Raw genomic sequence first — 57,671 nt, forward strand, 5'->3', positions numbered from 1 at the left:
CTGGAGCCATATGGGGCGAGCATGAACACGACCGTGATACATGATAGGTGCGTCTTCGAACGCGTACCGGTCGATATGCCAGTGCCCCGGCATCCCTGTCGCTTGGATTAGAGCTCCGTCCCGCTCCTTACATACATGGATCGATTTCCTGCGGTTTCAGTGTGTTCTGCCCCTCGCCTGAGCCCGGCAACAACTGCGATGCTCCGTCAGGTTCAATCCCGACGCTTTGAGTGGGACGGCTGAGGGTACGGAAGAGTTTCCAGGTCGCGAAGGAGATGCCTTCGCAGCCGCTGCGATGAAGCACTCGCAGCGGTGTGAACCTCGATAAGTGTTTGGTGCAGGACCTTTCCTCCTGGCAAAGGTTCCTGACTCTGATTATTTAGAAATGAAGTCAGAACAGGGAAACTGCTGATCCGATTCATGTAAAAAAGCGATTCAAAATCGTCAGGGCCTATTTTTGCCCTTGACAGACCGGGGCCTTATAAGGGTTGCCGTACTCCAGCGACCCTTTTGTGTCGAGGAGGAAACTCCAGTGCGCGTCGTCTTTTCCGAGAAGCGCTGTGCTTATAGTGCCGGCCTGATCCTTGAATTTAACGTATGCCCCCCAACGATGCAGCATCTCGTGGCTAAGGGTTTCAAGGGTGAATTCAAAGTCGGGGGAGAGGGGATCAGAAGCAATTTTCGCGATATTCCCCATATCGATGGTGCCCTGCAGCTTTCCCGCGCTTCCGTACAGATCGGAGTTATCGAAAATATCCAGGCCAATGCCACGGATGTCATTCTTTACCTGGAGGTAGAAAGCCACCGTATCGGAAGTAATAGTGAAATCGAAATTGGTAAAGATGACGAGAAAATCGTAGTCGTCATTGTGGGTCCTGAAGAACTCCTTCGCAATTACCTGGCGCGGTACGGCGTTTATGGTGCCATCGACGTTGTATTCGTTGTAATTGCCGTTTACCTCCATGACGGTGACGTTGCCGTAATCGCCAAGATGGCGGGCCATAAAATCTTCGGCTTGGGCCTCACCATGGATGACGCTGAAGAAGCAAGCAATAAGGAAGCTCAGTGTTACGGCGAGCCATTTGAAAGTTACCAGACGCAGGTCGAAAATTCCGGGTCGAAAATTCCGGGGACATCATACTTAATTACCTTCCCCTTCGGCCCCGGGAGAAATTCCGGACACCTCCCACATTACGTTTTACTTCAAAGTAGTTAATGAACACCCGCACCGAAACTATCTCAGCGCGCACTCACCCTGTCAAGCCAGGAAAATCCTGATAAAACGCGGCGATCAACGGTTATAGAAACGAAAAAAAGGGGAGCCGATGCTTCGGCTCCCCTTGGCGGGAATCAGGAATGGATTGGTGCTCGAGTACTGCGCGGGGGGAGGGGGGGCCTGCCGGCCTATTCCCCCGCGGCGGCCTTGCCGTCCGCCACCATCAGCTCGGCCACGAGCCGGGTGAACCGGAGCGGGTCGGCGATGGGCGATCCTTCGGTGAGCAGGGCCTGGTCGTAGAGGAGGTCGCAGTAGTCGGCCAGGCGCGGGTTGCTCTTGTCCTTGCCGAAGAGGGTGGCCATGACCTGCATGATGGGGTGGTCCGGATTAAGTTCCAGGATCCGCTTGGACTCGGGCACGGTCTGGTTCATGGCCCGGAGAATCCGCTCCATGTTGGCGTTGAGGCCGTGCTCGTCGGCAACCAGGCAGCAGGCGCTGTCGGTGAGGCGGTTGGAGAGCCGCACCTCTTTCACCCGCTCGGCCAGCTTCTCCTTCACGAAGGAGAGGAGGTCGCCGTACTGCTTTGCCGCCTCTTCCCGCTTGGCTTCCTGCTCCTTCTTCTCTTCCTCGGTGGCGGGGATCACGTCGCCCCGGTCAACGGCCTTGAGCTTCTTGCCGCCGTATTCCGGCAGCCCCTGCACCACCCATTCGTCCACCGGATCGGTCAGGAACAGGACTTCGTACCCCTTCTTGCGGAAGATTTCCAGGTGGGGCGACTGCTCCAGGGCCGTCCGGCTGGTGCCGGTGATGAAGTAGATCTCTTCTTGCCCCTCGGGCATCCGCTCCTGGTATTCCTTGAGGGAGACGAACGAACCCGCGTCGGTGGCGGTGCTCTCGAACAGGAGCAGTTCCTGGAGTTTGTCCCGGTTGGCGTAGTCGAAGTGGACCCCTTCCTTAAGGACCGGGCCGAACTCCTTGTAGAAGGCCAGGTAGTCGTCGGCTTCCTTCTCGCGCATCTCGGAGAGGGTGGAGAGGATCTTCCCGACGAGGCTCTTCTGGATCCGCTTGATCTGCACGTCTTCCTGCAGGATCTCACGGGAGACGTTGAGGGGCAGGTCGCTGGAGTCCACCACCCCCTTGACGAAGCGGAGGTAGTCGGGGATGAGCTGTTCGCAGGAGTCGGTGATGAAGACCCGGCGCACGTAGAGCTGCACCCCTTTCTTGCGCTCGGGCATGAAGAGATCGAAGGGCTTGTGGGCCGGCAGGTAGAGGAGGGCCTTGAACTCGCTGGTCCCCTCGGCCGAGTAGTGGATGGTTTTCAGCGGCTTTTCAAAGTCGTGGGAGACGTGCTTGTAGAACTCCTCGTACTCATCCTCGGTCACCTCGCTCTTGGAGCGGGTCCAGATGGCCTTCATGGAGTTGAGGGTTTCCTCCTCGGTCTTCTCGATGGTGCCGGCCCCTTCGATCTCTTCGCCGTTTACCCCCTTGGGCACTTCGGTGCGGGTCACGTCCATGACGATGGGGTACTGGACGTAGTCGGAGTACTTGCGGACGATGGAGCGGATCTTCCACTCGTCCAGGTATTCCTTCATCTCTTCCTTCAGGTGGAGGGTGATCTCGGTGCCGCGGGTCTCTTTGGCGCATTCCTCCACGGTGTAGGTGCCGTCGCCGGTGGACTCCCAGCGGACCCCGGCAGCCTTGTCGTGGCCGGCCCGGCGGGTGAGGAGGGTGACCCGGTCGGCCACCATGAACGAGGCGTAGAAGCCGACCCCGAACTGGCCGATCAGCTCCGGGTGGTCGGCCACGTTCTGCTCCTTCAGGTTGGCCAGGAATGCCTTGGTGCCCGAATGGGCGATGGTGCCGATGTTCTTCTCCACTTCCTCCAGGGTCATGCCGACCCCGTTGTCGCGGATGGTGATGGTGCCGGCCTCTTTGTCGGGGATCAGCTTGATCTTTCCTTCGGGCTCGCCCTCGATGACCGCCGCGTTCTGGTGGGACTCGAAGAGGACCTTGTCGATGGCGTCGGAGGCGTTGGAGATGAGCTCCCGCAGGAAGATGTCCTTGTTGGAGTAGAGGGAGTGGATCACGAGGTCCAGGAGCTGCTGGACTTCGGTTTCGAATTTCTTGACGGTCTTGCTCATGGGGATGGTGATCTCCTTTGGGGTGTGGTGTGCGCGTGGTCATTAACCTAATCATCGCCGCAACGAATTTCAAGGGGGATGATGCAACGGGATGGCGTTTACGGTTCCGGGGCGTAACCTGTGGGGTGTGGAACACTGTTTGCAGACCATCGGGAGTTGCTCGACAGGGACATGCGTAGCCGTGTTGAGGACATTCGTCCACGGAGGAACGATTCCCATGGTAATCAGGCCCGTTACGCGGCTTTTCGCCCTGCGCCCGGCTGCCTTGCTCGTGTGTGCGGCTGTCATGGTTTCGACCATGTCGGGATGCCGACGCGACGACTCTTTGAAAATCGGCTATCTGGGCACCCTCAGCGGCCGCCATTCCGATCTGGGCGTTGCCGGCCGCGACGGCACCATTTTTGCCGTGGAGGAGATCAACCGGGCAGGCGGTATCAACGGAAAGCGCCTGAAACTGGTGGTCCGCGACGACGAGGGCAAGGCCGAGAGCGCGCAGACCGCCGTGCGCGAACTGATCGCGGCCGGCGTCACCGCCATCGTCGGTCCCATGACCAGTTCCATGGCCGTGGTAACGGTGCCCATCGTCAACAATTCGCGGGTGATCATGGTAAGCCCCACCGTGAGCACGGGCGAGCTCAGCGGCAGGGACGACAACTTCCTCCGCATCTATCCCACCAATGCCCAGAAGATCCGGCAGTTGGCCGAATATGCCCGCAAGAGCCTGGGGCTGTCCCGGCTGGCCGTGGTGTACGACCTTTCCAACCGCTCCTACACCGACGACTGGCGGCAGGCGTTCACCCGGCAGTTCGAGTCGCTGGGCGGCACTGTCGCGCCGGCGGTCTCCTTCGATGCGTCCGGCCAGACCGATTACCTGTCCGTGGCCAGAACGCTCCTGGCAAAGAAGCCGCAGGGGGTTCTCATCCTGGCCGGTGCCGTGGATTCCGCCATGTTCTGCCAGCAGATCCGCAAGCTCGACACCGCCATGGCCCTGTTCGCCACCGAATGGTCCAGCACGCCCGAGCTCCTCGTGCACGGCGGTTCCGCCGTGGAGGGGATCGTCTACTGCCAGAACTTCATCCGCGATGACGACTCCACCCCCTATGTGACCTTCTGCCGATCCTTTGACGCACGCTTCGGCCAGATTCCCGACTTCGGCGCTGTCTATGCATACCAGGCGGTGCGGGTGATCGGCAAGGCGTTCGCGTCTGCCCGCACCGCCGGGGACCTCAAGGGGGCCATCCTCGGCATCGGCACCTTCCCCGGCCTTCAGGGCGAGTTCACCATTGACCGTTTCGGCGATGCCGACCGGAAGCCGTTCCTGATGACCGTGCGTCAGGGAGCGTTCCGGCGGGTGGAGGTGCCGTGAACCGGAGGATAAGCTTCAAGACGGCTCTGCTGGTTGCCCTGCTCGTGGTTGCGGTGGTGCCGGTGCTCACCGTGGGCCTGGTCGCGCGGTCGGTCCAGCGCGGCGACCTTCTGCATCACGTGGGGGCAAGCAACCTCACCCTGGCGCGGTCGGTCGCGCGGGAGGTGGAGAGCAGCCTGCGGGAACCGTCCAACTTCATCGAGCACATCGGCAAGGTTCTGGAGGATGATAAGGACCTGGCCAGCCAGTCTGTCGAACTTGCGGAAGAGATCAGTTCCACCGGTCTCTTCGAATCGCTTTTCCTGCTCGACCGCACCGGCAGGGTCGTGAACGTTGCACTTGCGCGCAATGCAAAGGGCTCGGCCGGCGATTACCTCGGCATGGATTTCTCCAGGCTGCCGATCTTCCTGGAAACGCGCACCACAGGGGAGTTGAGCCGGTCCAAGGTGTTCCTGTCGTCCGTTTCCGGAGATCCGGCGGTCATGTTCGCTGCGCCGGCCGGGGAGGGGGTCGTGGTCGGCACCCTCGGGCTCAGGGTGCTGAGCGACATCTCCGCCCATGCAAACCCCGACGACAAGGGGACGGTCATCATCGTCAGCAGGTACGGCAAGGTCATCGGCCATCCGGATTACTCCCTGGTCCGACGGCAGACCGACCTGGGCGGGCTCGACATCGTCCGCGAGGGGCTGGCGGGCAAGGCCGGCACCCATACCTACATGGTGAACGGCGAGAGCCACCTCGGCAGCGTGGTGCAGATTCCGGGGACGGGCTGGCTCGTCATCGTCGAGGTCCCCCTGGCCACGGCACTGGCCCCGGTGAACGAGATCGAGATGATTTTCCGGATCGCCACCCTGTCGACCATCGTGCTGGCTTCGCTGCTGGCCCTGGCGGGGAGGTCGGTGATCTTCCGTCCGGTCACGGCGCTTATGGCCAGCGCCCGGCAGATCGCCCACGGCAACTATGACGTTGTGCCTCTGCCTCGCAGCTTCCGCGAAATAGACGAACTGGGGGGCGGATTCCGCTCCATGGCCGACGCAGTCAAAACGCGGGAAAGCGAACTGAAGGAGCGCAACGAAGAGCTGGCCATGACCGAAGAGGAGCTGCGCCAGCAGCTTGACGAATACCAGTCGAGCCAGGACCGGCTGGTGGAAAGCGAGGAACGCTACCGCCAGCTCGTGGAATCCGCGCCCGATGCCATCGTCATCCATTGCGAGGGGCGTTACGTGTTCGCCAACCCGGCGGCCCTGCGCCTGTACGGTGCGGACACCGCCGCTCAGCTCCTGGGGCGGGAGATCACGGATTTCGTCCATCCCGACAGCCGCCAGGTGGTTGCCGAGCGGATCAAGCTGCTCTACCAGGAACACAGTCCGGTGCCGCTGTGCGAGCAGCAGGTCATTCGCCTGGACGGAACCGTGGTTGACGTGGAAGTGGTGGGCATCCCCTACACCCATCAGGGCAAGCCGGCCGTCCAGGCGGTGCTGCGGGAGATTACCGAGCGCAAGCAGGCGGAACTGAGGATTCGTCAGCTCAATGCGGAGCTGGAGGAGCGGGTGCGCGAGCGGACTGCCCTGCTGGAGGCAGCCAACCGCGAACTGGAATCGTTCAGCTATTCGGTATCCCACGACCTCCGGGCGCCCTTGCGCCACATAAACGGGTTCGGCCTGGCGCTGATGGATGAGTGCGGCGACGTTCTTCCCGACGACGGAAAGATGTACCTGGAACGGATCAGGAGCGCGGCCCGGCGCATGGGCCAGCTCATCGACGACCTCCTGGATCTGTCCCGCGTTTCCCGCGAGATCATGAGGCGGGAGCGGGTGAACCTGAGCCGGATAGGACGGGAGCTGGCCCGGGAGCACCAAGAGAGCTGGCCGGAGCGGCGGGTTTCCTTCGAGATCGAAGACGGAATCACGGCGGAGGGGGACCCGACGCTTCTGCGCGTCGCCCTTGCCAACCTCGTGGACAATGCCTGGAAGTACACGGCGAAAAACGAGGAGGCCCACATCCGGGTCGGCGCGACCGACATCGGCGGCACCCGGGCCATCTTTGTCAGCGACAATGGCGCCGGTTTTGACATGCGCTACGTGGACAAGCTGTTCCGCCCGTTCCAGCGGCTCCATCGGGCCGAGGATTTCGAGGGGACCGGCATCGGGCTCGCCACGGTCCTGCGGATCGTCCAGCGCCACGGTGGCCGCGTCTGGGCCGAGGGCGAGGTGGGCAAGGGGGCAACCGTGTATTTCACCCTGGGGCAGTCCGAGGGGGGCAGCATGGAGCAGATCCCTAAAGGGTGAGCACTGAGAAGCGAGGCGCCCCATTGCCGATGCGGACCGTGGCGGCGCCACTGCGCCGGTCGACCGGCGGGCGGGCACGGCTATGCCAATGCCCCCGGCGGCTTGTTGGAGTCCAACTCTTTCCTGGAGTCGATGCCCCACCTGACGCCCGGTCCGTACCTTTTCCTCCTGCGCCCTTTCTTGACACTCCGCCGTATACCGTGCTAGTTTAACCCATTCTAAAAAGGGTCTTTTTTCCGTTCCACCTCCCGTGCCGACCCGTTCCGGAGCCTCCCTGTGTATTTCCCCGATGTGGATACCTTCCGCGCCCTGGGCGCCCGGGGCAACCTGATTCCTGTCTGCCGCGAGATCATGGCCGACATGGACACCCCGGTCAGCGCCTTCCGCAAGCTCGACGACGGCCGCTACGCGTTTCTCCTGGAGAGTATCGAGGGGGGCGAAAAGTGGGCCCGCTATACCTTTCTCGGCGCCAGTCCTTCCACGGTCATCCGCAGCCGGGGCAACACCGTCGAGATCATCACCAACGGCGAGACCCGTGCAGTGACGACGGACGACCCCCTCGGCTTTGTCCGCGATTTCCTGGCCCGGTTCCGGCCCGTGGAGATCCCCGGGCTTCCCCGCTTCTTCGGCGGCGCCGTGGGGTACCTCGGCTACGACATGGTCCGCCACTTCGAGCGGCTTCCCACGGACAAACCCGCCGTGATCGGCGCCTGGGACTCCTGCTTCCTCATCACCGACACCATCGTGATTTTCGACAACATGCGCCAGAAGATCACAGTGGTTTCCAATGCCCACCTGGACGAGGGCGTTTCCGTCGAAGCGGCCTATGCCGACGCCGTTGCCCGGATCGAGGGGATCATCGCCCGGCTCAAGGCGCCGCTTCCGGCCCAGCCCGCCGCGGCCGCGGCCCGGAAGGTCTCCTTTTCTTCCAACGTCACCCGGGAGGCGTTCGAGGATGCCGTGGAACGGGCCAAGGAGTACGTCCGGGCCGGCGACATCATCCAGGTGGTCCTGTCCCAGCGCTTTTCCGGCGAGCTCACCGTGGATCCCCTCGACATCTACCGGGTATTGCGGACCCTGAACCCGTCGCCCTACATGTTTTTCCTCCGCCTGGACGATACCCTGGTGGTCGGCGCTTCGCCCGAAGTCATGGTGCGCCGGGAGGGGAGCCGCGTGGAGCTTCGCCCCATCGCCGGCACCCGTCCCCGGGGCGCCACGCCCGAGCGGGACGAGCAACTGGCCGAGGAACTCCTGGCCGACCCCAAGGAGCGGGCCGAGCACGTGATGCTCGTGGACCTGGGGCGCAACGACCTGGGGCGGGTCTGCCGCACCGGCACCGTGAAGGTGTCGGAGCTCATGGTGATCGAGCGCTATTCCCACGTGATGCACATCGTTTCCAACGTCCAGGGCGAACTGGCCGAGGGGAGGGACGCCTTCGACGTGGTGCGGGCCACCTTCCCGGCCGGCACCCTCTCCGGCGCCCCCAAGGTGCGGGCCATGGAGATCATCGACGAGCTGGAGCCGGTGCGCCGGGAAGTCTACGGCGGAGCCGTGGGCTACTTCTCCTTCTCCGGCACCATGGACCTGGCCATTGCCATCCGCACCCTCGTCATCCGCGACGGCATGGTGCACCTCCAGGCCGGGGCCGGCATCGTGGCCGACTCTGACCCGGCCTCCGAGTACCAGGAGACGGTCAACAAGGCCATGGCCGTGGTGAAGGCCATCGAGACGGCGGAAAAGGGGTTGGATTAGCCGGTTATGGACGCGAGAAAGCTGCAACAGGCCGTTGTCTTGGGAAAGATATCGTGGCAACGACACGCTTTGACCAGGATGCTTGAGCGCGGCATTTCCCGACAAATGGTATTGACCTGTCTCAGTGACGGTGATGTCATTGAGGTGTACGAGAAAGATAAACCCCTGCCGAGCATTCTGGTACTCGGATTCCCTGCCGGCGACCCGCTCCACGTGGTCGCGGCCTATGATGAAACGTCGGGGAGTTGCTACGTGATAACCGTGTATCGGCCTGATTCACGGCATTTCGAGGCGGATTTCAAGACCCGGAGGTTGCCATGATGAGCGAAAATACTGGCGTCTGCCCGTTATGCGGCGGGGACATGGAAGCAGGAAAGACGACGTTTACGGCTGACCTGGGTTTTGGCGTGGTCGTGGTCAGGAATGTCCCGGCCACCGTGTGCTCACAATGCGGTGCCGACTGGATTGACGACGCCACCGCCGCCAGAATCGAAAAGATAGTGGAAGATGCCCGGTCGCGACACGCCATCGTCGATATTACCGATCTTGCCGCCTGAGGTTATCTGATTCATGCTCCTGATGATCGACAACTACGACTCCTTCACCTTCAATATCGTCCAGTACTTCGGCGAGTTGGGCGAGGATGTGCGGGTCTTCCGCAACGACGGCATTACCCTGGATGAGATCGAGGCCCTGGCGCCCCGGCGCCTGGTCATCTCCCCCGGACCCTGCTCCCCCGAGGAGGCCGGGATATCGGTCGCCGCCATCCGGCATTTTGCCGGGAAGATTCCGATCCTGGGCGTCTGTCTGGGGCACCAGTCCATCGGCGCGGCCTTCGGCGGCACGGTGGTCCGCAGTTCCACCCTGATGCACGGCAAGACCTCCCCGATTCATCACAACGGACAGGGGCTGTTCCGGGGGCTGCCCAACCCCTTCAATGCCACCCGGTACCACTCCCTGGTGGTAGAGCGGGCCAGCTTCCCGGACTGCCTGGAGATCACCGCCTGGGTGGATGAGGGGGAGATCATGGGCCTCGCCCACCGGGACCTGCCGGTCTGGGGGGTCCAGTTCCACCCCGAGTCGATCCTCACCGAGGGGGGGATGGACCTGCTCCGTAATTTCCTGGAGATGACGAAGTGAAACGCGGCTTTTCCGCAATCTCCGCGTTGTCCTGCGGAAAGACATGCTCGACGTACTGATCGATACGCCTGCGCTGGCTTTTCCCGGACGCCTTGACCTTGCACGAAATCCACGTTTCACGAGGAAGGTACAATGATCAAAAAAGCAATCGCCAAGGTTGTCGAGCGCATCGACCTCACGGAAGCGGAAATGATCGAGGTGATGGACCAGATCATGTCCGGCGGGGCGACCCCGGCCCAGATCGCGGCCTTTATCACCGCCCTGCGGATGAAGGGTGAGACGGTGGAGGAGATCACCGGCGCGGCCCGCGTCATGCGGGATCGGGCCACCCCCATCCGGGTCGGCAAGGGGGTCCTCGATATCGACCGGGACGACATCAACATCGACCAGGAAACGATCCTGGACGTGGTGGGCACCGGCGGGGACGGCACCAACACCTTCAACATCTCCACCACCGTCGCCTTCGTGGTGGCGTCCTGCGGGGTCAAGGTGGCCAAGCACGGCAACCGGGCCGTGTCGTCGGCCTGCGGCAGCGCCGACGTGCTGGAGTCCCTGGGCGTCAACCTGGACGTGACCCCGGAGACCGTGGAGCACGCCATTGCGAAGATCGGCATCGGCTTCCTCTTCGCCCCGGCCCTGCACGGCGCCATGAAGCACGCCATCGGCCCCCGCAAGGAGATCGGCATCCGGACCATCTTCAACATCCTCGGCCCCCTCACCAACCCGGCCGGCGCCGACTGCCAGGTGCTGGGCGTCTACCGGGAGGAACTGGTGGAGCCCCTGGCCCGCGTCCTTCACAAGCTGGGCTGCCGCCGGGGCTTCGTGGTCCACGGCATGGACGGCATGGACGAGATCACCCTCACCCGCGAAACCCGCCTCGCCGAGGTGACCCGGGAGGGGGTGTCGGTGCGGACCATCACGCCCGAGGAGTTCGGGTTCGCCTTCTGTCCCCCCGGAGAGCTTCGCGGCGGCGACGCGGCCGGCAATGCCCGCATCGTCCGCGGCATCCTTGAAGGAGCGAAGGGGCCGCGCCGCGACGTGGTGCTCCTGAACGCCGCCTACGGCCTGGTGGCCGCCGGCAAGGCCGTTGACCCGGCCGAAGGGGTCCGCATCGCCGCCGAGGCCATCGACTCGGGCCGTGCCCTGGCAAAGCTGGAAGAACTCATCACCCTGACCAACGAGTAAACCCATGACCGATACCCCCGATATCCTGAAGAAGATCGTCGAGCACAAGCGGGGCGAAGTGGCCGCGGCCCGCTCCGCCTCTCCCCTGGCCGAGGTGAAGGCCCGCATCGCGGACCTGGAGGACCAGCCCCGCGGCTTCGAACGTGCCCTGCGGGACTGCCACGCCTCCGGCTGGACCGCCGTCATCGCCGAGGTGAAGAAAGGGTCCCCCTCCAAGGGGGTCATCCGCCCCGACTTCGATCCCCTGGAGATCGCCGAGACCTACGAGCAGAACGGCGCCGCCTGCCTCTCGGTCCTGACCGACGAGCAGTTCTTCCTGGGCAACCTCCGCTATCTGGCCCTGATCCGGGAACAGGTGCGGCTGCCGCTGCTGCGCAAGGATTTCCTGTTCGACCCCTATCAGGTGTACGAGGCCCGCGCCGCCGGTGCCGACGCCATCCTCCTCATCGCCGCCATGCTGGAACCGGCGCAGATCGAGGATCTGGCCGGGTTTGCCCGGGAGCAGTATCTCGACGTGCTGCTGGAGGTCCACGACGAGCAGGAGCTGGAGACGGCCCTTGCGTCGAGCTGCACCCTGATCGGGATCAACAACCGCAACCTCCGCACCTTTGTCACCGACCTGGGCACCACCGAGCGGCTCATCCCCATGATCCCCGCCGACCGGTTCGTGGTGGCCGAGAGCGGCATCACCAGCCGCGACGACATCCTCCGCCTCCAGGCTGCCGGCGCCCACGGCTTCCTCATCGGCGAGTCCCTCATGCGGGAGGAGGATATCGGGGCCACGTTGCGGGAACTTCTGGGGTAGTTCAGTGACCCCCACGATCAGACAGACGCCATCGCAAAGGAGATCCGATGCAAACTAAAATAGTGCTGGACGAAAGCCGCATCCCGACCCACTGGTACAACATCATCCCCGACATGCCCGGCCCCCTGGCGCCGGTCATCAACCCCCGGAACCTTCAGCCGGTGACCCCCGACGACCTCCTCCCCATCTTCCCCATGGCCATCATCGAGCAGGAGGTTTCGGGCGAACGGTGGATCCCGATCCCGGAAGAGGTGCGGGAGATCTACCGGCTCTGGCGGCCGTCCCCCCTCTACCGTGCCCACCGGCTGGAGCAGGCCCTCGGCACCCCGGCCAAGATCTACTACAAGTACGAAGGGGTGTCCCCGGCCGGCTCGCACAAGCCCAACACCGCCATTCCCCAGGCCTGGTACAACAGGCAGGCCGGCATCCGGCGCCTGGCCACCGAGACCGGCGCCGGGCAGTGGGGGAGTTCCCTGGCCCTGGCCTGCTCCATGTTCGGGCTCGAGTGCACGGTCTACATGGTCAAGGTGTCGTGCACCCAGAAGCCGTACCGCAAGAGCATGATGCAGCTCTGGGGGGCCAACGTGATCCCGTCGCCGTCCGAGTTCACCAACGCCGGGCGCTCCATCCTGGCCCACGACCCGGACAGCAACGGCAGCCTCGGCATCGCCATCTCCGAGGCGGTTGAGGATGCCGCCTCCCGGGCCGACACCAACTATGCCCTGGGCAGCGTCCTGAACCACGTCTGCCTCCACCAGACCATCATCGGCCAGGAGGCCAGGGAACAACTGGCCCTGGCCGGCGACTACCCCGACGTGGTCATCGCCTGCTGCGGCGGCGGCTCCAACTTTGCCGGCACGGCCTTCCCGTTCCTGGCCGACCGGGCAGCCGGCAAGAACGTCCGCTGCCTGGCCGTGGAGCCCGCCTCGTGCCCGACCCTGACCAAGGGGATCTACGCCTTCGACTACGGCGACACCGCCAAGATGGCCCCCATCGCCATGATGTACACCCTGGGGCACGACTTCATGCCGCCCGGTATCCACGCCGGCGGGCTGCGCTACCACGGCGAGTCGCCCCTGGTGTCGCAGCTCCACCATGCCGGCCTCATCGAGGCCAAGTCGTACCGCCAGACCGCCTGTTTCGAGGCAGCCCACCTCTTTGCCCGGCACGAGGGGATCGTGCCGGCCCCCGAATCGTCCCACGCGGTGCGGGCCGCCATTGACGAGGCAGTCATCGCCAAGGAGGAGGGGAAGGAAAAGACCATTCTCTTCTGCCTCTCGGGCCACGGCCAACTGGACATGGTGGCCTACGACGCCTACCTCTCCGGCGGCCTGGAAGACGTCGAATACCCCGAGGAGATGATCCGGGAGTCCCTGGCCAAACTGCCCAAGGTGGAACTGTGAACGGATGGTCCGCGTCAAGATCTGCGGCATAACATCCCTTGAGGATGCCCTCGTGGCGGTGGAGGCCGGGGCCGACGCCCTGGGCTTCGTTTTTCACGACGAATCGCCCCGCCACGTGACGCCCGAACAGGCCGCCGGCATCATCGCCGGGCTCCCGCCGTTTATCCAGACCGTGGGGCTCTTCGTGAACCGTCCCCTGGCATTCGTCAACGACACGGCCGCCCGCTGCCGTCTCGATCTGGTCCAGCTCCACGGCGACGAGCCGCCCGAGTTCTGCGCCGCCGTGGAGCGTCGGGTGATCAAGGCCTTCAGGGTGAAGGACATCACCAGCCTCGACCCGATCCGGCACTACCGCGTGGCGGCCCACCTGCTGGATGCCTATTCCCCCAAGGCCTACGGCGGCACCGGCCTCACCTTCAACTGGGACATCGCAGCTGCGGCAAAGGCGTTCGGCCCGCTCATCCTCGCCGGGGGACTCACCCCCGACAACGTGCGGGAAGCGGTGGAAACGGTGAAGCCCTATGCCGTGGACGTCTCGGGCGGCGTGGAAAGCGCGCCCGGCCGGAAGGATGGGGCGAAGGTGCGGGAGTTCATTCGACGGGCGAAGGGGTGGTAGTCAGAGACAGTCAGTCAATCGGAAAAGGGGGCGGAAGGATTTCCATCCCCTTTTCTTGTATGGCTATAGAAGATAAGGGGCGCGTCGGAATGTTTGTCAAAGTGTAGACCTGACTCTGAAGTTTTGACCCAATTTATCCATGTCATGTAATTTGTGCACTACTTAGTAAGAATGGAGGACAGTAATGCTACGGTATCAAGATATTTTTGTCCCAGGTGGATTTCCGCGACATACGTATAATCCAAGGGTTGATTTGAACTTGGAAGAAAAATTGGCCGAGGTCAAAGATAACCTCTGCAAACTGGTTACGGTCACTGGTCAAACAAAGTCAGGGAAGACGGTCCTAGCAAGAAAAGTTCTACCTCCTGAAGAGAGTATATGGATAGATGGAGGTATTGTGTCACAGGAAGATGATTTTTGGCAGGTGATAATTGAACAATTACAACTATTTCAATCTGTAGAGAAGGAAGACAGTAGCGAAACAGCTAGTAAAATAGGTGGCAAGGGAACAGCTGAAGCCAATTTATTTCTAGCAAAAGGATCAGGAGAGATAAGCGCTGAACTCGAAAAGACTCGTGGTACAACTGTTGCGAGCAGTCGCACGATTTCCTCCCGTGTAGTTGCCCTCAATGGCCTGCGTTCTTCCCATATTCCACTCGTTGTGGATGACTTTCACTACATCCCTCGGGATATGCAGGGAAGCATCGTACGCGCATTGAAGCCCCTTATATTTGATGGCCTGCCCGTAGTGATCATAGCAATACCCCACCGACGTTATGATGCCCTGAAAGTTGAAAAGGAAATGACTGGTCGTATTTCACCTATCGATATCCCTACATGGACGTCAGACGAACTCGAATACATCCCAAATGTTGGATTCAATCTCTTAAATTGTCAGGTGCCTTCTGCCTTCAACAGCCGACTTTCTTCTGAAGCTATAGGTAGTCCTCACTTGATGCAGGATTTTTGCCGAGGGATAAGCAAGTTGCTGCGGGTGGAGTCCAAAAAAGAGGTTCAACATCTTGAAATTACCAAAGTTCAAGCTGAAAACATTTTTCAAGACGTAGCCGAGACCATAGGAAGGCCAATATTTGAAAAACTTGCTCGGGGGCCACGTCAGCGGACTGACCGTTTACAGCGAGAGCTGAAAAACGGCAAAACTGTAGACATTTATCAACTAGTTTTGCACGGCCTGGCGCATTTACGGCCAGGACTTGTGACACTTGAGTACGAGGAACTGAGGACTGCGATTCGAGACGTCTCTGGCGCCCAGATTCCGCAATTGCACGAAGTCGCTCGGGTCCTCAAGCATATGGCCACAATAGCTGCAACTGATCAAAGCTCAACTCCTGTCATAGACTTTGAGGAAGACGAGAAAAAATTGCATATTACTGATCCATTCTTCGCCTTCTTTCTTCGCTGGGGAAATCTTGAGCAGTGATGCCCAACTCTTATAAGGCCCCCCAATGAAGGAAACAACCGGCAACATCTGGGACCACCTCGGCACCGCAATTATCTGCATCACCACCAACGGCCACCTGACAAAGAAGGGGGAGGCCGTTCTGGGGCGCGGCTGTGCCCGGCAGGCTCGGGAGCGCTTCCCTGATCTGCCGGCCCGGCTCGGTGCTGTGCTGTCCGAAGGGGGAAACCATGTCCACGCCATCGGCGACGGACTCGTCAGCTTTCCCGTGGAGGAGAGCCCGTGGGCGAATCCAGACCTGCGGCTGATCCGGCGCTCCGCCGCGGAACTGCGGGCGTTTGCCGACCGGGAAGGGTGGCCCCGCGTCATCGTCCCACGTCCCGGCTGCGGCGGGGGCGGCCTGGCCTGGCAGGATGTGCGGCCGCTCCTGGCGGATATCCTTGACGACCGGTTTACAATGATCACTGCCCCTTGATGGGGCTTGCCCTGATGTGCGAGAATGGTCGGCCTCGGTTTCCGGCTATCAGCCACCGTGACCACTACACGAATACAACCACTGGAGGATATATGAAATTACCCGACAGGCAGGGCCACTTCGGCCAGTTCGGCGGCCGCTACGTGCCGGAAACCCTCATGCCGGCCCTGCTGGAGCTGGAGCAGGCCTACAACCACTACCGGCACGACCGCGAGTTCAAGGAGGAGTTCGACTACTACCTCCGCCAGTACGTGGGGCGGCCCAATCCGCTCTATTTCGCCGAAAAGCTCACGCAAAAGCTCGGGGGCGCGAAGATTTACCTCAAGCGCGAGGACCTGAACCACACCGGCGCCCACAAGGTGAACAACACCATCGGCCAGGGGCTCCTGGCCAAAAGGATGGGGAAGAAGCGGGTCATCGCCGAGACCGGCGCGGGGCAGCACGGGGTGGCCACGGCCACCATCGCGGCCCTGTTCGGCATGGAGTGCGAAGTCTTCATGGGGGAGGAGGATATCCGGCGCCAGGCCCTGAACGTCTTCCGGATGAAGCTCCTGGGCGCCACGGTCACGCCGGTGACCGCCGGGACCGCCACCCTGAAGGACGCCATGAACGAGGCCCTGCGCAACTGGGTGACCTACATCCACAACACCTTCTACGTGATCGGCACCGTGGCGGGGCCCCACCCCTATCCGGCCATGGTGCGCGACTTCCAGGCGGTCATCGGCCGGGAGGCCAAGGCCCAGCACAGGAAGGTCGAGGGGCGGCTGCCGGATGTGCTGGTGGCCTGCGTCGGCGGCGGCAGCAACGCCCTGGGGCTCTTCTATCCGTTCCTCAATGACCGCGAAGTGCGGATGGTGGGGGTGGAGGCGGCGGGCCACGGCATCGCCTCCGGCGCCCACGCGGCGCCCCTGTGCGCGGGGAGCGTCGGGGTCCTCCACGGCAACAAGACCTACCTGCTTCAGGACGAGTTCGGCCAGATCGCCAATGCCCACTCCATATCCGCGGGTCTCGACTACCCCGGCGTCGGCCCGGAGCATGCCTGGCTCAAGGATGCGGGCCGGGCCGAGTACGTGTCGGTTACGGATGAGGAGGCCCTGGCGGCCTTCACGCTCCTTACCCGCGAGGAGGGGATCATGCCGGCACTGGAGTCGTCCCACGCCATCGCCCACGTGGTGAAGCTGGCGCCGACGCTGCCGAAGGAGCAGACCATCGTGGTCTGCCTCTCGGGCCGGGGGGACAAGGATATTCATACCGTGGCCGATGCCATGGGGGTATGCTTTTAGGTGCTCGATATCCGGGGGAAATTCGCTGAAAATGCAGTGTAACATATTGAAAGTAGAGGCGAATCTCAGAAAAAAGCTTGACAAGGCAAACTGTTTTAACTTATAACTTATTTCGCCTGTAAAATAGAACAGGCACAGGGAAAGGACCCCACAGGGGTCCTTTTGCCGTTTCTGCAACGGTTCTCATTCATTGACCAACCTGTCCATAGCCATCGGGCGGCCCCGTTGCCGTCCCCGTTTGGTCCCGCCCGCTGTCCGGGGCGAGGCCGAAATTTACTGAAAGGAGGTTTCAGCCGGAGCCGTTCCCACTGATCACCGCCCGTACTTCGGACCGTCCGGCAAAGCTGCGTACCCCGACCAAAAAACCACTATGAAAAAGATGATACTAGTATTGGCAGGAACGATGCTCTTCAGCGTCTCCTGCAACCAGAGCGGACTTCGCAAGGAAGCCGGTCCGACGGCACACTTCGCCGCCGCGACCGATCTGGAGGTCCGCAGGCTCATGGAGCAAGGCGTCGAGTATGATGAACGACAGCGCCAGGCCCGGGCCATCGCAGTCGTCTTCGCCAAGAGGACGACCCCTGAGCGCGCCCACAAGCTCGCAGCCCTCTGCTACCTGAAAACCCTCGGCACCGACCTCATGCCGCTCGACCTGGCGGAAATAGCCCTCTCGGAAACCGGTTCCCTCGGATTCAATGCCAAGGCAGTCTCGCCCAAAGGGGCGCTCGGCGTGTGGCAGTTGATGCCGTACCGCGCCGCCAGCCACGGTTACCGGCCCGAGGAGATGCAGGACGACGAGAAGTGCGCCGAAGCCGCCGTGCGGGAGCTCTACAGCAAGCTCGACATGGCAAACGGCGACCTTGTCCGTGCCAAGAAACTTTACTGTGGCGTCGGCCCCGAGGCCGATGCCTACGAGATCAAGCGGCGCCGCTACCGGAGAGAGATCCTCCGTGAACTGGAGCCGTCGCTTCCGGTGCGGGCCCAGGAGCTCCGCATCGAAGTGGAGCAGGCTTCATGACAGGAGTGGCTTTCCCGTGAAACAGGTAGTGTTTGCCTCATTCATGCTGCTCTTTCTTTCGGGCTGCTCCCTGTTCCTCTCCGAACCGCGGGTCGCGGTCAAGGATGTGGCAGTGACCCGCATCGGAGCGGACGGGGTCGATATCGAGCTGCTTCTCGGCGTGACCAATAACAACTCCTTTGCCCTGACGCTGACCGGGTACAGCTATGATCTCCAGGTGCTGGCTCTCCCCCTGACCACGGGGGGAGACCGACGGCGCATCGAATTCCCCGGCACCGCCACTACCGATGTGCGCCTTCCTTTCCGCGTCCCCTTCCGCTCTGTCATGGAGATTCTCAAGCGGCATCCGGACCCGGCCGCGATTCCCTACCGGCTGACCGGGGCGCTGGAGGTCGAGACTCCCCTGGGGGCCAGGCTGGTGCCGGTGAGCTCGACGGGCACTTTTTCAGTACCGCAGCGGTACCGTCCCGCAGAGATCCTTAAAGGATTCACAGGAGCCATCAACAGCCTCCGGCGCTGATCGTGCACCCCATGCGGCGTCACGCATCACCGGCGTGGCGCCTCCTTTTCGCTTGATAATGCGGACACCCCTCTGATATATCAGAATCCATCACCTCTACGTGTCCCTTCGGAGTTCTCCGCCATGTTCAAGGAAATGAAACTCGGTTACCGGCTCATCGGCTCCTTTGCCATCATGGCCGTCATCGTCGCTGTCACAGGATTTATCGGCATCCGCTCCATCGGGATGGTCGGGAGCCGGGTTTCGGATCTCATGCAGACCCGTGCGGACCAGCAGAAGCTGGCGTTGCAGCTCCAGGCCGCCGAGCGCACCAGCCGCGTCGCCCTGCTGGAAGCGATGATGGGGCACGTGGATGCCAAGACCATGGCGACGAACGTGGAGTCCTACCACAAGAACCGGGACATCTTCAGGCGCTACAGCAATGCGCTGCGCAAGGGTGACCCGGCCCTGGGCATCCGGCTGGGCGCCGTCGATACCGTCATGGAAGAGCACGCCAAGGCGCTCATGGAGACCTGGAGCGAGTATGAAAAGGTGGCGGACAAGATCATCGCCTACAAGGCAGGGGTCCTGAGCGGCTCGGAGTCCCCTTCGGCGCTCGTTGAGTCCCGGCTCATCTCCGAACTGTCCGGGGCGAGCGAATTCGTTGCCCGCGACATCGATGACCTCATCGAGACGGTCAAGGGGCTGATGCAGGCGGTGGGGCAGGAAACGCGCCAGATCCGGGCTTCGGTCAGCATCACCTTCGTCATCGTCATCATCGGGGCTGCCGTGCTGGCCTTCGTCTTCGGCGTCGTGGCCACCCGCAACATCATCCGGCGGGTGAACATGATGGTCAAGGCGCTGAACAAGGGGGCGGAGGGGGACCTGACCGTCCGGGTGACCACCAGTGCCACGGACGAGCTGTCGCTGCTCGGCCGGGACTTCAACATCATGCTGGAAATGCTGGGAGAGCTGGTCCGGAAGGTGAACCACTCCCTGGTGGAGGTGGGGCAGATTTCCGCCAACATCTTCGAGGCTTCGCGCCGGGTCATGGCTGCGGCGGAAGTCCAGGCCGAGGGGGTGTCCCTGACTTCGTCGGCCGTTGCCCAGATCAATACCTCCATCAAAGAGGTGTCCCGCGGCGTCGACGGCCTCTCCCTTTCCGCCTCGGAAACCTCGTCGTCGATCCTTGAAATGGCCGCCAGCATCGAAGAGGTGGCCGTGAACGTGGACTCCCTGGCCCAGGCCGTTGAGGAGGTGAGCTCTTCGGTGATGGAGATGGCCGCGTCCATCAAGCAGATCGCCAACAGCGTCGTGAGCCTCCAGGATGTGACCACCACCACTGCCTCGTCCGTGGCCGAGATGGACAGCTCGATCAGGCAGGTGGAGAAAAACGCCATGGAGACCGCTGCCATTTCCGAAGAGGTGCGGCGGGATGCGGAAATGGGCAAGGCCTCGGTTGAAGCGACCATTGCCGGTATCCACGAGATCAAGCGTTCTTCCCGGATCACCTCGGAAGTGATCGAAACCCTTTCCGTCAGGGCCACCGACATCGGCGCGATTCTGTCGGTCATCGACGAGGTGGCCGAGCAGACCAACCTGCTGGCCCTGAACGCCGCCATCATCGCGGCCCAGGCGGGCGAACACGGCAAGGGATTCGCCGTTGTGGCCGACGAGATCAAGGAACTGGCCGAGCGGACCACCAGTTCCACCCGCGAGATCGCCCAACTGATCAAAGGGGTCCAGGACGAAACCGCCCGGGCCGTGGAGGCCATCGACCTGGCCGAAAAGAGCATCGCCGACGGCGAGGCCCTGTCCCATAAATCGGGCGAGGCCCTGGCCAAGATCGTTTCCGGCGTCCAGGGGGCCACGACCCAGGTGGAGAGCATTGCCCGGGCCACCATGGAACAGGCCAAGGGAAGCCAGATGATCCGCAGCGCCATGGAGCGGGTTTCAGACATGATCGCCCAGGTGGCCAGCGCCACCCGTGAGCAGGGCAAGGGGAGCGACATGATCATGGCCGCCGCGGAGCGGATGAAGGGGCTTACCTCCCAGGTCAGGATCTCCACCCGTGAGCAGAGCAAGGTGGGCTCGTTCATCGCCCGTTCCACCGAGAACATCACCGACATGATCCAGCAGATCAAGCGGGCCTGCGACGAGCAGTCGCGGGGCAGCGACCAGATCATCCGCGCCGTGGAAGACATCCAGGAGTCGACCTCGACCAACCTCGGCTCGGCGCGGATGATGGACGATGCGGTTTCGCGGCTGTCCCGCCAATTGGAGGTCCTTGAGCGGGGGATGAGCAGTTTCAAGGTGGAGGATCGGCACCCCGGAACCGGGGCCGGGGACCTGCGCACTCCCTGAAACCCAGACCGGCAACCATTCCGAAAGGCTTCCCATGAGCAGAATCGCTGGCACGTTTGCCGAGTTGAAACATAACGGCCGCAAGGCCCTCGTCACCTTCATCACCGCCGGGGACCCGGACCTGGCCGCCACGGAAGCGCTGATTCCGCTTCTGGCTGAGAGCGGCGTCGACATCGTGGAATTGGGCGTTCCCTTTTCTGATCCCATGGCCGACGGCCCCACCATCCAGCTCTCTTCCGAACGGGCGCTCGCCGCGGGGACGACCCTGCCGAAGATCCTCGACATGGTGCGCCGCGTCCGCACCCGCTGCCAGGTGCCCATCGTGCTCATGGGCTACTACAATCCGATCCTGATCCACGGCCCTGAGCGCTTTGCGGCGGATGCCTCGGCCGCGGGGGTCGACGGCGTGCTCCTGGTTGACCTCCCCCCGGAGGAGGCGGTTGAGTTCACGTCATGTGCCGACCGCCACGGGCTCGATGTCATCTTTCTCCTTACCCCCACCTCCGATGAGGGGCGCATCCGGAAAGTGGCGCGGCAGGCTCGCGGCTTCGTCTATTACGTGTCGGTGACCGGGGTGACCGGTGCGCGGAACGGCGTGGAGGAATCCGTTTCCGCCAATGTGGCCGCCATTCGCGGGGCGGTCGCCGTGCCGGTCGTGGTCGGCTTCGGCATCTCGACCCCCGGCCAGGCTGCCCAGGTGGCCGCCTCGGCCGACGGCGTGGTGGTGGGAAGCGCCATCGTCAAATTGTTCGAGCGCTTCACGGGCCCCGAGCTCGGGCGAGAGGTCACAGCCTTCGTTTCCGCGCTGCGCGAAGCGATCGGAAATTGACTTTAGCTGACTTTTTTGGTAATAAAACTTTTCAATTTCACTAAAAAATCCGGGATGCGAACGTCCCGACGGAGTGACGACATGGCGTGGTTCAAACGCGACAAGGCACCGGGCGCGGCTGACAAGAAGGTGAAAGTTCCCGAGGGTCTCCTGACCAAGTGCGTGAGCTGCAAGGAAAACCTTCTGACCAAGGACCTGGAGAAGAACATCAATGTCTGCCCCAAGTGCGGACACCACTACCGGATCTCGGCCCGCCAGAGGATCGATCTGCTCCTGGACCCCGGCAGCTTCACGGAATACGATGCTGTCATGACCTCGGTGGATGTCCTCGATTTCAAAGACTCCAAGAGCTACAAGGACCGGATCCAGCAGGCGGTTGCCAAGGGGGGCTCGCGCGACGCGGTCATCTGCGGCGAGGGCGCCATTGAGGGTATCCCGGTGCAGATGGCGGTCTTCGACTTCTCCTTCATGGGGGGGAGCATGGGGAGCGTGGTGGGCGAGAAGATCACCCGCGCCATCGAGCGGGGGATCGAGAAGCGGACCCCGGTCATCATCATCTCCGCTTCGGGCGGTGCGCGGATGCAGGAAAGCATCCTGTCCCTGATGCAGATGGCCAAGACCTCGGCGGCCCTGGCCAAGCTCAAGGAGCTGGGGCTTCCCTATATTTCCATCCTGACCGATCCGACCACCGGCGGGGTGACCGCCAGCTTCTCCATGCTCGGCGACGTCAACATGGCCGAGCCCAAGGCACTCATCGGTTTCGCCGGCCCGCGGGTCATCGAGCAGACCATCCGCCAGAAGCTCCCCGAAGGGTTCCAGCGGGCCGAGTATCTCCTGGACCATGGCATGGTCGACGTCATCGTGGAGCGCAAGGAGATGCGGGCGAGCCTCGCCCGGATACTTTCCATGCTGTATCGCGGCTGACTCCCGTTCCCGACCGGGATACGCACGAATGGGGCCGGTTCGTTGACCGGCCCCTTTTTCGTGCCAAGTCAAATCAGTGGACATTTATCCTTCCATTTCCTATAATTCCGGCCAGCAATGACCTACGGGGAGATCCTGGCACATATCTACGGCCTGCGGCGCTTCGGCATCAGGCCGGGACTCGAACGGATCGCCACTCTCCTCCAGCGGCTCGGCAACCCCCAGGAACGGCTCAGGGTCGTCCATGTGGCCGGGACCAACGGCAAGGGGTCAACGGCCGCCTTTCTGGCTTCCATTCTGGCGGAGGGGGGATACCGGGCAGGACTTTTCACCTCTCCCCATCTCACCCGCTTCACCGAACGGTTCAGGGTCAACGGCAGGGAGATCGCCGAGGAGAGCGCCGCGCGCGTGGCCGGGCAGGTCCTGGCAAACGCGCCGGAAGGAACCACCTTTTTCGAGGTGGTGACGGCCATGGCGCTGCTCCATTTCGTCGAGGAAGGGGTTGACGCGGCGGTTCTCGAAGCGGGAATGGGAGGCGGTGCCGATGCCACGAGCGCAGCCACGGGAATCCTGACGGTCATCGCTCCCGTTGCCCTCGACCATTGCGAGTGGCTGGGCGACACCATCCCGGCCATCGCCCGGGAGAAAGCAGGCCTCATCAGGGCCGGCCGGCCCGTGGTCCTTTCGCGCCAGCCGGCTGGAGCCCGTGACGTCTTCATTGAGCGCGGTCGCAGCCTGGGGGCTCCCCTGGTATGCTTCGGTGCTGATTTTTCCGCCGCGTGGGATGAATCGTCCCTCGTCTATGACGGGCTGTCGCTTCAGCTTGCGGGCCTGCGGCCCGGCATCGGCGGCCGCTATCAGTCGGCGAACGCAGCCACGGCCCTGGCCGCCGCCGAGATCCTGGCCGATAACGGCTTCCGTCTCGACTCCTCCGCGCTACGGGCGGGCATCGATGCGGCCCGTTGGCCCGGCAGGATGGAACTCTTGTCCGGCGCCCCGCGGGTGCTGCTGGACGGCGCCCACAATCCCGACGGTGCCCGGGCGCTCGCCGACTCGCTGACCGATTATCCCCGACAACGCCTGATCGTGGTGACCGGCGTCATGTCTGACAAGGATGCGGCGGGGATTCTCGCCCCTGTTCTGCCCCTGGCCCATGAGGTGGTGGCGGTCACGCCCGCGGTTGAGCGGAGCCTTGATGCCGGACGCCTCGCTGAACTGTGCCGGGAGAAAGGGCTCAATGCCGTTGCCGGCGGCACCGTAGCCGAGGGGCTCGATCTCGCCCGGCAGCGGGCCGGCGCACAGGATCTCATTCTCGTCTGCGGCTCCCTCTTCACGGTGGGCGAGGCACGGGCGATTCTTCTCTCGCAGCGATACGAGCCGTTTCGCGGCTGACCGGCAACCGGCCATGCCGCTCATGTGCAGTTAACGACCCGGACACGGAAACCGTCCATGCCATTGAATCCCATCCGTATAGCTGGAGGCATCGTTCTCGCGCTGCTCCTGGCCCCGCCCCACGCGGCCCGGGGCGCTGGCGGGGGCGAGGAGCCGTTCTACCTCGATGCCGACACCCTGACCCATGAGGCGGCCGGCGACACGGTGGAGGCGAGCGGCAACGTGCGGATCAGGGGGAGGGGGATGACGCTCCTCTCGGACCGGGCGTTCCTGTTCGGCGACAAGGAGGAGGCCGAGGCCCGGGGGAACGTGATCCTCATGCGCGATGGCGATACCCTGCGCGCGGACCGGATCCGGCTCAACTACCGGACCGACACCGGCGTGGTGGAAAACGGCGCTGCCTTCATGCCCAAGGGCAACTTCCACCTGCGGGCGCAGCAGATGGAAAAGCGGGGTCCCGACGCGTATCGCCTGGAACGGGGGGTCTTCACCACCTGTGACGGGGACAATCCAAGCTGGAAGTTCTCCGCTTCCGAAATCGACGTGAACGCCGAGGGCTACGCCACCGGCAAGAACGCCCTGTTTTACGTCAAGGACGTGCCGCTCCTCTACTTTCCCTACCTCATCTATCCCGTGAAACGCGAGCGGCAGTCGGGCCTGCTCACGCCCCGCACCGGCAACTCCAGCAAAAAGGGATTCATGGTGGACCTGGCCTATTACTGGGCCATCAGCCCCAGCCAGGACGCGACCTTCAACCTCGACATCCTGACCAAGCGCGGAACCGGGCTCGGCGTGGATTACCGCTACATCCGGAAGCGGGGCAGCGAAGGAAACCTGCGGGGCTTCGTCATCTACGATACCGAGCAGCAGCGTTTTCGGGGCGACCTCTCCCAGCGGCACCAGGAGATCGTTTCGGATACGTTCAACCTGAAGTCCGACATCAACCTGGTGGCCGACCGGAATTTCTACCGGGACTACGCAGAAGAGAGCGGGGTTTACAACCAGAGCCAACTGGAGACCACCCTTTCGGCCACCAAGTATTTCGATCGTCACATCCTTTCCGGCGAGTTCCGCTACGTGCAGGACCTGCGGGAAGAGGTTCCCGACAACCGCAAGACCCTCCAGAAGCTCCCCACCATAACCCTGACGGGCATCCGCCAGCGGCTGTGGGAAACCCCGGTGTTCTTCTCCTTTGATTCCAATTTCATCAACTTCTACCGCAGGGAGGGGATCAAGGGGCAACGGCTCGACCTCTCCCCCGTGCTCACGGGGTACGCAAAACCGTTCGGTCCCCTGGAAGCCGCCGCCTGGGTCGGCTACCGCCAGCGCCTCTACTATGCCCACGGCGTGGAGAGCGGCGAAGGTATCCGCGGATCGGGGCTCTTTTCGGCCGGGACCTCGCTTTCCTCAACGCTTTCGCGGGTGTTCGAAACGGCCAGTCCCACCATGCCCCGGGTCCGCCACGTGATGATCCCCGAGATTCGCTACAACTACGTGCAGGACCGGGACCAGGAATCGCTTCCGTTCTTCGATTACAACGACCGCATCGTGCACGAGAACCGGGTCGTCTACTCCCTGACCAATTACGTGACCGGCCGGTTTGACCGGGGCGACGAGCCGCCCGAGTACCGGGACCTGCTCTATCTCCGCATCGCCCAGGGCTACGAGTTCAGCGGCACCCGCCGCGATCTCCTCACCCTGGTGGATGAGAAGCGGCACTTTACCGATGTGCAGGTGGAGGCCGCGGTGCACCCCCACCGGCTGGTGTCGCTATCCACCGACCTGCGCTACAATCCCTACCGCACGGTCCTTTCCACGGTGGCCGTGTCGGCCGATGCCCGCGACGAAAAGGGGAATGCGGCCGGCATCACCTACCGCCACGCCCGGGACGAGGTGGAGTACCTGGAGGCGAAGGCATCGCTGGCCCTGTTCTCACCGGTGTTCGCCACTTACGCCAACCGGTATTCCTTTGATCGCAAGGGGACCCTCGAGTCCTTCTATTCGCTGGAGTACCGGCACCAGTGCTGGAGCGTGAGCTTCTCCTACCGCGACCGGCCCGATACCAACGAGTTCTTCGTCACCTTTGCCCTGGCCGGCATCGGGTCGGTGGGCAAGATACGGGCATTCTAATTCCCAGGAGGTTGTCATGGGTGACTCCTTTTCCCCTTCCGCCGTGCTCGTGACCGGCGGCGCCGGCTTCATCGGCTCCAATTTCATCAACCACTTCCTGCCGGCGAACCCCGGTTGCCGGGTGATCAATCTGGATATCCTCACCTATGCCGGCAATCTGCGCAATTTGACCGCCGTGGAGCAGAACCCGGCCTACCGCTTCGTGAAGGGCGACATCGGCGACGCAGAGCTGGTCCGGCGCATCCTGGCCGAGGAGCGGATCGACGCGGTTGTCCACTTTGCCGCCGAATCCCACGTGGACCGCTCCATCCTGGGACCGGAGATTTTCGTGAGGACCAACGTCCTCGGCACCCAGGTGCTCCTGGAGGAGAGCCGCCGCCACTGGAAGTCGGGCGCGGCGGAGCGCTTGCGCTTCCTGCACGTTTCCACCGACGAGGTGTACGGGACCCTGGGGGAAACCGGCTACTTCACCGAGGAGACCCCCCTGGCCCCCAACTCCCCCTACTCGGCGAGCAAGGCCGGTTCCGACCTGCTGGTGCGGGCCTACAACGAGACCTTCGGCCTGCCGGTCCTGACCACCCGCTGCTCCAACAACTACGGCCCCTTCCAGTTCCCGGAGAAACTGATCCCGCTCATGATCCACAACATCGTGGCCGGAAAGCCCCTGCCGGTGTACGGCGACGGCCGCAACGTGCGCGACTGGCTCCATGTGAAGGATCATTCCACGGCCATCGAGACGGTGCTCAAGGAAGGCAAGCCGGGCGAGGTCTTCAACGTGGGGGGCAACAACGAGTGGTTCAACATCGATATCGTGCACCTGCTCTGCGATCTCCTGGATGAACGGCTTGGCAGGGTCGGCGGTGAAAGCCGCGGCCTCGTCACCTTTGTCAAGGACCGTCTCGGCCATGATCGCCGCTACGCCATCAGCGCTGCCAAGATCAAGCGGGAGCTGGGGTGGGAGCCCTCGTACACCTTCGAGCGCGGCATTGCCGAAACCGTGGACTGGTACCTGGCCAACCGCGCCTGGGTGGACGAGGTGACGTCCGGCTCCTACCGGGATTACTACGAAACACAGTACGGAGGCGGGCAATGATCCTGGTGGTCGGTGCCAAGGGAATGCTCGGCCGCGACCTCATGCGGGTGCTGCCGGGGGACGTGCGGGGGGTCGACATCGAGGAGATCGACATTACCTCGCCGGAATCGGTACGGCGGGTCATTCTGACCCTGAAGCCGCGGGTGGTGGTGAACTGTGCCGCCTACACCGATGTGGACGGCTGCGAGACCAACGCGGACCTTGCCATGGCGGTGAACGGCGAGGGGGTGGGGCACCTGGCCGCCGTGACCCGCGAGATCGGGGCGCTGCTCGTGCAGGTGAGCACTGATTACGTGTTCGACGGCACCAAGGGGAGCCCCTTTCAGGAGGATGATCCGGTCAATCCCCTGAGCGTGTACGGCAGGTCGAAACTTCTGGGCGAGGAACAGGCCCGCTGGAATCCGGACCATCTCATCGTCCGGACCCAGTGGCTCTACGGGCTCGGTGGCAAGAACTTCGTGGAGACCATGCTGCGCCTGTCGACGGAGCGGAGCGAAATCGCCGTGGTGGACGACCAGTTTGGCTCCCCCACCTGGACAGTGGACCTTGCCCTGGCCATCAGCGAACTGATCGAGAACAACTGCCGCGGCACCTATCATGCCGCCAACAGGGGGATCTGTTCCTGGTTCGAGTTCGCCCGGGCCATTTTTGCCGAAGCAGGAGTGGAGATGACCGTCCGGCCCCAGACCACCGCCCAACTGGGGCGCCCGGCCCCGCGTCCCCTCTATTCGGCTCTCTGCTGCGACAAGTTGACCCGTGACACGGGACTCGCACTGGAAGGCTGGCGCGAAGCCCTTGCCACCTATCTCGAAAAGCGGCGCGAAGCCGGATTGTCCTGACGGAGGAACACGACGATGGAACTGGAGCGCGGCGAACGCCCCTGGGGCACCTATACCGTTCTCGAAGAGAACAGGAACTACAAGATCAAGCGGATCGAGGTGAAGCCGGGGCAGCGGCTGTCGCTTCAGATGCACCATCACCGGAGCGAGCACTGGATCGTGGTTTCCGGAACGGCCCGGGTCACCTGCGGCGACGACGAATACACGGTGAACGTGAACGAATCCACCTTCATCCCCATTGGCCGCAATCACCGGCTGGAGAACCCGGGCAAGATACCCCTCGTCATCATCGAGGTGCAGAGCGGGGAATACCTGGGAGAGGACGACATCGTCCGATTCGATGATGATTACCATCGCTGCGAGACACCTGCAGCATCCTGCTCCGACGAGGAAGGGTAGGGGAGCCTTCTCTTTTCCCGACAGTTCTCAGGCAGGCTGCGGCGTCCCGTTTTCGCGCCGCGCCATCCCACTGATTTCCCGGTTGGTTGAAAACTGAATATGGACAGCGGGTTGATGGTGGCGTGTTCAGCCCTTGAACGATTGTGTCACCATTGCCCTGTTGTAGGCAGCGGCAATGGCGTGGCGGGTGAGGATGCCGACCACCCGTCTCCGCCCGCCGGGCTCCACAACGGGAAGTTCGTCAAGGGGGGTGCGCTCGAACACCCGGAGCGCTTCCGCCAGGGAGTCTTCGCTGGCGATCGTCAGAATGTCCACGGCAGCCATTTCCCCCAGAGTGACCCGGTCGAGAAGCCCGGGCTCGAATGCGGTTCCGAGAAAATCGTGGATGACCACGACTCCGGAAAGCTCTCCCCAGGCAGTGACCACGGGGAAAGTGGTCTGGCGCGGGGAGTGGCTGCGCGCCAGGAACTGGCGGATGGTCATGGTCTCCGGCAGTATTTCCGGGTCGCGCACCATGACACCCCGGACCCGTATCTGTTCCAGCACCGCCTGTTCGCGCCCTGCCCGCAGATCGATCCCCCGTGCCGCCAGATCGGCGGTGTCGATGCCGTCCTTATGGAAGTGCCGGGCCACGGCGGTGCCGATGGCGCAGGCCAGCATGATCGGGACGATGACCTTGTAGGAGCCGGTCATCTCGAAGAGCAGAAAGATGCCGGTCATGGGGGCGTGGGTGACCGAGGCGAGGAACGCTCCCATGCCCACCAGGGCATAGGCGCCCGGCGTTGCGGTGTGGAAGGGGAAGAGGCCGTTCGCCAGGAAGCCGAAGCTCATGCCGGCGACCGAGCCGATAAAGAGCGAGGGCGCGAAGGTTCCCCCGGGCAGCCCCGAACCGACCGTGACACAGGTAGCAACCATCTTGCCAGCAATGAGGAGCGTGACGAGGAGCCACCCAACATCGTTGGAAACGGCTTTTTCGATGAAGTCATAGCCGTTGCCCTGGACCTGAGGCAGGAGCACTCCCACACAGCCGGCGAGAAAGCCGCCCAGAATCGGTTTCCAGAGGGGATTGACCTGAAGGCGTGCAAAGAAGCCCCTGGTCTTGCCGTAGCCGGTGATGAAAAGAGCCGCAAGGCAGCCGCACACCACTCCGAGCAGGGCGTAGAGGGCGAGTTCGAGAGGGTGGACGAGCTGGTAGGCCGGCACGTCAAAGGCGGGGATGTCGCCGTACATGGCCCGGGAGACAACGGTTGCCATGCCTGACGAGATGACGATGCTCGTGAAGGAAGAGAGCTCGAAGGAGGAGAGAAGGACGATCTCGTGGGCAAAGAACACCCCGGCAAGGGGGGCGTTGAAGGTGGCGGCCACCCCGCCCGAAACCCCGCAGCCGATGAGAACCTTGAGCCGTTCTCCCGACATGCCGAGCAGATGACCCACCACGGAGCCGGCCGTGCCGCCGATCTGGGCGATGGGGCCTTCCTGGCCGGCGGAGCCGCCGGAGCCGATGGTGAGCGCCGACGCGATCCCCCTGGTGAACATGAGCCTGAGTGGCAGCCGTCCGCCCCGCAGGTTGACTGTTTCCAGAAACCGGGGGAAGCCGAAGGCCATGTCTTCCCTGAATCTGATAAACAGGGGGAGCATGACGACGGCGCCGGTGACGGGGAAGGCGATGGCCCAGAGACGGTTCGCGTTCCAGGCATAGGGCGAGTAGCCGGTCAGCTGTCCGCCGCTGTCGATGATGAGCCAGCGGAACAGGTCGATGCACGAGCGGAAGGCATGGTTGCAGAGTCCAGCCAGCAGGCCGATCCCCACGGCGAGAATCGCCATGAGCGTGTTTTCGCTGATCCGGACCCGGGAGAGGAGCGAAAAGACCGCCCGCCGCGTTCGGACGAACCGCCGCAGCAGGTGGAAATCCCTGATGAGGACCAGTGGGGTGGTCCAACGGGCTGCTTTTTCGGGGGATTCTGGTTTCATGGCAGGATGTGGCTCCTGGGCGCGAAGGCCCGGCGGCCCGGAACGCTGGATGCCAGGCCCGCTTCAACTGTTTGTATGCAAACTATATACTGCCGTAATTACGATTCGGCAACAGATTTTCCCCGCATTGCCCCCGATTATCTTGTGTTACGTTAAAACCGGCGATAGGATGGGTGCTGGAGGCAGCCACCCCCATTTCAAGCCGGAGCTGACAATGAAAACCACTGATGAACTTATCGCTGATGTGACCGATAACCTGCGCCGGGTCTTTCAGGTGGTGAACGAACACTCGAAACGGGCCATGCGCGAGACGGGGCTCACCGGTCCCCAGCTCTGGGCCATCAAGGTCGTTGCCGGTCACGGTCCCCTCCGGGTTTCCGATCTTGCCCGCAGGCTCTATCTTCATAATGCCACGGTGGTGGGAATCATCGACCGGCTGGAGGCCCGGGGGCTCGTGCAGCGGACCCGGTCCCGGGAGGATCGCCGGGTGGTGATGGTCGACCTGACGGAAGAGGGGAAGGATCTGGTGGCGCGGGCCCCCGAGGTGGCCCAGGGACTTCTCGTGTCGGGGCTGGAGACCATCCCCCGGGAGAAGCTCGAAACCATCTCCGAAGGGTTCCAGCTCATGGTCAGCATCCTCGGGGCCCAGAACCTCCCTCCCCAGCTCATTTTCTCGTCGGAGGTGAACCGGGCGCGGGCAAGGGGCGCCCGGAAGGGTCGAACGGATACGGCGTGAAACAGGATGTCCCAACGAAAAAAGGAGCCATGATCGGCTCCTTTTTTCGTTGGGACAGAAGCGGTTAGCGAAACTCCCGCAGTACCGTTTCGACCCCGCGCAGGTAGATGGGAACCCGTTCGGGGCGGTTGGCGAGGGCGTAGCCCAGTTCGTAGAGGGCATTGTCCAGGAGAAACGAGCGGAGGAGCGTTTCCAGGTCGCCCCGCTCCGTCGGAACAAGGGGGCTTGTGCCCATCCGCTCCAGGTAGCCGGCCAGGTAGCGGCAGCTTACGTGGTACCACCAGGCCTCCGCCCAGGGCCCCAGGAGCGACATGTCGTCGGGATGGCCCGCCCCGTGGCGGGCGAGGGCGGTCAGGGTAGCGTTGTGGAAGGAGCGGATCATTCCCGCCACATCCCGCAGGGGTGAGCGTTTGATGCGGCGCTCGCCAAGGGTCCGATCCGGCTCGCCCTCCAGATCGATGATCATGAAGTCCTTGCCGGTGAAGAGAACCTTCTCCAACCTGAAATTGCCGTGGATGCGGCTCTTCATGGCTTGAATCCGCTGGCCGACGATGGGGCGCAGGCAGGCGAGGATTTCCTTTTCCGCGGCCAGGATCCGGTCCACCGGTGCCAGATCGTCTGCGGACAACTCCTTGCGGCGCTGGGCCAGGAGCTGGAGGGTACGCCGGGCCTGGTTGCGCATGGACTGGTACACGGCGCGCTGGTAGAGGGTCGAATACTCCTCGGGTCGCCAGGCCGGGTCGTTTCCGCCTGCGGCAAGGGCCTGGTGGAGTTCGGCGGTGCGGCGGCCGAGGAGTCCTGCCATCTCCAGGTAAAAGCCGCCGATGAGCTCGGCCGTCGGCTCCGGCACGGCGCAGGCGCTGCCGTCCATGAGGCTCGAAGACAGCGCCGGCGGGGGAGGCAGTTCGCCCCGGCGCGAGAGAATCCGCTCGAAATACTGTCCCAGGATGTGGAGGGAGAGCCGCCAGCCATCGCCCTGGTTCTGTACGTATCCCTGGAGCAGGCCGATCGTGCGCGGCTCTGCGCCGGGATATCGCAACTCCAGGCTCCCCTGGAACGGGGCAACGTTGGAGTAGCTGGATTGTGCGGTGAGAAACCGCGCCATTTCCACCTCGGAATTGATGCCCGGCTCCACCTTGCGGTAGAGCTTGAGCACGTGGCGGTCGCCGTACGTGATGATGCTGTTGGTCTGTTCCGCCTTGGGGAGTTCAGAGGTGAGATGATGCGTCTCGTCCCTGGGGCCGGTGCGGACTGCCCCGGCGTGGACCGGCGCGACGAGGCCGTTTTTCTCGCCGTGGAGCCGGCGCCGGCCAAGGGCCAGGGCAAGGAGCGCATCCCTGAATTCCCGGTCGTGGACCGCATCGCAGAGGATGCCCTCTTCGTCCCCCACGGCAAGGGCAGCAATGGCCGCCCGGGGGGATTCGGCGCACACCCGCTTCGCCCCGGAGCCGGAGAGGAAGGCAACCGGGATCAGGTAGGTCTCCGAGGGCCCGTCCTGGTAGCGCACCTCAAGGAAGAAGATGGGGAACACCCGGTCACCCTGCCGCAGGAGCACGGTGTCGTGCAGCACGTAGCCGATAATGGCCCGAGCCTTTCCCCGGAACCAGCCGCTTCGCTTGAGGTAGTCGGTGGTCACCCGTTCCAGGTGGGTGTCGCCCCTGGCCTGGCTGAGCGCCTCCCACCAGGGGAGTTCGCCCCGGAGCTTGATCCGCGGCAGTTCTCCCTCGGCCTGAAGCGGTGTCTCCCTGCGTCGCAGCAGGAACCAGAAGTGGTCGTGCGGCCCCAGCGTGAGGGGGTAGGGCGCTTCGCGGATGACCGGAAAACGGTTCCGGCTGAACAGGTCTTCGGGGGATATGCCGGCAAATTCCTGCAGGTCCAGGCTCACCGCCTGGGCGAAGCGGGAGAGGTTGACCACCACGAGGATCACCTCGTCCTCGTGGCGGCGGAGAAACGCCAGAACCTTGTGGTTGGCCGGATAGAGCACCTCCATGGCGCCGCGGCTGAAGGCCCGGTAACGGCGGCGCACTGCGATGATGCGCCGCATCCACCAGAGCAGCGAGGAGGGGTTGCGTTCCTGGATATCCACGTTTACCGCTTCGTAGTGGTATTCGGGGTCAATGATGACCGGCAGGAAGAGTCGCTGGGGGTTGGCGCCGGAGAACCCGGCGTTGCGGTCGGGGCTCCATTGCATGGGGGTGCGGACGCCGTTGCGGTCTCCCAGGTAGTAGTTGTCCCCCATGCCGATCTCGTCGCCGTAGTAGATGACGGGGGTGCCGGGAAGGGAGAAGAGGAGTGCGTTCATGAGCTCGATCCGCCGCCGGTCCTTGCCCAGCAGGGGCGCCAGCCGCCGCCGGATGCCCAGGTTGATCCGGGCCTTGGGGTCCGAGGCGTAGATCCGGTACATGTAGTCCCGCTCTTCGTCGGTCACCATCTCCAGGGTCAGTTCGTCGTGGTTGCGGAGAAAGGTGGCCCACTGGCACCCCTCGGGGATCGGGGGGGTCTGGTCGAGGATGTCCACCACCGGGAAGCGGTCCTCCATCTCGATGGCCATGTACATGCGCGGCATGAGAGGAAAGTGGAAGAGCATGTTGCACTCGTCCCCGTCGCCGAAGTAGGCCACGGCGTCCTCGGGCCACTGGTTGGCCTCCCCCAGCAGCATCCGGTTGGGGAACGAGGCATCCACGTGCTGCCGGAGCCTTTTCAGGAACTCGTGCGTCTCGGGCAGATTCTCGCAGTTGGTCCCCTCGCGTTCGAAAAGGTAGGGGACGGCATCCAGCCGCACCCCGTCGACCCCCATTCCCAGCCAGTAGTCGATGACCCGGAGCATTTCCGCCTGGACCCGGGGATTGTCGAAGTTGAGATCGGGTTGATGGGCGTAGAACCGGTGCCAGTAGTAGGCCTTGGCCACCGGGTCCCAGCTCCAGTTGGAGGTCTCGAAGTCCTGGAAGATGATCCGGGTTTCCCGGTACCGGTCGGGGGTATCGCTCCAGACATAGTAGTCCCGGTGGGCCGAGCCCGGTTTTGCCCGGCGGGCCCGCTGGAACCAGGGGTGCTGGTCCGAGGTGTGGTTGAGGACCAGCTCGGTGATGACCCGGATGCGGCGGGTATGGGCCTCCCGGAGGAATTCCCGGAACTCGCGCAGGGTGTTGTAGCTGGGGTGAACGCTGTAGTAGTCGGCGATGTCGTACCCGTCGTCCCGCAGTGGCGAGGGGTAGAAGGGGAGAATCCAGATGGCGGTGATCCCCAGGGACTGGAGATAATCGAGCTTCCCCATAAGGCCCCGGAAGTCCCCCACGCCGTCGCCGTCGGAATCGGCGAAGGCCTTCACGTGGAGTTGGTAGATGACGGCGTCCCGGTACCAGTGGGGATTGTCGTCCGGCAAGAATACTCTGCGTGTCATGGCGTACCTCCTTTTTCATCCTCGAAAAGCAAATAACACAGCGCAACGGAGAACATGGGGTGACATCGACTGGTTGCTGCTCAGAATCCAGGTTGGCATCGCGTGCCGGACCGACGGCACGCAAATGCAGCACAGCGTATTTGTTGTGTGTTCTCCGTCCCTTCGCGCTATTCAGTGGTTGTCACTCATCCCCCACCGCCTCCAAAAGCGCCACCGGGAAATCCGCCAGCACCGCGGTCAGGGGGAGGACCGTCCGCCTCTCCCGCAGTGCGGTTACGACCCGTTCTCCGGTGAGGATGTTGCGGTAGGCGCGGCCGGCGCTCTCAAAGGGGACCACGAGCCGCGTATCTCCCCAGGTCTCCGTCCCCAGCCGGGTAAAGAAGCGGGGCGCCACGGCAATGACCGTCTCCCCGTCGCTGTACCGCTCGAAGGCGCAGACGTTGTCGCTCCGCTCCCCCAGCACCTCAAGGGGAAGGTACTTGCCGGCCTCGAAGAGGGAGCGGTGCTCCCGGCGGTAGTTGAGGGACTTCCAGGTTAAAAAGAGCTTCACTCTTCCGTCGGCCATGGTCTGGAGAAGCGCCCGCGCCAAGGCGAGTGCCCCCCGTTCCCGTTCGATGCTCTGCAATTCCGCCAGCATGCCCATTCGCTTCTCGAAATCCACCGGCCGCCGGTTGTCCGGGTCCACGAGGCTGAAGTCCCAGAGCTCGGTCCCCTGGTAGATGTCGGGGATGCCGGGGGAAGCTACCTTGAGAATGGTCTGGGAGAGGGAGCTCAGCATGCCGCAGCGGACCAGGGGTGGGAGCGTCCGGCGCAGGTCGGCCAGGAAACCGTTGGCAGGGATGTCCCGGAGGATGGCGGCGACGAAGTGCAGGGCCGCTTCCTCGTGGGCCGGGTTCGGGTTGATCCAGCTCGTGTTCACCTTGGCCTCCCGCATGGCCTTGAGCATGTACTCCCTGATCCGGCCGACGAACACGCCATACTCCCCGTCCGTGAATTCATCCGCGGGCCATGCGCCCACGATGGTCTGGTAGATGAGGTACTCCTCGTTCCGGTCAGGCACCTTGACCCCCTGCACGGTCACCTTGTGGCCGCGGTTCATCCGGCTCCAGCGCATCAGGCAGTCATGCCAGGCGGCCGGATCCTCGGACAGCACGCTGATCCGGGCCCGGACATCCTCGCTCCGCTTGGTGTCGTGGGTGGTGGTGGCCAGCATGGCGAAAGGGGTGCTGCGGGCCCGCTCGATGTTCTGGCCGTGGAACGCCTCCAGGGTGAGACCGAACCGCTCGGGCGTTCCCCCCACCTCGTTGAGGGAGACGAGCCGGTTGAACACATAGAAGGCGGTGTCCTCCAGCCCCTTGGCCATCACCGGTCCCGTGAGCTGCTGGAACCTCATGACAAAGTCGAGCCACTGCTCCTGCTCTTCCTTTCCGGTGTTGTCGTAAAAACGGAGCAGAAGGACATCTTCGATAAAGGTAAAGATCGATTCGCTCATGGCCGAGTTGCGCCGCCTGGCCTTGGCCACGGCGTATTCGATGTACTGGCGGTCCCGGTCCGCCACCTTGCGGCTGGCCGTGTAGGTGCGGTAGACGGGAAAGTGGGCGATCACCTCCATCAGGGCCTTGATGAGGCTGCCGAGGGTGAAGTCGCGGGTGTGGCGGTTACTTTCCGAAAGGGTGTTCAGGTGGTGCCCCAGGGTGTTGATCTCGCCCCCCATGGAGAAACGCATGACCTGCTTCTTCTTCTGGCAGGCGATCTCGGCGAAGTTTGGCCGCTCCTGGATGAACCGGGCGTAAATGGCATCGAACTCCCGTCCGTTGCGGGTGTCCACCATGAGGCCGGTCACGGCGTTGGCGAATTCGTACCCGGTGGTGCCGTGGATCGGCCAGTCCTCGGGGAGCCGTTCGTTCTTCATGAGGATCTTTTCGCCGACGATGTAGAAGGGCATGGTCTGGGGCGAAACCTCCAGCATCTCGTCGTACATCTGCAGGATCGTTTCGGCCAGGGCGCCCGGGGACTGGTCACCGGAGCTGCCGAGGCTTGCCAGGCGCCTTTCCAGGAAGCAGGCCCGCTGGAGCCGCCGGAAATACTCGGTGGGGTCATAGAGCCCGTCGGCATGGTCGATCCGCAGGCCGGTTACCGCGTTTTCGCGCACCAGTTCCATGACCAGGCGGTGGGTGTCCTCGAAGACCCGCGGTTTTTCCATCCGGATGGCACCCAGGGCGTTGATGTCGAAGAGCCGGCGGTAGTTGATCTCGTCCGTGGCCGTGCGCCAGTGGGCCAAGCGGTAGACCTGCTGGCGCAGGAGCCCGTCCAGCAGGTCGAAGCTGTGGGGATTCCCTTTCTCTCCGTTGAAAATACGGACGTTTTCATCGATGAATTCCTTTATGGGCCAGTTTTCGGCGCAAAGGACCAAGAGACGCCGCTTGATCACCTCCTTCTCCCGGTAGCGCTCACGGACCCGCTCCGGCTCCAGCTCCGTGTAGAAGGGGAGGTGGCCGATGGCGGTCACGATGCTCAGGAGTTCCCGGTATGCCTCGTGGTTGGCGGGGAACAGCCGCTCCAACTCGTGGAGCCGATGGGTGAGGATGGGGCTGTAGGTTTTGGGGATGATGGGAAAGCGGTGTTCGTAGTAACTGATGAAGAACCCTCCCTCCTCGAAGGAGAGAACCAGCTCGCCGTTTTCCAGGATTGTGCCGTACTGGTCCCCCAGGACCGGGATCAATACCTTGTTGGTCAGTTCTTTCTTGACCGGCGCCCAGTCCACGTCGAAAAAATCCCCGTGGGCGGAGCTGGGGCCGTTTTCCAGAAGGTCGAGCCAGCGGTCGTTGCCGCCTCCTTCCACGCACATGTGGTTGGGCACGAAGTCGAGGATCTGTCCCATGCCGTGGCGCTGCAGCGCCGCGCAGTAGGCGTTGAAGTCGTCCCGGCTGCCCAGTTCGGGGTTCAGGCGGTTGTGGTCGACGATATCGTAGCCATGCATGCTTCCGGTCCGGGCCTTCAGGAAGGGGGAGGCATAGATGTCGCTCACTCCCAGGGCGTCAAGATAGGGGACGATCCGCGCCGCATCGCAGAACCGGAAACCGCCGTTGAACTGCAGGCGATAGGTTGCCGTGGGGATGCGTGCATTGGCAGGGTTTGTCTGATTCATGGGGCACTCCCTTGGAGCCGGGCCGGTCAGCGGGCATTATCCGCTGCCATTGATGGTGACGCTGACGGGGGCGAGGACGAGCCCGGCCCCACCGGCCCCCGCATCGAGGTATTCCGGCCAGGTGCTGCCGGGCCCTGAAGTCGTAGGTGCCGTGGATCGCATCGAGCCGCAGGCCGTCCAGATGGTGCTCGCTTACCCAGTGGAGGGCGTTGGCGATCAGGCAGTGGCGCACTCCGTCGCTGCCGGGTCCGTCGAAGTCGACGGGATATCCCCAGGGGAGCGGTAGCGGTCGGTGAAGTAGGGGGCAAAGGCGTCCGGGTCCACCACCCGGGAGAGGGGGTACGATGCGTCCTCGCCGTCGGCGTAGCGGATGACCTCCACGGAATCGACATGGGGGTTCCATACCCTGAAGTGGCCCCTCCCGGCGACGGGAGTCGCCCCGATATCCAGGCGCCACTGCGCCATGTCAGGCCTCCTCCCGGAGAAGCGACTCCCCCTGCTGCAGCCGAACGGCGTGCATGGGGACGGGAATTTCGATCTTTTCCGCAGCGTAGCGCCGGTGGAGCCTCTTTATGAACTCATGTTTCAGGAGGTGCTGATCAACGTATTCCTGTCCCCTCAGGATCACGGTGAAATTGACGCTGAAATCGGCAAAGGTATGATACCGGATGAACGGCTCGAACCCGGCAACGCCCCCCTGGGCTTCACGCATGAGCTCTCTGGCGACCTCCACCGTTACTCTTTCCACCTGTTCGAGGTCGCTCCCGTAGCCTGTCCTCACCTGAACGAGAACTGCCAGTTCCCGGTCCGGCAGGTAGCAGTTCGTGACGATGGCGCTGGCCAGCTTGGTATTGGGGATGATGACCATGTTGTTGGGAAGGGTCCGTATGGTGGTGTTGCGCCAGGTTATATCAGTCACGTATCCTTCCTCGCCGCTGGCGAGCTGGATGTAGTCCCCCTGGCGGACCTGGCGGGTGGCGATGATGTGGAGCCCTGAGAAAATATTCGACAGGGTATCCTGGAGGGCAAGCGCCACGGCGAGGCCGCCGACGCCGAGGGCGGTGAGAACCGGCGTTATGGAGATGCCGAGGGACTGGAGGATGATCAGGGCGCCGATGGAGAAGACAATGACTTTGGCCAGATTGCTGAAGATGGAGATGGATGGCAGCACGGCCTTTTTCGCATAGTGGGTCACGAAGCCCGCAGCCAGTCTCATGAAAAAGAGCGTGGCGATGAGGATGATGGTTACGAGAAACATGTTGTCCGTCAGTCTCTGCAGCCCGGCCGTCAGCGGGAACTGCGCCGCAGCGGCGTACAGTCCCGTCAGGAGGGCGGAGTAAAGCAGCAGCCCCCGCAGGGATTCGACGACGATTTCGTCCCCCTCCCACGGCGTGCGTTGTGTGATGACCTCCAGGCGACGAAGCACCACCTTGTCGAGCACGAGTCCGGCCAGCAGGCCGGCCGCGAGCATTACCGCCGCCTGTGCGGCACTATGTATGTCGGCTAGGATAGTCATAGAATTTTCCAATTCTATAAATACCTCGTGTGCAAATCAACCGTCAGGGAGCGTTGTTGCGGGTAATGCCGTAAATTCAGGCTGTTGCGCGGTCGCATGCATTGGCGGCACGCGGTCGGGAGGGGTTATGCGTCCGGTGGCTTCACGCCAGGATGAGCGGACTGGAGCCGGTCGAGCGAGCGGGTGCATGCCTCCAGTTGACGCCGCTGCTCCGCCAGTTGCCGGTTGCGGGCGAAGCGTGCCGGGAGCGAGGCCAGGTACATGGTGAGGGCACCCATGGCGAAGCTCATGAGGAGGACGAGAACAAGGGCCCCCTCGAAATACCAGCCGAGAAAGTGGACCTGTACGGTTTGAGCGTTCTGGAGCGAAAAGGTCACCATCAGCGCGGTCAGGGCGATGGCGAGGGTCAGAGCGGATTTCATGGTGCCTCCTTTTTGTGGCGGATGGGATGAAGCGTCCCCCGGGCCGGCTGTCACCAGTAATCGTACTGGTAGGTGAGGCCCATGATGAAGAGGAGGTCCGAGTTGCGTTTCCCAGCTTCCGGTCTGCTGTTGAAACGATAATCCACCTCCAGGTTGGCCGCGATGTCGTTCACCAGGGAAATTCGCACCCCCTGGTCAGCCCTGAGCGTGACCCCGGACACCGAGGGGGTGTAGTACCCTTCCTGGCGGTGGAAGACCTTGAGCCTGTCGGGGACCGCCTCCCATTCGAGGCCCGCCGCCCAGCGCCCCGCGGCATCCTGCCGGTCTTCTCCCACGATGACGTCTTCGTTGAAGTAGGAAATGCCGGCCTCCGCGTAGAGGCTGAGGGCACGATCGTCGAAGAACTGGTAGCCGGCGCCGAGGCCTTCGGTGTTGCGCAGGTTGAGGTTGGCGAAGGAGTCCTTTTCCAGCAGGGTCTGGGCGTAGGTGTAGACCTTGTCGGTCGTGAAAAAGTCGTATTTGAGACTGCCGAGGGAGTTGCGGACAGTGGTCCGCGAGTCGGCCTCCCCGTAGGCGTACTTGGCCTCCACGGTGAACCGGTGGCGTTTCGTCCGCACCTGGAACAGGGTCGAGAGCGTTGCCGCCTTGGTATCCGTGTTACCCGTGGCAATGCTTCCGCCGGCGGTCAGGAAACCGTGGTAGGTGGCCGGATTCACGGTGCGGAGTTCCTTGAGGGATATGGGATTCGAGGTTCCGGCCCGGGAGCTTTTTATCTGGATGGCGCCGTCAGTGCAGGTCACGGGCCCGACGAGGACTTCGTAGTCAGAGAGCTCCACCGTGAGGTCGCGTTCAGAAGCGATGCACTCCACCTGCTTCCAGTCGATGCGCACCTTGTCGTCGGCGTAGGGGAGCTTCACCGTGAGGCGGTCCTTTTCCATCCTGATTATTTCGCCGTTCAGGCGGTCTCCGTTTTTCAGCCTGATCTCGTCGGCCCGGGCCGTGGCGGCGGCAAGGCTCAGAAACAGGAAAGAGCAGGTCAGGTGTCGGATCATTCGGTACGCCTCCCGGTTAGTTTGGATACCAAGAATAACAGGCAATGCTACAGCGTGCAAAGGGGCAGCGGACAGACGGCTGCGGAACGGGAGGATTCCGGGGAAGTGTCTGAACTGAGGCGGAGTCCGACACGTCGGTTGTGGTGAGGGGGAATTGCTGGTACTGTTAGAGAACGCTGAATAGCGCTGTCTGAGACGACGGCAGAGGAGCGCCGTGCCGAACGCCTACATCCGCTACAGGATAAAACGCCTGCGCGAGTACATCGCCGAGCGCACTTCCGGGATCGACCACCGGGCCATCATCAAAAACGCCGTGGCAGGGGCCGAGCTTACCGGCAGCTACGTGTCCCTGCTGCTCCTGGCGAGCCTCATAGCCCTGCTCGGGCTTCTGACCAACAGCGTGGCCGTGGTCATCGGAGCCATGCTCATCTCCCCCCTCATGGGGCCGATCCTCTCCTTTGGCCTGGCGTTCACCATCGGCGACCTGGCCCTGGCGAGGCGGGGGCTCCGGGTCATTGCCGTGAGCGTGGGACTCACCATTGCCCTGACCGCGTTCGCGACGCTCCTGTCCCCGCTCAAGGAGCCAACGGCCGAGATTATGAGCCGGGTCCGGCCCAATGTCTATGATCTCTTCGTGGCCGTCCTGGCCGGCACGGCCGGGGCCATTGCCCTCTGCACCAAGAAGAACTACATGATCACCGCGACCGGAGTGGCCGTGGCCACCGCGGTCATTCCTCCGCTGTCGGTGGTCGGTTTCGGCCTGGGCAGCGGGCATCCCCTGCTTGGGCTCGGCGGATTTCTGCTGTTCTTCACCAATTTCGTGGCCATCGTCCTGACGGCCGACCTGGTGTTCTTCCTCTTCAACTTCCGTAGCTCCATGGTTTCCGAGGAAGCATACCCGGCCCGCAAGCGGCTCCTGATCCTCGGCACGGTGCTTGCGCTGTTGTCCATCCCGCTCGTCCACACCTTGGTGAGCGACCTGCGCACGGTGAAGCTCGCCAAGCGGGTGGAACGGGTGTTGAAGATGCACCTGGAGAAGGAAGCCCATTCCAGGGTGACCGGATTCTCGGTAGAGGAGAAAAACGGCGGGATCAGCGTGAACGTAACGGTCAACACGGTAAGGCCCTTTGAGAAAAAGGCCGAGGAGGAGATCGAGAAGGAGATAGGCGCGTTTCTCGGACGGAAGGCAGATCTGAACCTGGAGCAGGTGATGGTGACGGCCGGTTCCATCGAGCCGAAGGCCGAGCTGCCGGCCGTCTCTCCCGGGGGCCAGCCTGCGTCTGCCAGGGACGAGAGCGCGGCAGTGGTTCAGGCATCCGCGTCCCGCCTGCTGAAGGATGTCCGGACTGAGCTGGAGGCGCTCATGGCCCCCTTTGCCGTGCAGGACATGGGGCTGGGCTTCGGCGAAAAACCGGGGCCGGCCCAGGTGTCCGTCGTTATCCGGCGGGATTACCCCCTCACCGATGACGAACGGCTACTGCTTGCCCGGGTCCTGGAGCGCAGGCTGCAGGTGCCGGTGTCCCTGCGGGTGGAGCTGGCACCGTTCCTTTCTCCGGTCACCTTTGACGAAAAGGGGGACCCCTCCGGGGAGAGCCTGGCGGCCATGGCGCTGGTCAAGGGGCTGCCCGGCGGTCCCGGGGCCTTTTCATTCAGGGTGGAGGCGGGGGGAAAGGACGGCAGGCGGCATGCCGACCGGCTGAAGCGCTATCTGATGGAGGAACTCGGTGTGCCGGCCGCCAACGTCGGGGTGCATGTCCGGCCCGGGAGCGGTGCGGACACGGGAGCATCGGTCGTGGTGGTGCGGCGGTAGCTCCGCGTGGCAACTTACGGGGGGAGACTTGCATGGTAACGGAAAAGGGTGGGGGATGCATGCCAGAACAGGCACACCCGGCAGGGGACGGCGTGGCCGTGGCGAGCCGCATCCAGCAGTTGCTCCTGCCGAAGACCCCGCCGGCCTGCAGGTGGGGATGCATCGGGGTGATGAACCGGATGGCGACCGCGCTGGGGGGCGATTACTTCGATTTCATTTCCATGCCCGACGGCCGGGAGATGGTGTTCATCGGCGACGTAACCGGCCACGACATCCAGTCGTCGGTGGTGATGTCCCTGGTCTACGGTTTTTTGCACCACTGCGCCCTGACCGTTGACAACCCCCTCAGCATGGTGTCCCAGTTGAACCGGTTCCTCGTCCGTTTCGCCGACCACGGCGTGGAACTGGATCATCATTTTTCATCGACCTTGTTCCTGGGGATCATCGACCCCGCCTCCCTGCGCATGGAGTACGTGAACGCCGGGCACGTCCCGCCGCGGGTGCTGAGGCGGAACAGCCTTCACCGTCTTGCGTCCACGTCGCCGCCGGTCGGCTTCTTTGCCGAAGCCGAGGTGACGACCGGTTTCTTCGGGTTCGAGCGGGAGGACCGCCTGCTCCTCTATACGGACGGCATCCTCGATGCGTCCAATGGTACCGAGACCTTCGGGGCCGAACGGCTTGACGCGTTCCTCAAAACCACGGCCGGGAGCTACATCTGGTTCATGGACGAGCTTGCCGCCGCGTTGCGGGACTTCGGGGCGGGCGACCCGCCCGATGACGACTGCAGCGCCATCGTGATCGACATCCGGGAACCCGGGACAGGAGCCTGAACCGGGCCGTTCCCCTGCCGCCGCCTGCTTCGCGGTGGGCATGGAGTACGCGGGCACTCCGCTGACAACGGGGCTATTCCTATGATTTATGCCATTCTCTCGGGATTCGGGGCCGCTCTGGCCGCCCCTCTGATCCACCGCCGGGTTCCCCGGTGGGGCGGGTGGCTCTGCGCCCTGGTTCCCCTGTCCCTTTTTTGCTTCTTCGGGATGCAAACCGGGACAGTGGCGTCTGGACGAGCGCTCCGAACCGCCTACGAGTGGATTCCGTCCCTGGGGGTCGACCTCTCCTTCTCCCTTGACGGCCTGAGTCTCCTGTTCGCCCTGATCATCAGCGGCATCGGCGTGCTCGTGGTGGCCTACGCCTCCTCCTACCTCCACGGCCACCACCATCTGGGGCGCTTCTACGGCCTGATCCTCGCGTTCATGGCCGCCATGCTCGGCACGGTCCTGGCCGGTGATCTGATTACCCTGTTCGTGTTCTGGGAGTTGACCGGCCTCTGCTCCTATCTCCTGATCGGCTTTGACCACGGCCGGGCTGCGGCGCGCAAGGCAGCACTCCAGGCATTGCTGGTGACCGGCGCCGGCGGGCTGGCGCTCCTGGCGGGATTCATCCTGCTGGGGCAGGCGGCGGGGAGTACGGACCTGGCCACGATCTTCCAGAGGGGCGAACTGGTGCGGAGCCATGGGCTCTATCTGCCGGTCCTCCTTCTGGTCCTGGCCGGCGCCTTCACCAAGTCGGCCCAGTTCCCCTTCCACTTCTGGCTTCCCGGCGCCATGGAGGCGCCCACGCCGGTCAGCGCCTATCTCCACTCGGCCACCATGGTGAAGCTGGGAATCTATCTCCTGGCGCGCCTCTCGCCGGTGCTGGGGGGGACCGATGCCTGGTTCTGGTGGGTAACCGTGGCGGGCGGAGCCACCATGGTGGCGGGCGGAGGGGTGGCCCTGCTCCGGAGCGACCTGAAGCAGATCCTCGCCTATTCCACGGTGAGCGCCCTGGGGACCCTCACGCTGCTGCTGGGGCTCCATACCCCGGCCGCCACCACGGCCGCCATGGTCTTTCTCATGGTCCACGCCCTCTACAAGAGTGCCCTGTTCCTGGCAGCCGGAGCCGTGGACCACGGCGCCGGCACCCGGGACCTGGCGCGGCTCGGCGGATTGGCGCGGGCCATGCCGTGGGTCGCCGCCGGGGCGGGGCTCGCGGCCCTCTCCATGGCCGGGGTGCCGCCGCTGGTGGGGTTCATCGCCAAGGAACTCCTCTACGAGGCCAAGCTCCAGGCGCCCCTGGCGGCAGGGTTCGTGACCGTTGCCGGTTTCATCGGCAACGCCTTCACCGTGGCGGTGGCGGTCCTGGTGGGGTATCTCCCCTTCTTCGGGCGCAGGCCCGATCCGGATCTGCACCATCACCGGGTGGAGCCGCTCCTCTGGTTTCCTCCCCTGGTGCCGGCCCTGCTGGGGTTCGTGATCGGCGTCTTCCCCGGCCTGGTTGGGCGATGGCTGGTGGAGCCGGCAGTGGTCGCGGTGCGGGGGGAATCGGTGCCGGTGGACCTGGCCCTCTGGCACGGCGTGACTCCGGTCCTCCTCCTGGGCGCGGCCACCGTGGCAGCCGGCGTCGGCATCGCCCTTGCCCGGGAGAGGGTGCTTCGTCGCCTCCCCGCTGGTGATGGTACGGGTTGGGGACCCGAGCGCTGCTACGGGCTCCTCCTCGCGGGAATGATCGCCCTGGCCGAACGGCAGACCCGCATGCTTCAAAACGGCAGGCTCCGCTATTACCTGATGACCGTGGTGGGGACCGCGGTGTTTCTCATGACCGTGGCCATGTTCCGGAGCGGGGAGTTCCCGCGCCAGCTTCCCCGGCCGGACGGCGGGCTCCACGAATGGTTCGCCGCCGGCGTAATCATGGCCGGGGCCCTGACGGCGGCGACGACCACCTCGCGGCTGGCGGCGGTGGCCGGGCTCGGCGCGGCGGGGTACGGGGTGGCCCTGGTCTACATCCTTTTCGGCGCACCGGACCTGGCCATGACCCAGTTCTGTATCGAGACCCTCTCCATTGTCCTGTTCGTTCTGGTGCTCTACCGTCTGCCGCGCTTCTCGCTGCTCTCGCGGCCGGCGGGGAGGATGCGGGATATCCTGGTGGCCTGCTCCATTGGCGGCTTCATGACGGTGCTGGTCCTGCTGGCGGTGTCCCAGACCCTGGTCCCCCACATCAGTTCCTATTTCCTGGAACACAGCATGCCGGCGGGGCATGGCCGCAACGTGGTCAACGTGATCCTGGTGGATTTCCGGGCACTGGACACCCTGGGGGAGATCACGGTTCTGGCCGTGGCGGGCCTGGGGGTCTACGGCCTCATGAAGGCCCGGGACAGAGAGGGGGGCTAGGCCATGCAATCACTCTTTCTGGCAACCGCGGTCCGGCTTCTCCTGCCGCTGCTGCTGCTCTTCTCGCTCTTTCTTCTCCTGCGCGGGCACAATGAGCCGGGCGGGGGGTTCGTTGGGGGGCTCGTGGCCGCGGCCGCCTTTGCCCTCCACGCCCTGGCCCATGGCGTGGCCGCGGCCCGGCGGGTGCTCCGGGTGGAGCCGCGTCGCCTGGTGGCGGTGGGGCTCCTGACCGCCCTGGTGAGCGGCCTCATCCCCCTGGCCCTGGGGCTTCCCTTTCTCACGGGGCTCTGGAGCATCCTGCCGGTGCCGGTCATCGGCCATGGCGGCACGCCGATCCTGTTCGACACGGGAGTCTATCTGGTGGTGGCCGGGATGGCGCTCATGATCGTGTTCAGCCTGATGGAGGAATAGGTGGAAAGCGTTCTGGCAATCGTCATCGGCGGGCTGTACGCAGCAGGGCTCTACCTCATGGTGCGGCGGAGCATCGTCAAGATGATCTTCGGCCTGGCGCTTCTGGGGAATGCGGCCAATCTCCTCATCTTCACCGTGGGGCGCCTCACCCGCGGGCGGCCCCCCTACGTGCCGGTCGGCGGGACCGAGCCGGTCCCGCCGGTGGCCGACCCGCTGCCCCAGGCCCTGATCCTGACCGCCATCGTCATCGGCTTCGGGGTGCAGGCCTTTGCCCTGGTCCTGATCAAGCGGGTCTACCAGACCGTGGGCACCGATGACCTGGACGAGATGACCACGACCGATACCGATCCCCGGAGCAATGGATGAAACTTTTTCTCTTCCTTCCCCTCATCATTCCCCTGGCCACGGCTGTGGCAGGGCTTCTCGCCTGGAACCGGCGAGGGGTGCAGCGGCTGTTGGGCATCTGCGGCACGATGGCGCTCCTGGGGACAGGGGTGGGGCTCCTCGCGATCGTGCAGCGCCAGGGGGTGGTCAGCGTCCAGGCGGGGAACTGGCCCGCCCCCTTCGGCATCACCCTGGTGGCCGACCTGTTCAGCGCCGTCATGGTTGTGGTGGCTGGTGCCATGGGGCTGGCGGTGGCGGTCTACTCCCTGGCGAGCGCCGACATCGAGCACGAGTCCCTGGGGTACCATCCCCTCATGCAAGTGCTGCTGCTGGGGGTCTGCGGATCGCTCCTGACCGGGGATCTGTTCAACCTCTACGTCTGGTTCGAGGTGATGCTCATCGCCTCATTCGTCCTGTTGGCCCTTGGCGGGCGCCGGGAGCAGATGGAGGGGGCCATCAAGTACGTGGCCCTGAACCTGATCGCCTCGGCCTTTTTCCTGGCCGGGATCGGCATTCTCTACGGAATGGCCGGCACCCTGAATATGGCGGACCTGGCGAGGCAGCTCAGGGAGGTCCCCCACGGCGGCACCGTGCCGGTCATCGCCGCGCTCCTCTTTGCTGCCTTCGGGATCAAGTCGGCGGTGTTTCCGCTCTTTTTCTGGCTTCCTGCCTCCTACCACACCCCGCCCGTGGCGGTAACCACCATCTTTTCGGCATTGCTGACAAAGGTGGGGGTCTATGTGCTGGTACGGATATTCACCCTGATTTTCGTCCAGGAGGCCGAGGCCGGCCAGGCCCTGATTCTGGCGGCGGCCGGACTCACCATGGTGACCGGGGTCCTGGGAGCCGTGGCCCAGCACGAGATGAGGCGCCTGCTCTCGTTCCACATCGTGAGCCAGATCGGCTATCTGGTCATGGGGCTCGGCCTCCTGACCCCCCTGGCGCTGGCTGGCACGGTATTTTTCATGGTCCACGTCATCGCGGCCAAGTCGGCCCTGTTCCTGGTGGCCGGCATCGTGAAGCGGCTGACCGGCACCACGGAACTGGGTGAACTGGGAGGGCTCTACGAGGGGCGCCCCTTGGTGGGGATGCTTTTTCTGGTGCCGGCCATGGCCCTGGCGGGCATTCCGCCCCTGTCCGGTTTCTGGGCCAAGCTGGCCCTGGTGCGGGCAGGCCTTCTGGAGGGGCGGTACGTGGTGGTGGCCGCGGCCCTGGCCGTGAGCATCCTGACCCTCTTCTCCATGACCAAGATCTGGGCCGAGGCGTTCTGGAAGGATCGTCCCGTGCCGCCGGGGGAGCCCCGCGTCCTCTACCATCCCCACGTCGCCGGAAGGGCGTGGCTGCTCCTGGGAATGCCGGCCCTGCTCCTGGCCCTGACCACGGTGGTCATGGGGGTAGGGGCGGAGCCGGTATTCCGGCTTTCCCTGGCAGCGGCCGATCAGTTGCTCAATCCCGATCTTTATATCGCTGCAGTGCTGGGGGCGAAACCGTGACCCCGTTTCTTGCCAATATCCTTCTGGCCCTGGCCTGGATGGCCCTTACCGGCACCTACACGGCCGGCGGGTTTTTCACTGGCGTGGCCGTGGGGTTCTTCGTGCTCTGGATTGCCCGCCGGGGACGGGGCACGACCGGTTATCTCGCCAGGGTGCGGGCCGTGGCGGGTTTCATTGCCTTCTTCTGCCGGGAACTGGTGCTGGCCAACCTGCGGGTGGCCCACGACGTTCTCACGCCGCGCCATCATATGACCCCGGGCATCGTGGCGGTGCCCCTGGATGTGGAGAGCGACCTGGAAATTACCGTGCTCGCCACCGTGATCACCCTTACGCCGGGAAGCCTGAGCCTTCACCTGGCCGACGACCGGCGGACCCTTTATGTCCATGCCATGTATGCAAACGACCCGCAAGCCCTGGTGAGGGAGATCAAGGAGGGGTTTGAGCGCCGGGTCAGGGAGGTGTTTCGGTGACCCTCGACGCATTTGTCAGTTATGTGGTCCTTCCCCTGCTCGGAGGGGGAATCGTGCTGGCCTTCGTGCGGCTGGTCCGGGGGCCGAGCCTGCCGGACCGGGTGGTTGCCCTGGACCTGATGGCGACCCTCATCATCGCCCTGTCCGCCGCCTATGCTGTGGCTACCGGACAGCACGCCTACCTGGACGCGGCCATCGTCCTCGCCCTGGTCATCTTTCTGGGGACCGTGGCCTTTGCCTACTATCTGCACCGGAGCGGCGGCGGTGCGTGACACGATCATCGCCATGCTCCTGGGCGGGGGGACCTTTTTCGCCGTGGTGGCCGCCATCGGCATCGTGCGGTTCCCTGACATCTATGTGCGGCTCTCGGCGGCCACCAAGGCATCCACCCTGGGGGTAAGCCTCATGCTGGCAGGGGTGGCGCTTTTCTTCGACGACGCCGCCGTCACCGGGAAGATCGCCGCCATTATCGTCTTCATCGTCCTGACGGCGCCGGTGGCGGCCCACATGCTGGGCCGGAGCGCCTATTTCAGCGGGGTCCCCCTCTGGGAGAAAAGCGTCCGGGACGACCTGGCGTCCTCGGGGGAGCGGTGCTCGCGGGACGATGGCGCCGGGGACGGCGGCCCGGCCGATTCCGGTGTCAGAAAAGGACCCGATTAGCATCAAGTCTTCCGCTACCCTTGCCAAACTCCCCATCTCCCCGTGCGGGGAGGCCGGGGTGGGGGAGGGTCGTCGGAAGATCAGTGCTGATCAGGGAAAAGGATAAGGAGTCTGCATGATTTCACTACGATCGCTGCGCTTGTCATTACGCTTCATCATTCCGCTGGCCGTGGCGCTGGCGCTGCTGGCCTACGCGGTGGTGCCGCTGGTGGACAGATTGACCCTTCACTGGTTCATCAGAGACCTGGACATCCGCTCCCGGCTCATCGCGGGCACCCTCCGGGAACCTCTTGCCGAGTTGCTGCCGCAGGGAGACCGGACAAAGATCAATACGCTCCTGCTTCGGGCCATTCAGGATGAGCGCCTGCTGGCATTGGGCTACTGCGACGGCAACGGAGTGCTGCGCTACAGCACTCCCACCTTCCCCGATTCGCTCGACTGTTCGTCGGTTGCCCGGCCGGAGGACGGGACCGAGGGATCGCTCCGCCATCTTCCCCAGGGGGCGGTCCATGTCTCCCTTCATCCCATTGGGGCTGAAGGGAAATCGATGGGCACCCTGATCCTGGTCCACGACATGAGCTTCGTGGAGCGTCGCAGCGCTGACACGCGCAAGTACGTGATCGCCCTTTTTGCGGTGCTTGGCGTGGTAATCTCCCTTATTACGGTATTCGTCGCCCACCTCAGTTGGCGCGGTTGGGTGGAGGGGGTCCGCGCCATGCTGCGGGGCGAGGGAATCCTCCGCCCGTTCAGCCCGCAGGCCCCCAGCTCCGAACTCCAACCCCTGGTGGGAGACCTGAAGGCGCTCCTGCGCGCCCTCGATGCCGAGCGCCGCTTCGCCGACGACGCCACCATCACCTGGAGCCCAGAGGCTCTGCGGACACTTCTGCACAAGCATCTGGTCGGGGAACGGATCCTGGTCGTTTCCAACCGTGAACCCTATATCCATGACAGAAAGGGCGACAGCATCGAGGTCCACCGTCCGGCCAGCGGCCTGGTCACCGCCGTGGAGCCGGTCATGCGGGCCTGCTCGGGAACCTGGATCGCCCATGGCAGCGGCTCAGCCGACCGGGAGACGGTCGACGTCCACGACCGGGTCCGGGTGCCGCCCCACAAGCCCGAATACAACCTGCGGCGGATCTGGCTCACCAAGGAAGAGGAAGAGGGGTACTACTACGGATTCGCCAACGAAGGGCTCTGGCCCCTCTGCCATATCGCCCACGTGCGCCCGGTGTTCCGCACCAGCGACTGGCAGCAGTACGTCAGGATCAACCAGCGGTTCGCCGACGCCGTGGTCAAGGAGGCGGACAGCGACGATCCGGTGGTGCTGGTGCAGGACTATCACTTCGCGCTCCTGCCCGCTATGATCCGCAAGGCCCTGCCCAAGGCCACCATCATCACCTTCTGGCACATTCCCTGGCCCAACCCGGAGTCGTTCGGCATCTGCCCCTGGCGGGAGGAACTGCTCAAGGGGATGCTGGGGAGCACCATCCTCGGTTTCCACACGCCCTACCACTGCAAGAACTTCCTGGAGACGGTGGATCGCTACCTGGAGACCCGGATCGAGCATGAATCGTCCACCATTTCCCGCCGCGGCCAACTGACCATGGTGGAGAGTTACCCCATCTCCATCCAGTGGCCGCCGGCCTGGCAGGGGACCCTGCCGCCGGTGGACGTGACGCGGAGCGAAATCCTTGGTGAGCTGGGGCTTCCCCCGGACCACCTGATCGGGGTCGGGGTCGACCGGATGGACTATACCAAGGGAATCCCGGAGCGATTCATGGCGGTGGAGCGGCTGTTCGAACTGCACCCCGAACTGGTGGGGCGCTTCACCTTTGTCCAGATCGCCGCGCCGAGCCGGTCGGCCCTGGAGGAGTACCAGGCATTCAAGGCGCGGGTCCATTCCCACGCGGAGCGGATCAACGGGCGTTTCAGCCGTGACGGTCGCCCGGCCATCATCCTCAAGGCCGAGCACCACGAACCCGAGCAGGTCAACCGTTACTACCGCGCCGCCGATGTCTGCATGGTCACCAGCCTCCACGACGGCATGAACCTGGTGGCCAAGGAGTACGTGGCGGCCCGGGAGGACGAGCGGGGAGCCCTGGTGCTGAGCCAGTTCACCGGCGCGGCCCACGAACTGCACGAGGCCCTGATCGTCAATCCCTACCATGTGGAACAGACCGCCGAGGCCCTTCACCGGGCCCTCACCATGCCCGACTACGAACAACGTGAGCGGATGCGGAGCATGCGATCGCTGGTGCGCGATTTCAACGTCTACCGCTGGGCTGGCCGGATGCTGCTGGATGCGGCGCGGGTCCGCCAGCGGGAGAGGCTGGCCGCCCGGATCGGGGGCGAGTCATGACCGGGGATCACGGGATGACCTATCTGTTCAGCCATGCCGGCCGCGAAGAGCTGCGGGATTTCGTCGACCGGTCCACCCTGTTCGCCTTTGATCTCGACGGCACCCTGGCCCCCATTGTTGCCGACCCGTCACGGATCATGATCCCGCCAGACGTGCACGAGCGCCTGGTCCGCCTGAACGGCATGGCATCCGTTGCCGTCGTTACCGGCCGTGCCCGGGCCGATGCGGCGCGGCACCTCGGCTTCGAGCCCCGCTTCCTGGTGGGAAACCATGGTGCCGAGGGGCTTCCCGGCGCCGATGCCGCGGAGCGCGGATTCGTCAGCCTCTGCCGCGGCTGGAGGACGCAGTTGGGGGCCCTTCTGCCGGAAGGGGAGGGCACCGGCATCGTCATGGAGGACAAGGGGGCCACCTTGTCGCTCCATTACCGAAGCGCCCCTGCCCGCGAGACAGCTCATCAACGCATCCTGGATGCCGTCTCCCGCCTGGTGCCCGCGCCCCGGCGGGTTTCCGGCAAGGAGGTCGAGAATCTCGTGCCGGCGGCCGCGCCCCACAAGGGGGACGCGCTTCGTCGCATCATGCGCCATCTCGGCAACGCCCGCGCGCTCTTTGTCGGTGACGACGTGACCGACGAGGACGTGTTCCGCCTCGGCGACGAAGCCATCTTCGGGGTTCGGGTCGGGAGCTCTGCCGGCACCGCGGCCCGCTACTTCATCCGGGGACAGGATGAGATGGCCTCTCTGCTTGATGAGGTTCTGGCCACGTTCTGAAAGGTTCCCGGTGCACGGGGGCGGTTGCCGGATGCCATCCTCGCCCATGCCCGTGAGAAGTTGAAACCCGTTACGGGATAATTCTGGTAAAGGCATGGTATTTCGAGTTGTTATGAAATAATGCCCACGATCGGCCTGATGGCGATGTATCGTATCGGCACGTCTTTTCATGGCATTCCCGATTTCGGACAAGGAAGGGAGGGGACGGAATGAAAATTCTCCTTGCATTCGATGGCTCACCCAGCAGCGATGCCGCGGCCATGGAAGTATGCCGCCGTCCGTGGCCCCCGGGGAGCGAGGTCCGTGTTATCACCGTGCTTTCTCCTGTTGAGCCGAACCTGTTGGGCGGTGAGGGCTACCAGGCTACGGCCTTTGACTACATCATCAGTCGTCAGGAAACTGCTGCAATCGAGCGCCTTGACGCGGTAACGGCCGAATTCGAGCAACGGGCGCCGGAATTAAGCGTTACCTCGGCACTGCTGGCGGGACGCCCCAAGGACGCCATTCTCACCGAAGCCGAGCGCTGGGGCGCGGACCTGATCGTCGTCGGGGCCCACGGATATGGCATGGTCAGGCGTTTGTTGCTTGGCTCGGTATCCCTGGCCGTTGCACTTCATGCACCCTGCTCCGTGGAGATCGTGCGGGGGGCCTGAAGGAGCCATACCGCGGATTCAGTGATGCTGCGGCCAGATCCTCCCGCGCCGGACGTCATCGCCGAACAGCCGGATCACGGCTCTGTTGCACATAGATATCACCCAAGGGAGCTTGTTGATGGTCAAAAACCGATCTCTTCTCATTCTTGCCGCCGTGTTCGTGGTCCTTCCCGCCGCGCTGTCGCTGATCACCTTCTACACCGACTGGCTCTTTTTCCGGGAAACCGGTTACACCCAAGTGTTCACGACGGCGCTCACGGCCAAGATCGGGGCCGGGCTCGCCTCCGGGCTCTTCATGTTCGCGTTCACCATGGTCAATCTGCACTTCGCGAACCGGGCCTCCTTCCCCCTCACCCCCCGCGGCGTGTTTTTCGAGGGAGGCAATGTCTACCGCCTCCAGCGCGACGAGATGGCGCAGATGGCGAAACCCCTAAGCATCCTGGCCGCCCTTGTCCTGTCGCTTCTTGCCGGCAGGTGGGGCGCCCTGCAGTGGCAGAACCTGCTTTTGTTCGCGAACGGCGTCACGGTGGGCACCAGCGATCCGATCATGGGGAAGGATCTGGGGTTCTACCTGTTCAGCCTGCCGCTGCTGGAGCATGTGAAGGGGTTTGCCGCCTTCACGGTGCTCGTCACCGGCGTCATGGTCGGGGCGGTCTACTTCTTCCGCGGCGGTATCGCCCTGTCGGAGCGGGGGGCCGATGTGGACGGCGCGGTGAGGCGTCACCTGGCCATTCTGCTGGGGATCTTCTCGCTCACGCTGGCCGCGGGCTTTTACCTGGAAGCCGTGCAACTCCTCCTTGCCGGCGGCAACTCCTTCCACGGCGCCGGTTATGTGGATGTCAACGCCCGGCTCCCACTCTACCGGGTTCTCGCCCTGGGCACCCCCCTTGCCGGCGCCGTGGTGGCGTTCGGCATCTGGAAGGGAGCCTGGCGCCCGGCGCTGATCCCGCCGATCATCGTGGCCGCCGTCTACGGCATCGGCATCGCGGGGTATCCGGTCTTGCTGCAGAAATTCAAGGTCGCCCCCAACGAACTGGCCCTGGAAACCCCCTACATCGCCAATTCCATCCAGTTCACCCGGCTCGGCTATGACCTGGACAAGATCAAAACCGTTCCCTTTGATGTGGAACTCAACCTGTCGGCCGCCGACATCGCACAGAACGACGCCACCATCAGGAACATCAGGCTGTGGGATCACGGGCCGCTCCTCAAGACCTACAGCCAGTTGCAGCAGATCAGGACCTACTACAAGTTTTTCGACGTGGACAACGACCGGTACCTGGTGAACGGCCAGTACACCCAGGTGATGCTCTCGCCGCGGGAGCTCTCCTACAACGATCTCCCCAGCAGAAACTGGATCAACGAACGGCTCATCTTCACCCACGGCAACGGCCTGGCCGTCGGTCCGGTCAGCAGGATCAGCAAGGAGGGGCTTCCGGAATTCTTCATCAAGGATATCCCGGCGGTCAGCTTGGCCGACATCAGGGTGACGCGACCGGAGATCTACTACGGCGAGCTCTCCAACGACTATGTCATCGTCGGGACCAGGGTGCCGGAATTCAGCTATCCGACCGCCACGGGCAACATCAATACGGCCTACGGGGGCAAGGGGGGGGTGGCGCTGGACTCAATGCTCCGCAAGGCCCTGTTCGCCGTCCGGTTCAAAACGGAGAAAATCCTCCTCTCGTCCGACATTACCGACCAGAGCCGCATCCTCTACTACCGCACCGTGGGTGAGCGGGTCAAGACGGTGGCCCCCTTTATCCGGTTCGACGGTGACCCCTACCTGGTCGTGGCCGACAACGGCACCCTCAAATGGATCATCGACGGCTATACCCATTCGAGCCGGCTCCCCTATTCGAAGCCGCTCAGGGGCGGCATCAACTACATGAGAAACTCGGTGAAAGCGGTGATCGACGCCTACGACGGCACCCTGGACTTCTATATCAGCGATCCCGACGACGTCATGATCAAGGTCTACGCCCGGATCTTCCCGGGACTCTTCAAGCCCCTGTCCGTCATGCCGGCCGACCTGCGGGGTCACATCCGCTACCCCCACCAGTTCCTCCAGGTCCAGGCAGCCATGTTCGCCACCTACCACATGACCGATCCCAAGGTCTTTTACAACCGGGAGAACCTCTGGGAGATCCCCGTGCTGGGCGAAGCGCCCATGGAGCCCTACTACACGGTCATGAAGCTGCCGGGGGAGACCCGGGAGGAGTACATCCTGCTCCTGCCCTTCACCCCCTCCAAGCGGGACAATCTGGCCGCCTGGCTCACGGCCCGCTGCGACGGCGAGAACTACGGCAAGCTCCTGGCCTACACCTTCCCCCGTGACCGGCTCATCTACGGGCCCAAGCAGATCGACGCGCGGATCAACCAGGACTCGCACATCTCCCAGCAACTGACCCTCTGGAGCCAGCGCGGCTCCCAGGTCATCCGGGGGAGCATGCTGGTGATCCCCATCGAACAGTCGCTGCTCTACGTGCAGCCCCTGTTCCTGGCCGCGGCGGACAAGGCTGGGTTGCCCGAATTGAGGCGGGTCATCGTTGCCTACGGTGACGAGGTGGTCATGGAGGAGAGCCTGGAACTGGCCCTGCAGCGGATCTTCGGCGGGAAACGGGCGCCGGTGGCCGGCGTTGCGGCAGCCCCTGAGGACGGGAAGTCCTCAACGGGCGACCTGGCCCGGGAGGCCATGAGCATCTTCGAGCGGGCCACCAACCTGCAGCGGCAGGGGGACTGGGCCGGCTACGGCGAGGAGTTGCGGAAACTGCAGCAGGTACTGAAGCAACTGGCCCGGTGAAGGGGGGCAGGTACACGGGACCGCGGGCTTGAACCCGTCCGCATGCATCCCTTAGCCCCGGCGACGCCTTCTGAACCACTTGTCCAGCGAGATGGCCGGCAGGACGGCTGCCCCCGCCAGCATGGCATAGAGCCAAGAGCTGCCGTCGAGGGGGGCCGTGCCAAAGACGGCCTGCAACTGCGGCAGGTAGATGAAGCACGCTTGCAACAGCAGCAGGATGCCGATGCCGATGAATATGGATGGATTGCTGAAGACCCCCTGGGAGAAGAGGGAGTCGTGCAATGACCGGCAGTTGAGCAGGTAGAAGATCTGGGAGAAGGTAATGCCGGTTACGCAGATGGTCTGGGCCTCGGCCAGGGCGAGGGCATGCCGGGCCGACGTGAGCGGCTCGGGGCCGGCGATGCGGAAGTACTCCCAGAGAAAGAGGCCGCAGCCCCCGGCGGCCATCAGGGCCGCGACGATGATCAGGCGCGCTACGATGAAGCGTGAAAAGACCGGTTCGTCGGGAGAGCGGGGGGCGCGCCGCATGGCGTTGGGCTCCAGCACCTCGAAGGCCAGGGGGATCGACAGGGCAACGCTCGCCACCAGGTTGATCCAGAGCGTCTGGCTGGGGGACATGGCCGTGAGCAGTTCGTTGACCCCGTCGACCCTGATGGTGGGAAAGAAGAACATGGACAGGGACAGGGTGCAGGCCAGCCCCAGGTTGGTGGGGAGCACGAAGGCCAGAGACCTGATCAGGTTGTCGTACACTCGGCGGCCTTCCTCCACCGCCGCGGCGATGGAGGCGAAATTGTCGTCCATGAGCACCATCTTGGCCGCTTCCTTGGACACCGCCGTGCCGGTGATCCCCATGGCCACGCCGATGTCGGCCCGCTTCAGGGCCGGGGCGTCGTTCACCCCGTCCCCGGTCATGGCCACCACGTATCCCCGGGACTGAAGGGCCTCCACCAGCCGGATCTTGTGCTCCGGCGCCACCCGGGCGTAGACGTTGGTCGCCTGGGCCACCTCCTGAAGCTGCGCATCCGTGAGCCCGTCCAGCCGGCGCCCCTCCACGGCGTTCTGCCCGTCCTGCAGCAGCCCCAACTGACGGCCGATGGCTTCGGCCGTCACCGGGTGATCGCCGGTGATCATCTTTACGGTGATGCCTGCCCCGTGACAGGCCCGGATGGCATCCATGGCCTCGGTCCGCGGCGGGTCGATCATGCAGAGGAGTCCCGCAAAGGCGAGCCCCCCTGCCACGTCCGCCGGGGAGATCTGCTCCGTCCGCCCGGCATCCTTCCCGGCAAGGGCGATCACCCGCATCCCCTGGCGGGCGTAGGTGTCCATGGCTGCGTGGATCAGGCGCCGCTGCGCTTCATCAAGGGCGCACCGCTCGACAACGATCTCCGGCGCGCCCTTGAGCAGAATGCGGTGCGCGCCGTCCAGCCGGTTGAGGGTGGCCATGAATTTGGTGTCCGACTCGAAGGGGATCACGTCCAGGCGCCCGTGGCGGGTGCGCAGCTCGTGGTCGTCCAGCCCCGCTTTCCGGCCGGCAACCACCAGGGCGGCCTCGGTCGGGTCGCCGGTGATGGCCCAGCCGTCCCCCTCCGGGTGGAGCGCGGCATCGCTGCACAGCACGGCGCCGGTCAGAAGGTCCGCCAGTGACGGCGGGATATCCGCCTGGCGGATGCCGTCATGCTCGATATCTCCCTCCGGCGCGTAGCCGACGCCGGAGAAGCGGTATTCGCGGCCTTCCAGCCAAGCCACCTGCACCGTCATCTCGTTGCGGGTGAGAGTGCCGGTCTTGTCCGAGCAGATGACCGAGGTGGAACCCAGGGTTTCGACCGCCGGAAG

General features: G+C 63.8%; 47 protein-coding genes (1 of these 47 running past the window's edge). 37 read left to right on the forward strand and 10 right to left on the reverse strand.

All coding sequences use genetic code 11. The annotated features are described in order from the left end of the window. Positions 1 to 451: 451 nt before the first annotated feature. Both AC6CDK_RS08585 and htpG read right to left on the reverse strand, forming a co-directional pair. Positions 452 to 1,003: a hypothetical protein gene (locus AC6CDK_RS08585; protein ID WP_192905388.1), complete on the reverse strand. Its 552-nt coding sequence runs from the start codon at positions 1,001 to 1,003 to the stop codon at positions 452 to 454. 401 nt (positions 1,004 to 1,404) lie between these two features. Then, positions 1,405 to 3,357 carry a molecular chaperone HtpG gene (gene htpG, locus AC6CDK_RS08590; protein WP_192905389.1) on the reverse strand — a complete coding sequence of 651 codons (1,953 nt, stop codon included), beginning with the start codon at positions 3,355 to 3,357 and terminating at the stop codon, positions 1,405 to 1,407. 217 nt (positions 3,358 to 3,574) lie between these two features. Between htpG and AC6CDK_RS08595 the strand changes: the two genes are divergently transcribed. From AC6CDK_RS08595 to AC6CDK_RS08705, 23 genes are all read left to right on the forward strand, one after another. Then, positions 3,575 to 4,723, forward strand: coding sequence for an ABC transporter substrate-binding protein (locus AC6CDK_RS08595; protein WP_192905390.1), 1,149 nt, complete (start codon positions 3,575 to 3,577; stop codon positions 4,721 to 4,723). Further along, a complete protein-coding gene (locus tag AC6CDK_RS08600) occupies positions 4,720 to 7,011 on the forward strand; it encodes a sensor histidine kinase (RefSeq protein WP_192905391.1) in 2,292 nt (763 codons plus the stop codon). The genes AC6CDK_RS08595 and AC6CDK_RS08600 overlap by 4 nt, the downstream gene beginning before the upstream one ends. Positions 7,012 to 7,287: 276 nt before the next feature. Then, positions 7,288 to 8,763 carry an anthranilate synthase component I gene (trpE, locus tag AC6CDK_RS08605; protein WP_039643611.1) on the forward strand — a complete coding sequence of 492 codons (1,476 nt, stop codon included), beginning with the start codon at positions 7,288 to 7,290 and terminating at the stop codon, positions 8,761 to 8,763. A gap of 6 nt (positions 8,764 to 8,769) precedes the next feature. Further along, the gene (locus AC6CDK_RS08610) at positions 8,770 to 9,084 is read left to right on the forward strand and encodes a DUF4258 domain-containing protein (RefSeq protein ID WP_039643613.1); all 315 of its coding nucleotides are present in this window, start codon (positions 8,770 to 8,772) and stop codon (positions 9,082 to 9,084) included. After that, entirely contained in the window at positions 9,081 to 9,320 is a 240-nt protein-coding gene (locus AC6CDK_RS08615) for a type II toxin-antitoxin system MqsA family antitoxin (RefSeq protein WP_201132278.1), read from the forward strand. Before AC6CDK_RS08610 ends, AC6CDK_RS08615 begins: the two co-directional genes overlap by 4 nt. Positions 9,321 to 9,333: 13 nt before the next feature. After that, the gene (locus AC6CDK_RS08620) at positions 9,334 to 9,903 is read left to right on the forward strand and encodes an anthranilate synthase component II (protein ID WP_192905392.1); all 570 of its coding nucleotides are present in this window, start codon (positions 9,334 to 9,336) and stop codon (positions 9,901 to 9,903) included. A 132-nt stretch (positions 9,904 to 10,035) separates the two neighbouring features. Next, positions 10,036 to 11,088 (forward strand): anthranilate phosphoribosyltransferase, encoded by a 1,053-nt coding sequence (gene trpD / locus AC6CDK_RS08625; protein WP_039643617.1) that lies wholly within the window; start codon positions 10,036 to 10,038, stop codon positions 11,086 to 11,088. 4 nt (positions 11,089 to 11,092) lie between these two features. Next, entirely contained in the window at positions 11,093 to 11,893 is an 801-nt protein-coding gene (gene trpC / locus AC6CDK_RS08630; RefSeq protein ID WP_039643619.1) for an indole-3-glycerol phosphate synthase TrpC, read from the forward strand. A 47-nt stretch (positions 11,894 to 11,940) separates the two neighbouring features. Then, positions 11,941 to 13,296, forward strand: a complete 1,356-nt coding sequence (locus tag AC6CDK_RS08635; RefSeq protein ID WP_192905393.1) for a TrpB-like pyridoxal phosphate-dependent enzyme — start codon at positions 11,941 to 11,943, stop codon at positions 13,294 to 13,296. A 4-nt stretch (positions 13,297 to 13,300) separates the two neighbouring features. Further along, positions 13,301 to 13,912 carry a phosphoribosylanthranilate isomerase gene (locus AC6CDK_RS08640; protein ID WP_192905394.1) on the forward strand — a complete coding sequence of 204 codons (612 nt, stop codon included), beginning with the start codon at positions 13,301 to 13,303 and terminating at the stop codon, positions 13,910 to 13,912. Positions 13,913 to 14,096: 184 nt separating this feature from the next. After that, positions 14,097 to 15,353 carry an ATP-binding protein gene (locus AC6CDK_RS08645; RefSeq protein WP_192905395.1) on the forward strand — a complete coding sequence of 419 codons (1,257 nt, stop codon included), beginning with the start codon at positions 14,097 to 14,099 and terminating at the stop codon, positions 15,351 to 15,353. A gap of 25 nt (positions 15,354 to 15,378) precedes the next feature. Then, positions 15,379 to 15,807 (forward strand): macro domain-containing protein, encoded by a 429-nt coding sequence (locus tag AC6CDK_RS08650; protein ID WP_192905396.1) that lies wholly within the window; start codon positions 15,379 to 15,381, stop codon positions 15,805 to 15,807. Between the two features lie 92 nt (positions 15,808 to 15,899). Continuing rightward, positions 15,900 to 17,090 carry a tryptophan synthase subunit beta gene (trpB, locus tag AC6CDK_RS08655; protein WP_039643625.1) on the forward strand — a complete coding sequence of 397 codons (1,191 nt, stop codon included), beginning with the start codon at positions 15,900 to 15,902 and terminating at the stop codon, positions 17,088 to 17,090. Between the two features lie 370 nt (positions 17,091 to 17,460). Next, positions 17,461 to 18,108, forward strand: coding sequence for a transglycosylase SLT domain-containing protein (locus AC6CDK_RS08660; protein ID WP_039643627.1), 648 nt, complete (start codon positions 17,461 to 17,463; stop codon positions 18,106 to 18,108). A 16-nt stretch (positions 18,109 to 18,124) separates the two neighbouring features. Next, positions 18,125 to 18,628, forward strand: coding sequence for an LEA/WHy family protein (locus AC6CDK_RS08665; protein ID WP_039643629.1), 504 nt, complete (start codon positions 18,125 to 18,127; stop codon positions 18,626 to 18,628). A 123-nt stretch (positions 18,629 to 18,751) separates the two neighbouring features. Further along, positions 18,752 to 20,971: a methyl-accepting chemotaxis protein gene (locus tag AC6CDK_RS08670; protein ID WP_052269386.1), complete on the forward strand. Its 2,220-nt coding sequence runs from the start codon at positions 18,752 to 18,754 to the stop codon at positions 20,969 to 20,971. 34 nt (positions 20,972 to 21,005) lie between these two features. After that, positions 21,006 to 21,800 (forward strand): tryptophan synthase subunit alpha, encoded by a 795-nt coding sequence (gene trpA / locus AC6CDK_RS08675; protein ID WP_039643631.1) that lies wholly within the window; start codon positions 21,006 to 21,008, stop codon positions 21,798 to 21,800. 81 nt (positions 21,801 to 21,881) lie between these two features. Further along, on the forward strand, positions 21,882 to 22,724 hold the full coding sequence (gene accD / locus AC6CDK_RS08680; protein WP_039643632.1) for an acetyl-CoA carboxylase, carboxyltransferase subunit beta: 843 nt from the start codon (positions 21,882 to 21,884) through the stop codon (positions 22,722 to 22,724). A 117-nt stretch (positions 22,725 to 22,841) separates the two neighbouring features. Continuing rightward, positions 22,842 to 24,116, forward strand: a complete 1,275-nt coding sequence (locus AC6CDK_RS08685; protein ID WP_192905397.1) for a bifunctional folylpolyglutamate synthase/dihydrofolate synthase — start codon at positions 22,842 to 22,844, stop codon at positions 24,114 to 24,116. 57 nt (positions 24,117 to 24,173) lie between these two features. Then, positions 24,174 to 26,246 (forward strand): LPS-assembly protein LptD, encoded by a 2,073-nt coding sequence (locus AC6CDK_RS08690; RefSeq protein WP_192905398.1) that lies wholly within the window; start codon positions 24,174 to 24,176, stop codon positions 26,244 to 26,246. Positions 26,247 to 26,262: 16 nt separating this feature from the next. Beyond that, on the forward strand, positions 26,263 to 27,339 hold the full coding sequence (gene rfbB / locus AC6CDK_RS08695) for a dTDP-glucose 4,6-dehydratase (protein ID WP_192905399.1): 1,077 nt from the start codon (positions 26,263 to 26,265) through the stop codon (positions 27,337 to 27,339). Then, the gene (gene rfbD / locus AC6CDK_RS08700; RefSeq protein ID WP_066357205.1) at positions 27,336 to 28,178 is read left to right on the forward strand and encodes a dTDP-4-dehydrorhamnose reductase; all 843 of its coding nucleotides are present in this window, start codon (positions 27,336 to 27,338) and stop codon (positions 28,176 to 28,178) included. The genes rfbB and rfbD overlap by 4 nt, the downstream gene beginning before the upstream one ends. 15 nt (positions 28,179 to 28,193) lie before the next feature. Further along, positions 28,194 to 28,577, forward strand: a complete 384-nt coding sequence (locus tag AC6CDK_RS08705) for a cupin domain-containing protein (RefSeq protein WP_192905400.1) — start codon at positions 28,194 to 28,196, stop codon at positions 28,575 to 28,577. 126 nt (positions 28,578 to 28,703) lie between these two features. On the opposite strand, the gene AC6CDK_RS08710 is transcribed toward AC6CDK_RS08705, so the two are convergent. After that, positions 28,704 to 30,548 (reverse strand): chloride channel protein, encoded by a 1,845-nt coding sequence (locus AC6CDK_RS08710; protein WP_066357207.1) that lies wholly within the window; start codon positions 30,546 to 30,548, stop codon positions 28,704 to 28,706. 214 nt (positions 30,549 to 30,762) lie between these two features. Between AC6CDK_RS08710 and AC6CDK_RS08715 the strand changes: the two genes are divergently transcribed. After that, positions 30,763 to 31,284, forward strand: a complete 522-nt coding sequence (locus AC6CDK_RS08715) for a MarR family winged helix-turn-helix transcriptional regulator (protein ID WP_039643647.1) — start codon at positions 30,763 to 30,765, stop codon at positions 31,282 to 31,284. Between the two features lie 64 nt (positions 31,285 to 31,348). Here AC6CDK_RS08715 and treS read toward each other — a convergent pair whose 3' ends face one another. The 6 genes from treS to AC6CDK_RS08745 form a co-directional block, all read right to left on the reverse strand. Beyond that, the gene (treS, locus tag AC6CDK_RS08720) at positions 31,349 to 34,684 is read right to left on the reverse strand and encodes a maltose alpha-D-glucosyltransferase (RefSeq protein ID WP_039643649.1); all 3,336 of its coding nucleotides are present in this window, start codon (positions 34,682 to 34,684) and stop codon (positions 31,349 to 31,351) included. Positions 34,685 to 34,865: 181 nt separating this feature from the next. Continuing rightward, entirely contained in the window at positions 34,866 to 37,832 is a 2,967-nt protein-coding gene (locus AC6CDK_RS08725) for a malto-oligosyltrehalose synthase (protein ID WP_192905401.1), read from the reverse strand. Positions 37,833 to 38,048: 216 nt separating this feature from the next. Continuing rightward, positions 38,049 to 38,297: a hypothetical protein gene (locus AC6CDK_RS08730; RefSeq protein ID WP_039643653.1), complete on the reverse strand. Its 249-nt coding sequence runs from the start codon at positions 38,295 to 38,297 to the stop codon at positions 38,049 to 38,051. A 1-nt stretch (position 38,298) separates the two neighbouring features. Then, positions 38,299 to 39,303: a mechanosensitive ion channel family protein gene (locus AC6CDK_RS08735; RefSeq protein ID WP_237560694.1), complete on the reverse strand. Its 1,005-nt coding sequence runs from the start codon at positions 39,301 to 39,303 to the stop codon at positions 38,299 to 38,301. A 170-nt stretch (positions 39,304 to 39,473) separates the two neighbouring features. Then, a complete protein-coding gene (locus tag AC6CDK_RS08740; RefSeq protein WP_039643657.1) occupies positions 39,474 to 39,770 on the reverse strand; it encodes a LapA family protein in 297 nt (98 codons plus the stop codon). A 50-nt stretch (positions 39,771 to 39,820) separates the two neighbouring features. Beyond that, on the reverse strand, positions 39,821 to 40,822 hold the full coding sequence (locus tag AC6CDK_RS08745) for a DUF481 domain-containing protein (protein ID WP_039643659.1): 1,002 nt from the start codon (positions 40,820 to 40,822) through the stop codon (positions 39,821 to 39,823). 214 nt (positions 40,823 to 41,036) lie between these two features. Here AC6CDK_RS08745 and AC6CDK_RS08750 point away from each other — a divergent pair, with 214 nt between their 5' ends. The 13 genes from AC6CDK_RS08750 (at position 41,037) to AC6CDK_RS08810 (ending at position 55,838) form a co-directional block, all read left to right on the forward strand. Beyond that, entirely contained in the window at positions 41,037 to 42,632 is a 1,596-nt protein-coding gene (locus AC6CDK_RS08750; RefSeq protein WP_192905402.1) for a TIGR00341 family protein, read from the forward strand. Positions 42,633 to 42,691: 59 nt separating this feature from the next. Then, on the forward strand, positions 42,692 to 43,462 hold the full coding sequence (locus AC6CDK_RS08755) for a PP2C family protein-serine/threonine phosphatase (protein WP_192905403.1): 771 nt from the start codon (positions 42,692 to 42,694) through the stop codon (positions 43,460 to 43,462). Between the two features lie 81 nt (positions 43,463 to 43,543). After that, on the forward strand, positions 43,544 to 45,838 hold the full coding sequence (locus tag AC6CDK_RS08760) for a putative monovalent cation/H+ antiporter subunit A (protein WP_192905404.1): 2,295 nt from the start codon (positions 43,544 to 43,546) through the stop codon (positions 45,836 to 45,838). Positions 45,839 to 45,841: 3 nt separating this feature from the next. Beyond that, complete coding sequence (locus tag AC6CDK_RS08765) at positions 45,842 to 46,249, forward strand: Na+/H+ antiporter subunit B (RefSeq protein ID WP_039643666.1); 408 nt, start codon at positions 45,842 to 45,844, stop codon at positions 46,247 to 46,249. After that, on the forward strand, positions 46,250 to 46,615 hold the full coding sequence (locus AC6CDK_RS08770; RefSeq protein ID WP_039643668.1) for a Na+/H+ antiporter subunit C: 366 nt from the start codon (positions 46,250 to 46,252) through the stop codon (positions 46,613 to 46,615). After that, the gene (locus AC6CDK_RS08775; protein ID WP_039643671.1) at positions 46,612 to 48,126 is read left to right on the forward strand and encodes a Na+/H+ antiporter subunit D; all 1,515 of its coding nucleotides are present in this window, start codon (positions 46,612 to 46,614) and stop codon (positions 48,124 to 48,126) included. Before AC6CDK_RS08770 ends, AC6CDK_RS08775 begins: the two co-directional genes overlap by 4 nt. Continuing rightward, on the forward strand, positions 48,123 to 48,596 hold the full coding sequence (locus AC6CDK_RS08780) for a Na+/H+ antiporter subunit E (protein WP_039643673.1): 474 nt from the start codon (positions 48,123 to 48,125) through the stop codon (positions 48,594 to 48,596). The genes AC6CDK_RS08775 and AC6CDK_RS08780 overlap by 4 nt, the downstream gene beginning before the upstream one ends. Beyond that, positions 48,593 to 48,868, forward strand: a complete 276-nt coding sequence (locus AC6CDK_RS08785; RefSeq protein WP_039643674.1) for a cation:proton antiporter — start codon at positions 48,593 to 48,595, stop codon at positions 48,866 to 48,868. Before AC6CDK_RS08780 ends, AC6CDK_RS08785 begins: the two co-directional genes overlap by 4 nt. Next, positions 48,861 to 49,256 (forward strand): monovalent cation/H(+) antiporter subunit G, encoded by a 396-nt coding sequence (mnhG, locus tag AC6CDK_RS08790; RefSeq protein ID WP_039643676.1) that lies wholly within the window; start codon positions 48,861 to 48,863, stop codon positions 49,254 to 49,256. Before AC6CDK_RS08785 ends, mnhG begins: the two co-directional genes overlap by 8 nt. A 115-nt stretch (positions 49,257 to 49,371) precedes the next feature. Further along, the gene (locus AC6CDK_RS08795; protein ID WP_192905405.1) at positions 49,372 to 51,615 is read left to right on the forward strand and encodes an alpha,alpha-trehalose-phosphate synthase (UDP-forming); all 2,244 of its coding nucleotides are present in this window, start codon (positions 49,372 to 49,374) and stop codon (positions 51,613 to 51,615) included. Then, on the forward strand, positions 51,612 to 52,382 hold the full coding sequence (otsB, locus tag AC6CDK_RS08800) for a trehalose-phosphatase (protein ID WP_226048322.1): 771 nt from the start codon (positions 51,612 to 51,614) through the stop codon (positions 52,380 to 52,382). The genes AC6CDK_RS08795 and otsB overlap by 4 nt, the downstream gene beginning before the upstream one ends. Positions 52,383 to 52,591: 209 nt before the next feature. Continuing rightward, on the forward strand, positions 52,592 to 53,035 hold the full coding sequence (locus tag AC6CDK_RS08805) for a universal stress protein (RefSeq protein ID WP_192905406.1): 444 nt from the start codon (positions 52,592 to 52,594) through the stop codon (positions 53,033 to 53,035). A 118-nt stretch (positions 53,036 to 53,153) separates the two neighbouring features. Then, positions 53,154 to 55,838 carry a UPF0182 family membrane protein gene (locus AC6CDK_RS08810; protein ID WP_039643682.1) on the forward strand — a complete coding sequence of 895 codons (2,685 nt, stop codon included), beginning with the start codon at positions 53,154 to 53,156 and terminating at the stop codon, positions 55,836 to 55,838. A gap of 51 nt (positions 55,839 to 55,889) precedes the next feature. On the opposite strand, the gene AC6CDK_RS08815 is transcribed toward AC6CDK_RS08810, so the two are convergent. Beyond that, positions 55,890 to 57,671 carry the 3' portion of a cation-transporting P-type ATPase gene (locus AC6CDK_RS08815; RefSeq protein ID WP_192905407.1) on the reverse strand. Its footprint extends 987 nt past the window's final position, so the window shows 1,782 of its 2,769 coding nt (coding positions 988-2,769); its start codon lies off the right edge, out of view — the gene reads right to left on this strand; the stop codon is at positions 55,890 to 55,892.

This window comes from Geobacter sp. PheSNFMC (genome assembly GCF_059620965.1).

Bases quoted from the DNA above. Each gene is read 5' to 3' on its own strand.
- AC6CDK_RS08585 (WP_192905388.1), bottom strand. From the start codon at position 1,003: ATGGCCCGCCATCTTGGCGATTACGGCAACGTCACCGTCATGGAGGTA.
- htpG (WP_192905389.1), bottom strand. From the start codon at position 3,357: ATGAGCAAGACCGTCAAGAAATTCGAAACCGAAGTCCAGCAGCTCCTG.
- AC6CDK_RS08595 (WP_192905390.1), top strand. From the start codon at position 3,575: ATGGTAATCAGGCCCGTTACGCGGCTTTTCGCCCTGCGCCCGGCTGCC.
- AC6CDK_RS08610 (WP_039643613.1), top strand. From the start codon at position 8,770: ATGGACGCGAGAAAGCTGCAACAGGCCGTTGTCTTGGGAAAGATATCG.
- AC6CDK_RS08615 (WP_201132278.1), top strand. From the start codon at position 9,081: ATGATGAGCGAAAATACTGGCGTCTGCCCGTTATGCGGCGGGGACATG.
- AC6CDK_RS08620 (WP_192905392.1), top strand. From the start codon at position 9,334: ATGCTCCTGATGATCGACAACTACGACTCCTTCACCTTCAATATCGTC.
- trpD (WP_039643617.1), top strand. From the start codon at position 10,036: ATGATCAAAAAAGCAATCGCCAAGGTTGTCGAGCGCATCGACCTCACG.
- trpC (WP_039643619.1), top strand. From the start codon at position 11,093: ATGACCGATACCCCCGATATCCTGAAGAAGATCGTCGAGCACAAGCGG.
- AC6CDK_RS08635 (WP_192905393.1), top strand. From the start codon at position 11,941: ATGCAAACTAAAATAGTGCTGGACGAAAGCCGCATCCCGACCCACTGG.
- AC6CDK_RS08640 (WP_192905394.1), top strand. From the start codon at position 13,301: ATGGTCCGCGTCAAGATCTGCGGCATAACATCCCTTGAGGATGCCCTC.
- AC6CDK_RS08645 (WP_192905395.1), top strand. From the start codon at position 14,097: ATGCTACGGTATCAAGATATTTTTGTCCCAGGTGGATTTCCGCGACAT.
- AC6CDK_RS08650 (WP_192905396.1), top strand. From the start codon at position 15,379: ATGAAGGAAACAACCGGCAACATCTGGGACCACCTCGGCACCGCAATT.
- trpB (WP_039643625.1), top strand. From the start codon at position 15,900: ATGAAATTACCCGACAGGCAGGGCCACTTCGGCCAGTTCGGCGGCCGC.
- AC6CDK_RS08660 (WP_039643627.1), top strand. From the start codon at position 17,461: ATGAAAAAGATGATACTAGTATTGGCAGGAACGATGCTCTTCAGCGTC.
- AC6CDK_RS08670 (WP_052269386.1), top strand. From the start codon at position 18,752: ATGTTCAAGGAAATGAAACTCGGTTACCGGCTCATCGGCTCCTTTGCC.
- trpA (WP_039643631.1), top strand. From the start codon at position 21,006: ATGAGCAGAATCGCTGGCACGTTTGCCGAGTTGAAACATAACGGCCGC.
- accD (WP_039643632.1), top strand. From the start codon at position 21,882: ATGGCGTGGTTCAAACGCGACAAGGCACCGGGCGCGGCTGACAAGAAG.
- AC6CDK_RS08685 (WP_192905397.1), top strand. From the start codon at position 22,842: ATGACCTACGGGGAGATCCTGGCACATATCTACGGCCTGCGGCGCTTC.
- AC6CDK_RS08690 (WP_192905398.1), top strand. From the start codon at position 24,174: ATGCCATTGAATCCCATCCGTATAGCTGGAGGCATCGTTCTCGCGCTG.
- rfbB (WP_192905399.1), top strand. From the start codon at position 26,263: ATGGGTGACTCCTTTTCCCCTTCCGCCGTGCTCGTGACCGGCGGCGCC.
- rfbD (WP_066357205.1), top strand. From the start codon at position 27,336: ATGATCCTGGTGGTCGGTGCCAAGGGAATGCTCGGCCGCGACCTCATG.
- AC6CDK_RS08705 (WP_192905400.1), top strand. From the start codon at position 28,194: ATGGAACTGGAGCGCGGCGAACGCCCCTGGGGCACCTATACCGTTCTC.
- AC6CDK_RS08710 (WP_066357207.1), bottom strand. From the start codon at position 30,548: ATGAAACCAGAATCCCCCGAAAAAGCAGCCCGTTGGACCACCCCACTG.
- AC6CDK_RS08715 (WP_039643647.1), top strand. From the start codon at position 30,763: ATGAAAACCACTGATGAACTTATCGCTGATGTGACCGATAACCTGCGC.
- treS (WP_039643649.1), bottom strand. From the start codon at position 34,684: ATGACACGCAGAGTATTCTTGCCGGACGACAATCCCCACTGGTACCGG.
- AC6CDK_RS08725 (WP_192905401.1), bottom strand. From the start codon at position 37,832: ATGAATCAGACAAACCCTGCCAATGCACGCATCCCCACGGCAACCTAT.
- AC6CDK_RS08730 (WP_039643653.1), bottom strand. From the start codon at position 38,297: ATGGCGCAGTGGCGCCTGGATATCGGGGCGACTCCCGTCGCCGGGAGG.
- AC6CDK_RS08735 (WP_237560694.1), bottom strand. From the start codon at position 39,303: ATGCTCGCGGCCGGCCTGCTGGCCGGACTCGTGCTCGACAAGGTGGTG.
- AC6CDK_RS08740 (WP_039643657.1), bottom strand. From the start codon at position 39,770: ATGAAATCCGCTCTGACCCTCGCCATCGCCCTGACCGCGCTGATGGTG.
- AC6CDK_RS08745 (WP_039643659.1), bottom strand. From the start codon at position 40,822: ATGATCCGACACCTGACCTGCTCTTTCCTGTTTCTGAGCCTTGCCGCC.
- AC6CDK_RS08755 (WP_192905403.1), top strand. From the start codon at position 42,692: ATGCCAGAACAGGCACACCCGGCAGGGGACGGCGTGGCCGTGGCGAGC.
- AC6CDK_RS08760 (WP_192905404.1), top strand. From the start codon at position 43,544: ATGATTTATGCCATTCTCTCGGGATTCGGGGCCGCTCTGGCCGCCCCT.
- AC6CDK_RS08765 (WP_039643666.1), top strand. From the start codon at position 45,842: ATGCAATCACTCTTTCTGGCAACCGCGGTCCGGCTTCTCCTGCCGCTG.
- AC6CDK_RS08775 (WP_039643671.1), top strand. From the start codon at position 46,612: ATGAAACTTTTTCTCTTCCTTCCCCTCATCATTCCCCTGGCCACGGCT.
- AC6CDK_RS08795 (WP_192905405.1), top strand. From the start codon at position 49,372: ATGATTTCACTACGATCGCTGCGCTTGTCATTACGCTTCATCATTCCG.
- otsB (WP_226048322.1), top strand. From the start codon at position 51,612: ATGACCGGGGATCACGGGATGACCTATCTGTTCAGCCATGCCGGCCGC.
- AC6CDK_RS08805 (WP_192905406.1), top strand. From the start codon at position 52,592: ATGAAAATTCTCCTTGCATTCGATGGCTCACCCAGCAGCGATGCCGCG.
- AC6CDK_RS08810 (WP_039643682.1), top strand. From the start codon at position 53,154: ATGGTCAAAAACCGATCTCTTCTCATTCTTGCCGCCGTGTTCGTGGTC.